The organism is Streptomyces hygroscopicus, from assembly GCF_026168105.1.
In the GTDB taxonomy this organism is placed as follows: Bacteria; Actinomycetota; Actinomycetes; order Streptomycetales; family Streptomycetaceae; genus Streptomyces; species Streptomyces hygroscopicus_D.
Genome location: NZ_LBMW01000049.1, coordinates 1 through 55392 on the forward strand (window position 1 = coordinate 1; position 55392 = coordinate 55392).

A 55392-nucleotide genomic window follows, 5' to 3' on the forward strand; every position below is an offset into this window, starting at 1 on the left:
GCCCCGGCTCCGCCCGCCACCGGGCCCAGGCCCGCCGCCGCAGGATCGCCTTGGGCGCGGCGACGGCGGCGCTGCTGGCGGCGGTCGCCGCCGGCGCATGGCTGGCCACGTCGGGTGACGACGGCGCCGGGCCCTCCGGTACGAAGAATTCGGCCCCGGCGGCTCCCTAGGCTCTGCGGCCCAGGTCAGGGGCCATCAGCCCGTCCGGCGTCCGGAGGCGGGGCCGTCCGGTGCTCCGGGGGCGGGGCCGTCCGGGCCGACGGCGGGGGTCCGGGGACCGGCAGCCCCCAGGAGGGCACCGCACCCCCGGGAGCTTCGGTAACCGGCGGTCACCCGGCCCTGGCTGTCCGACGGAGCCGTTACGCTGGATGCGTGGCAGTCCTCGATGTATCCGAAGAGCTCAAGTCCCTCTCCTCGACCATGGAGTCGATCGAGGCCGTTCTGGACCTCGACAAGATGAGGGCAGACATCGCCGTGCTCGAGGAGCAGGCGGCCGCGCCGTCCCTCTGGGACAACCCCGACGAGGCGCAGAAGATCACCAGCAAGCTCTCCCACCTGCAGGCCGAGGTGAGGAAGGCGGAGGCCCTGCGCGGCCGGATCGACGACCTCGGGGTGCTCTTCGAGCTCGCCGAGGCCGAGGACGACCCGGAGACCCGCGCCGAGGCCGAGGCCGAGCTCGCCGCGGTCAGGAAGGCGCTGGACGAGATGGAGGTCCGGACCCTCCTCAGCGGTGAGTACGACGCGCGCGAGGCGCTCGTCAACATCCGCGCCGAGGCCGGCGGTGTCGACGCGGCGGACTTCGCCGAGCGGCTGCAGCGCATGTACCTGCGCTGGGCCGAGCAGCACGGCTACAAGACGGAGATCTACGAGACGTCGTACGCGGAAGAGGCCGGGATCAAGTCCACGACCTTCGCCGTCCAGGTGCCGTACGCCTACGGCACCCTCTCCGTCGAGCAGGGCACCCACCGGCTCGTCCGCATCTCCCCCTTCGACAACCAGGGGCGTCGGCAGACCTCCTTCGCGGGTGTCGAGGTCCTCCCCGTCGTCGAGCAGTCCGACCACGTCGAGATCGACGAGTCGGAGCTGCGGGTCGATGTGTTCCGTTCCTCCGGGCCCGGTGGCCAGGGCGTGAACACGACCGACTCGGCCGTGCGCATCACCCACCTCCCCACCGGCATCGTCGTCACCTGCCAGAACGAGCGGTCCCAGATCCAGAACCGGGCCACCGCGATGAACGTTCTGCAGGCCAAGCTCCTCGAGCGGCGCCGGCAGGAGGAGCAGGCCAAGATGGACGCCCTCAAGGGCGACGGCGGCAACTCCTGGGGCAACCAGATGCGTTCGTACGTGCTGCACCCCTACCAGATGGTCAAGGACCTGCGGACCGAGCACGAAGTCGGCAACCCCGAGGCCGTGTTCAACGGAGAGATCGACGGGTTCATCGAGGCCGGAATTCGCTGGCGCAAGCAGCAGGAGAAGTAACACCGTACGGCGCTTTGTCGACAAGGCAACTGCCCCTCCAGCGGGGGCAGTTGCCTTTTCCGTGTCCCGATGTCTGGGTTTTGCATCACACTCACAGTCCTGCTTCTCCCGCAAAAGACGCCTTACTGGACATCACGTACGCAATGACCTTGACGTTGCTGTCAAAAGTGGGAAGGGTGAACGGCGGCATGCGTAATCGCTGGGGCGCATGTGAACCGGGGGGCTCAGTTACCGCCGTCCCCGACGCCGTGGCCCCGTGCGCTGCTCCATTGACGATGAGCTACTGGGGGTAGCAGGCAGATGACCAAGAAGACGCGGATCCGTGTGGCGCGGATAGCCGCCGGTGCGGTGATCGCCGCCGGCGCATCGCTGACCGCCGCGGGTGCCGCATCGGCGCTCGACATCAGCATCGGCGCGAACACGGAGAGCGGCGCGGGCGTCAACGTCGGCGTCAACGTCGGCCCCGAAGACACGGGCACTCCGACGCCCACCGAGACCGGCATTCCCACCACTCCGGTGACTCCGCCCACCTCGGAGCCTCCGACCGGCCCCGGGATCCCGACCGGCCCCGTGACCCCGACGGCCCCTGCGACGCCGACCGGTCCGTCCCAGCCCACGGGCCAGCCGACCGGGCCGACGGAGCCGACCTCGTCCGCCCCGACCGGCGGCAGCGGGAGCGGCAGCACCGGCGGTGACAACACCAACCCCGACGGCGGCAACAGCCCGGTTCAGCAGGGCAAGGGTTCCTCGGTCCTGACCGACACGGGTTCCGACGCCTCGAACTCCGGCGCGTCCGCCAAGGGCAACGGCAAGCAGCTGGCCGAGACGGGTGCCGGTGAGACCGCGTTCCTGCTGATCGGCGCCGCCACCATGATCGCCGGCGGTATCGGCTTCCGTGTCATGCCGCGACTGATCAACGGTCGTGGCGGGGCCGCCGCCTGATCCAGGGGCGTGCGGCCTCCTCGGGAGGCGTGAGAAAAGCGTGAGAAGGGCCCGGGGCGTCATCCGCCCCGGGCCCTTCCCATACGTCGACATCGGCGCCGAGAGTGGCCCCAGGGCCTTCTGTGGTGTCCTGTGCGGTGTCCCGCCCCTGCGGTACCTCGCCCCCGTAGGGTTCCGGCCCCGACGCGTCCCGCCCCCGTAGGGTCCCGGCCCCTCGACGGATCCCGCCCCGTACGCCCCGGTCCTCGTCGCATCACACCCTGTAGGGCCGCCGCTCTGCGGCCGTCGGCTACGCCGTCTGGTGTGCCAGCAGCGCCACCGCCGCGACCAGCACGGCAAGGAGCACGATCAGCGCCGTAGGATGCAGCCCCGACCAGGGGTTTTCCTGCTGGAGTCGCTCCCGGCTGGCGCGGCAGACGGGGCAGCGGCCCTCACTGACGGGCGCCGCGCAGTTCGCGCACACCAATCGGTCGTACGTCATGCGCCTCGCCCTCCTTGTGCCGCTTCCACGTACACAACGTTCCCTGGAACGCAACCGTTCCCCACTCCACTGTGCCAGGTTCCGGCGATTTAGGCGCGGGCCGCCCGACAACGGCCCGGAACGCCGGGAAAGAGGCGGCCGGAGGCCTCCCGGAGCGGCGGTTCGTCGCGGTCTTCGCGCAGCTCCCGTGCTCACACGGGCCTCCGCTCCGCTCCTGAAGTACGGACAAAACGCGCAACACTCGCGGAACTCCGACCGCCGACTGCGCTCCCACACCCGCTTCGCGTATGGTCACGCTCACCTACCCCAACGGCCCGTGGTGTCTCCGTGATCCGATTCGACAACGTCTCCAAGGTCTACCCCAAGCAGAACCGCCCTGCCCTCAGGGATGTCTCCCTCGAGGTGGAGAAGGGCGAGTTCGTCTTCCTCGTGGGGTCCTCCGGCTCCGGAAAGTCCACCTTCCTGCGGCTGATCCTCCGCGAGGAGCGGTGCAGCCATGGCCAGGTGCACGTTCTGGGCAAGGACCTCGCGCGTCTCTCCAACTGGAAGGTGCCGCAGATGCGCCGCCAGCTGGGGACTGTGTTCCAGGACTTCCGGCTCCTGCCGAACAAGACGGTCGCCGAGAACGTGGCTTTCGCGCAGGAGGTCATCGGCAAGTCGCGCGGCGAGATCCGCAAGTCCGTGCCCCAGGTGCTCGACCTCGTCGGGCTCGGCGGCAAGGAGGACCGGATGCCCGGCGAGCTGTCCGGTGGTGAGCAGCAACGAGTCGCCATCGCTCGGGCCTTCGTCAACCGGCCCAAGCTGCTGATCGCCGACGAGCCCACCGGCAACCTCGACCCGCAGACCTCCGTCGGCATCATGAAGTTGCTCGACCGGATCAACCGGACGGGCACGACCGTCGTGATGGCGACCCACGACCAGAACATCGTGGACCAGATGCGCAAGCGCGTCATCGAGCTGGAGCAGGGTCGCCTCGTCCGCGACCAGGCGCGCGGCGTCTACGGCTACCAGCACTGAGTTCCACGGAAAGGCTTGAGCAGACGCCATGCGCGCCCAGTTCGTTCTGTCGGAGATCGGTGTCGGTCTCCGCCGCAATCTGACGATGACCTTCGCGGTGATCGTCTCGGTCGCCCTCTCCCTCGCCCTGTTCGGCGGGTCGCTCCTGATGAGCGACCAGGTGAATGAGATGAAGGGCTACTGGTACGACAAGGTCAACGTCTCGATCTTCCTCTGCAACAAGAGCGACGCCGAGTCCGACCCCAACTGCTCCAAGGGCGCGGTCACCGACCAGCAGAAGAAGCAGATCGTCGGCGACCTCGACAAGATGACGTCCGTCGTCCAGAAGGTCACCTACGAGTCGCAGGACGACGCCTACAAGCACTACAAGGAGCAGTTCGGCGACTCCCCGCTGGCCAGTTCGCTCACCCCGGACCAGATGCAGGAGTCGTACCGGATCAAGCTGAAGAACCCGGAGCAGTACCAGGTCATCGCGAGCGCCTTCAACGGCCGTGACGGCGTGCAGTCCGTGCAGGACCAGAAGGGCATCCTCGACAACCTCTTCGGGCTGCTCAACGGCATGAACTGGGCCGCCCGCGCGGTCATGGCGATGATGCTGGTGGTCGCGCTGATGCTGATCGTCAACACCGTGCGCGTCTCCGCGTTCAGCCGTCGTCGTGAGACCGGCATCATGCGCCTCGTCGGCGCCTCCGGCTTCTACATCCAGGCGCCGTTCATCATGGAGGCGGCGGTGGCCGGCCTCATCGGCGGCACGGTCGCCTGCGGATTCCTGCTGATCGCGCGGTACTTCATCATCGACCACGGCCTGGACCTGTCCCACAAGCTGAACTTGATCAACTTCATCGGCTGGGACGCCGTCCTCACCAAGCTGCCGCTGATACTTGCCACGAGCCTGCTGATGCCCGCGCTGGCCGCGTTCTTCGCGTTGCGCAAGTACCTGAAGGTGTGACGCATGCCAATGGGGCCGTACGGGCAACCGCCCGTACGGCCCTTCGCGTTGTCCTAGACTCACCCGCATGTCAGGCCATGACCTGTTCTGTCAGCCCCGTCGCATCCGCCACGGGGCGGCCCTGACGTTGGTCTTCGCGAGCGTCCTCATCGCAGGCGCCGCGACCGGCTCGTTCGACGAAGCCGACCGGAAGACCCCCTTCGCGGGGCCGGCGGTTCCGGCCGCCCACCGCGACGACGTCACCGAGGCCGCCACCGAGGCCATGGCCGACGGCAAGTCGCCCATGGAGGCCGCCGAGCGCGCCGTCAGCCGCAGCGGCGACCGCTGGAGCGCCGTCTACTCCCAGGGCGAGTACCAGGAGTTGGAGGAGGCGCTCGACGGCCAGTACACCGGCGTCGGGCTCTCGGCCCGCCGGGAGGGCGACGGCCGGATCGAGGTGACCCGGGTGCAGCCCGGCTCGCCCGCGGCCGCCGCCGGGATCCGCGAGGGCGACCGGCTGCGCAGTATCGACGGCGAGGACGTCGACGGCAGGCCCGTCACCGAGGTCGTCTCCTTACTGCGCGGCGACGCGGGCGACGCGGCCGCCGGCACCCGGGTCCGGCTCGGCCTGCAGCGCGGCACGCACAGGTGGAGCGAGGTGGTGCGCCGGGCCCGCCTCTCCACGGACTCCGTGACGGTGCAGCGGCTCACGGGCGGGATCACCATGATCAGGATCGCCGCCTTCACCAAGGGGACGGGCGACCGGGTGCGCAGTGCCGTCGAGGGCGCCACGAGGGGCGCCCGGATCGTCCTCGATCTGCGCGGCAACTCCGGCGGTCTGGTCACCGAGGCCGTCACCGCCGCGTCCGCCTTCCTCGACGGCGGGCTCGTGGCGACGTACGACGTCAACGGCGACCCGCGCGCCCTGCACGCCGACCCCGGCGGCGACACGACCAGACCCCTGGTCGCGCTCGTCGACGGCGGCACGATGAGCGCGGCCGAGCTGCTCACCGGTGCCCTCCAGGACCGCGGCCGGGCGATCGTCGTGGGCACCCGCACCTTCGGCAAGGGCTCCATCCAGATGCCGAGCCGACTCCCCGACGGTTCCGTAGCGGAACTGACCGTCGGGCACTACCGCACCCCCTCGGGCCACATCGTCGACGGCCGCGGCATCACTCCCGACCTGGAGGCCGACGACCGGGTGCTCGAGCGGGCCGAGACGGTGCTCAGCGGGCTGGGCGACGCGTCGTAGCACAGACCGCACGCTCCGTGATCGAATGTGATCGAACCTGCGGCGCCGCAGTAATCGGCTTCCCCCGGAAGCCCTCCACAGTGCGAAAATGGTCGGCACTATGGCTAAGGAAAAAGGGCGCAAGCTGATCGCGCAGAACAAGAAGGCGCGGCATGACTATCACATCCTCGACACGTACGAGGCCGGTCTCGTCCTGACCGGGACCGAGGTGAAGTCACTGCGTCAGGGGCGGGCGTCGCTGGTGGACGGCTTCGTGCAGCTCGACGGGCACGAGGCATGGCTGCACAACGTCCACGTGCCGGAGTACAGCCAGGGCACCTGGACCAACCACAGCGCCCGCCGCAAGCGGAAGCTGCTGCTGCACCGCGCGGAGATCGACAAGCTGGAGTCCAAGTCCCAGGAGACGGGTCACACGATCGTGCCCCTCGCCCTGTACTTCAAGGACGGCCGCGCCAAGGTCGAGATCGCGCTGGCGAGAGGCAAGAAGGAGTACGACAAGCGGCAGACGCTCCGTGAGAAGCAGGACCGCCGCGAGGCCGAACGGGCGATCTCGGCGGTGCGGCGCAAGCAGCGGGCCTGAGCGGGAATCTTCCGGCGCCCGGCGCTGTTGAACCGGGTACCACGGCGGGGTGACCGCCGGGAATACGCTGGCACCGAGGTGCGTCGGTCACGTACGATGGCTCACGCACCGCACGGCCGGTGTGAGCATTGAAAAATCAACATGGGGATGATCGGTTTCGACAGCGGCTGTCGAAGCAGGGGAAGCGTGTCGAGGAAGCGGCCATGATCTCGTAAACCACAGGCCGAAAAAAATAATCGCCAACACCAAGCGCGATTCCTCCCAGCAGGCCTTCGCCCTCGCTGCCTGATTAGGCAGCAAGAGCGAGCCTCCTACTAAAGGGAGTGTCAGCCCGGGGCTGTTCCCGACCCGGATCCTGGCATCAGCTAGGGGACTAAACCTTGATCCTGGTCACGGGGTGAAGAGGGAAACCAAACAGTGACTGAGCCCGTCGGAGACTTGTCCGCGTGATCTCCGGGGCTGAGAAAAGCGAAGCGGACTGCACACGGAGAAGCCCTGGTTCCGCACCGTTGGACGCGGGTTCGATTCCCGCCATCTCCACTTACCTCCTTGAGGTACCCCATGTGGGCAAGGCCCCGTCGCTTCGAGCGGCGGGGCCTTTGTCGTGTCTGTGCCGGGCCATGCGGGGCGTGTTTCGGCCAACCTCACAGGGTCGCCGTAAGCCCTCACACATCCCGTCTTCACAAGTGCGGATACATCGTAGGAGCGAACCCCGCATGAACCTCGCCAGTGAACCGCGCCACTTGCCAGTCCGTGCCCACGGCGAAAGATCTCCCCTTTACACGGCTGAAGGCGAAGGCCACGACGACCTCGACAGGTTCACCCGCATCCTTGCGCCGGACGTCCGTAGCGAGGCGCGGGGCCGCTGAGCCCCGCCCCCTCAGTTCTGGTTCCACTTCTGCTCGCTTGCCTCGGCCTTGTACTGAATCAGCGGCTACGGCGCGGGCGCCGGCAGTTCGAACCAGACGGTCTTGCCGATGCCGCCGGGGCGGGGTTCCGTGCCCCACTTGTCCGCCAGTGCTGCCACCAGGGCCAGGCCCCGTCCGGACTCGTCGTCCGGAGATGCCTGGCGGGCTGCGGGCAGTGTGTCGTTCGCGTCCGTCACCGAGACACGGAGGCGATCGGCCTCCAGGACACAGCGGGCCCGGAGCTCGCGGCCGGGGGAGACCTTGGCGTGGCGGTAGGCGTTCGTCATCAGCTCGCTGAGCAGGAGTACGGCCGTTTCCGTCACCTCCTTCGGGAGGTTCCAGGAGGTGGCCTGTTCGCGGAGCAGGGTGCGGGCCCGGCCCACGCTGCGGGCGTGGCGGGCAAGGCGCCACTCGATGTCCCGGGGGAGCGCGGAGGGGGAGGGGCGGGAAGCGGGGCCTGCGGGAGGCGTCGGCATGCGCGCTTGGTTCCTTGCGTGTGATTCTCCGTCGTTTGCCGAGATCAGGCTGATGGCTTGCGCATAGCCTCGGGAGTGGCGGAACGGGTACACAGCGTGCTTGTACACGGCGTGTCGGCGGGAGGCGGGTGGGCGGCGTGGCCTCGGGGGAGTCCCAGCAGAACTGGCGGTACTGCGGTGGGCAGATCAAGTTGTGGCGGGAGGGGGCGGGGGTCAGCCGCCAGGCGCTGGCCGATGAGGCCGGTTACGACTACGAGTACGTCAAGTCCATGGAGTGCGGAAGGCGACGGCCGACGCTCAGGTTGTTGCAGGTTGCGGATCAACTTTGCGGGGCGCTGGGCAAGTTGGTGGCCGCGCATGAGTACCTGAAACCGGAGCCGTTTCCGGAGCGTACGCAGCAGTACGTGTTGGTTGAGGCCGAGGCAATCACGGTGCAGTGGTACGAGCCGTTGCTGATTCCCGGTCTGTTGCAGACTCCGGCATACGCACGTGCGCTGATCAACAGCAACTGTCCGCCCCTGGACGAGGAGACGGTGGAGGAGCGGGTTGCGGCTCGACTGAAACGGCAGGAGAAGCTCACGAGCAGGCCCCCGACTTACTTCAGCTTCGTGATCCACGAGGCTGCGCTGCGTTCCCTGGTCGGCAGCCAGGACATCATGCGCAGGCAGTGCGATCACTTGCTGGAGGTGGGGAGGCAGCGGCATCTCTCCGTCCAGGTGCTTCCCTTCGCAAGTGCTCCCACGGCGGCGCTCAGTGGCCCGATTGTGCTCGTGGAGACCGCCGATCACGAGCGCTACGCCTTTGTGGACGGGCAATCGACGGCGGCTCTGTACTCCGACGGCGACAAGCTCAGTACGCTGACTCAGCGCTATGGCATGATCCGGATGCAGGCGCTTAGTGTTGAGGAGTCTGCCCGGTTCACCAGGAAGGTGGCGGAGGAGCTGTGAGCGACGAACTGTCATGGTTCAAGTCGAGCTATAGCGACTCCGAAGGGAGTGCCTGCCTCGAAGTCGCCCGCGCACAAAGCAAGTCCAGCCGCAGCGACTCCCACGGCACCGTTCACGTCCGCGACTCGAAGCTCGGCGCTCGAAGCCCCCGCCTTGCCGTCCCCGCGGACGTCTGGGGTGCCTTCCTCGCCTACGCCGTCCGCGAGGCCTGAGCCCCAGGCTTCGGGCCTCGAGTCCGAGCCCCTTCTTGAAGGAACGGGCGGAAAGGTCTGACCCGCCCTCCCGCCCTTCCCGCGTCTCAACTGCCGCACATACCAGGCGGGGTGACTTTCCGTGGTCGGCTTGGGACGCAACGTTGCGACCCTCTAGCGTTCGCAGCAACAAACAACCCCGGTCGGGTGTTAGCAGCGCCGGGCGCTCGGATCGCCGGAAATTCGTACGGCGAAGCGGTGCGCGGTCGCGATCAGCAGGGACAGGGCCGCCGCGGCGGGCGGGACGACGAAACCGGTGGTCGGGGAGAGGTGTTCCACCGCCCAGCCGCCGACGCCCGAGCCGCAGGCGATGCCGCCCAGGAGGGCCGTAACCGAAAGGATCATGCCCTCGTTCAGGCGGCCCTCGGGAGTGCGCCGCTGGACCAGCGCCATCGCGGTGACCATCGTGGGTGCGGTGGCCATGCCCGCGAGGAGCAGAGCGAGGGCCAGGGCGGTGAGGGACCCGGTGGTACGGGTCGCGAGCAGGGGCAGGGTCATCAGGGCCGTCATGGCCGCCAGGCCGTAGGGGTAGCGGCGTTCGGCGGGACCGGCCGGCTTCAGTGCGCCGTACGCCAGACCGGCCGCGCACGAGCCCGCGGCCTGGAGGGCGAGGACGAGGCCCGCGGCCGACTTGTGGCCCTGCGCGTCCGCGAACGCGATCGTCACGACCTCCATCGAGCCGAAGACCGCGCCCGTGGCGAGCAGGCCGATCAGGAGCGGAGGCATGCCGGGTGCGCGGAGAGGGGGCGCTGTGCGGGTGCGGCTGCTCGGCGGCGGTTCCGTCGCACGCTGCGCCGTGAACAGCAGCATGCCCGTCATCAGCAGGATTCCGCCGGTCAGCGTGCCCGCCTCCGGGAAGAGCGCGCTGCAGAGGAAGGCCGCGAAGGCCGGGCCCAGCATGAAGCACAGTTCGTCCGCGGCCTGTTCGAACGAGTTCGCGGTGTGGAGGGCGTCAGGGTCCGTCCGGAAGAGGTGGGCCCAGCGGGCGCGGGACATGCCGCCGGTGTTGGGGGTCGTGGCGGTGGCGGCGTAGGCGGCGAAGAGGGTCCAGTCCGGGGCGCCGTAGTGCACGCAGAGGAGCAGGGCCAGGCCCCCGAGCAGCGCGAACGCCGTCGCGGGCACGGCGACGCGTGCCTGGCCGTGGCGGTCCACCAGGCGTGCGATCCACGGTGCGACCGCGGCCGTGGCCGCGAGGCCGGTGGCGGTGACGGCGCCGGCGAGCGCGTAGGAGCCTCGCGATCCGGCGATCATGATGACCGCGCTCACGCCGAACATGCCCCCCGGGAGGCGGGCGATGAGGTTCCCGATGGTGAAGGCGCGGGTTCCGGGGAGGGAGAAGAGGCGGCGGTAGGGGTTCCGGGAGGGGGAGAGGGAGGGGGAGGCGGGACGGCTGTGCGGCTCGGGTGCGGTGTCGGCCGGTCTGCGGCGCGGAGAGAAGTCCGCGGCGACCAGGGTGTCCTGGGTGACGGCGAGGAGGGGCGGGACGGCTCTGTCGGAGGAGGACTGCGGCATGGATCAACCTTCGTCCGCGCCCTGACCTGCGGTCCAACACCTTCTCCGTGGCAATTGACGCACCTGGGTTGTAAGTTCGCCGGATGTCCGCCGACCGTGCCGCCGTCGAGCCCCGCCTACTGCGCTCCTTCCTTGCCGTCGCCGAGGAACTGCACTTCACCCGCGCCGCTGCCCGCCTCTACGTCGCCCAGCAGGCCTTGAGCCGTGACATCCGGCGGCTGGAACGGGAACTGGGCGCGGAGCTGTTCGTCCGTACGACCCGGCAGGTGATCCTGACCCCGGACGGCGCGCGCCTGCTGCCGTACGCGCGTCGGGTCCTGGAGGCGCAGAGCGCGCTGCTGGCCGCGTTCGGACGGGACGGTGAGCCGGAGCGACCCTTGCTCGTGGACGTCAACAGTCCCGGGCTGTTCGGTATCCGGGTGCTCGACCGGGCCCGTGAGCTCGTCCCGGACGCCGAGCTGATGGCCCGGTACGAGAGCGGGCTGACCGGGGCCGCCGCCGAGATCCTCGCCGGGCGGCTGGACGCGTCGTTCGGGCGGTCTGCAGGGCTCGACCCGGCGGTCCGGGCACGGCTGGACCAGCAGCCGGTGCGGTACGAGCGGATGGCGATCATCCTGCCCGAGGGCCACCGTCTGGCGGCGCTGCCGGCGGTGCCGCTGTCCGCACTGGCCGGGGAGACGGTGTACGCCGGCGCGGGAAACCCCCGGACCCCGGAGTGGACCGACCTTGCGCGCCGCCTCTTCGAGGGGCGGGGAATCGAGGTCGCACCGCCCGCGCCGCTGGCCGTCGGCGCGGACGAGTTCCAGCGGATCATGGCGAAGAAGGGCAACCCGATCCTGGCCGTGGTGGAGTTTCCGCCCATGCCGCACACGGTCCTGCGGCCGTTGGTCGACCCGGTTCCGCTGTCGCCCGTGTCGCTGGTGTGGCGTAGGGGCCTGACGCATCCCGGAATCGACGCGCTCCGACGGGCGGCCGTCGAACTGGGCAAGGAGGGCGGGTGGTTGAGCCCGCCGGAGGGCGGATGGCTCCCGGCCGGGGACGCTCTCGTCATGGGCGGGTCGTGAGGGCGATGCACGGCCGACGCCGGACCCGGGCCCGTCCGGGTGAGCGGGGACGGCATCGGGCGGGCCCCGGGGCCGGCGTGGTTCGAGGTGCGCAGGTTGGCGTGGGCCGGGCCTGGCTACGGGCGGTCCCGGCGGGCGCGGGGCCGGCGGTCCACCCCCGGCTCGGCGGGCACCCGCCGAGCCGGGGATGGCGCTACACCTCGAGCCAGACTGCCTGGTCCGGTGCCAGCAGGCCGTCCTCGAGGGGGGCGCTGGCCAGCAGGACCGAGGTGTGCTCGGGCAGCCGGTACGCCTCGGCCGAGAGGTTGACCACGCACAGGAAGCCGGGATCGCGGCTGAAGGCGAGGACTCCGGCGGGCGCGCCGAGCCAGGCCAGGCTGCCGTCGCCGAGCGCGGGGTGTTCGCGGCGCAGGCTCAGCGCGCTGCGGTACAGCTCCAGCATGGACGTCTCGTCACCGGTCTGTGCCTCCACACTGCGCTGCCCCCACTCCGCGGGCTGCGGGAGCCAGGGTGCGGCAAAGGCGCCCTCGGGGCTGAAGCCGAACGGCGAGGTCCGACCCGACCAGGGGATCGGTACCCGGCAGCCGTCACGCCCGCGGTCCGTGTGCCCGGAGCGTTCCCAGATCGGGTCCTGCAGCACCGCCTCTGGCAGCTCCTCGACCTCCGGCAGCCCGAGTTCCTCCCCCTGGTAGATGTAGGCGCCGCCCGGCAGCGCGAGCATGAGCAGCGCGGCGGCGCGGGAGCGCCGGGTGCCCAGTTCCAGGTCCAGGGGGCCTTCGGGCCGGTAGGGCTCGTTGGCCACCCACCGCTTGACGGTCGCCCGGCCGTAGCGGCTGGGGTGGCGCATGACGTCGTGGTTGGAGAGCACCCAGGTGGCCGGAGCGCCCACCGCGCCGAGCATGGCGAGCGAGTCGTCGATGACCGCACGCACGTCCTTGGCGTCCCAACTGGCCATCAGGAAATCGAAGTTGAAGGCCGTGTGCAGGCCGTCGCTGCGGACGTAGGCGGCGAGGCGCTCGGGGGTGTCCGCCCACGCCTCGGCGACGAAGGACCGGTCACCGGGGAACTCGTCGGCAACCCGCCGCCACGCGCGGTAGATCTCGTGGACCTCGTCACGGTCCCAGTGCGGGTGGTCGACGTGCTGCCGGGGCCGCGCTTCCGCCGAGTCCCGGCGGCTGAGCGGTCCCAGCACGGCCGGCTCCTGGCGGGGCGGCAGGTCGGGAAGCTCGGGATCCTTGACGAGCCCGTGCGCGACATCGATACGGAACCCGTCGACGCCCCGGCTGAACCAGAACCGCAGGATCGACTCGAACTCGGCGCGTACCTCGGGATGTTCCCAGTTGAGGTCCGGCTGCTCGGGGGCGAACAGGTGCAGGTACCACTCCCCGTCCGGCAGCCGCGTCCAGGCCGGCCCACCGAAGCAGGAGACCCAGTCGTTCGGCGGCTCGGCGCCGCCGGGCCCGCGGCCCGGCCGGAAGACATAGCGCTCCCGCTCCGGGCTGCCGGGCCCGGCAGCCAGCGCCGCCCGGAACCAGGCGTGCTGGTCGGAGGTGTGGTTGGGCACAATGTCGGGGATGACGCGTATCCCGTACCGGTGCGCCTCCTCGATGAGTAGCTCGGCCTCGGCCACCGTGCCGAACAGCGGATCGATCTCCCGGTAGTCGGCCACGTCGTAACCGTGGTCCGCCATCGGCGACTTGTACCACGGGTTGATCCAGATGGCGTCGACACCGAGCGACGAGAGGTACGGCAGCCGGGAGCGGATGCCGGCGATGTCGCCGACGCCGTCACCGTTCGCGTCGGCGAAGCTGCGGATGTAGACCTGGTAGATGACGGCGCTGCGCCACCACGGTGCGGGGCGGGACATGGGCTGACTGAGTCCTTTGGAAGTGTCGGACAGTGCGGTGGGGCGAGTGATGTCTACTTGGCTGCGCCCGCGGTGAGTCCGGCGACGATGCGGCGCTGGAAGACGAGAACCATGATCACCAGGGGAACGGTGACAAGAACGCCTGCCGCCATCTGGCTGCCGAACGGGGTCTCGAACTGGGTGGCACCGGAGAACTTGGAGATGGCGACGGGTGCCGTCTGCATCCCGGGCTTGTTCGTCATCGACAGCGCGATGAGGAACTCGTTCCATGCGGCGATGAAGGTGATGATCGCCGTGGTGAAGACGCCCGGCGCGGCCAGCGGAATGATGATCTTGCGGAACGCCTGGCCCCGGGTGCAGCCGTCGATCATCGCGGCCTGCTCCAGCTCGTCGGGCATCTGCCGGAAGAACGTGGTCAGGTTCCATACGGCCAACGGCAGCGCGAAGGACATGCTGGGCACGATCATCGCCTGGTAGGTGTTGATCCAGCCGATGTCGGTGAACAGCTTCAGCAGCGGGACCACGATCGACACCACCGGGAACATCGAGGTGGCGATGATCAGCGTCAGGATCAGCCGCTTGAACCGGAACTCCAGCCGGGCCATCGCGTAGGCGGTGAACGTGGCCAGCAGCAGCGCCAGCGTGGTGGTGGTGCCGGCGACGACCAGGCTGTTGAGCAGGGCCCGGGTGAACCCCTGGGACGGGTTGAACACCGCGCGGTAGTTCTCGAACGACACCGGGGAGGGAAGCAGCGAGGTGTCGAAGATGTCGGATGTGCGGCGCAGGCTGGAGACGAGCATCCAGTAGAAGGGGGCCAGGCAGTAGGCCACCACCGCGACGACACCCGCGTACAGCAGCCAGGTGCGCCACTTCGCCGAGGCGGTCATGCCGGCACCTCCGTCACGCGCATGGCCGTCGCACGTCGCCGGCGCCCGCTCCGGCTCGCCGCCCTGGCTGCCCGGTCGCCGACGACATCGGCACCCAGCAGCCGGACGAAGCCAAGCGCGATGAGGAAGACGTACAGGAAGAGGATCACCGCGTATGCCGCGGCCGGTCCGAAGCGGACGTTGGACGCCTCGTTCTGCGCGAGCATGGACAGGGTCTCCACCGAGGTCTTCTGCGCGCCGACGAGGATGTAGGGCAGGTCGAACATGCGCAGTGCGTCCAGGCAGCGGAACAGCACCGCCACCAGCAGCGCGGGCTTCACCAGCGGCAGGGTGATGTGCCAGAACTGGCCCAGCGGGCCCGCGCCGTCGATCCGGGCCGCCTCGTAGACCTCCTTCGGGATCACCTGCAGTCCGGCCAGGACCAGCAGCCCGATGAACGGGGCCGTCTTCCAGACCTCGGCGATGATCACCGCGACCTTGGCGTGGAAGCCTTCGGTGGTCCACAGGATCTGGTGCCCGATGATGGCGTTGGCGACGCCGTTGCTGTTGAAGATCCACCGCCAGAGCAGGCCGGAGATGGCCGTGGGCACCGCCCAGGGTATGAGGATGCCGGCCCGCACCAGGGCCCGGCCCCGGAACGCCTTGTGCATGATCAGGGCCATCGCCACACCGATCAGCGTCTCCAGCCCCACCGTGACGACGGTGAAGAACGTGGTGTTCCAGAAGGCGTTCCAGAACCGGTCCCCGGCGGCGCCGAGGATGTCGGCGTAGTTCCGCAGTCCCACGAACGGCTCGGTGGTGCGGATGAATCCGGTCGCCGGGTCCAGCCCCTTCGGGCCGTACAACGACTCCCTCAGCGCCATGATCGTCGGATACAGCACGACGATCGACAGCACGAGGAGCGTCGGGGACACGAGCAGGGCCGCCATGCGCCCCGGACCCGAGGGTGCCGTGATCCGCCCGCGTCGGCCCATCGGCGCGCGGGGCCGCCCGGATCGGCCGCCGGCCTCGCTGCCGGTTCCGTGCTCGGCCGTCCCGGGCGGGACCTTGGTGTGGACCATGTCCCCGCTCCTTACTGCGCCGTGGAGTTCTGCAGGGCCTTCTGCAGATCCTTGAGCGCCTGCGCGCTGTCCTTGCTGCCGGACAGAGCGGCGTAGGCCTCCTGCTGGACCGCCGACGTCACGTCGCCGTACTGCACCACACGCGGACGCGGCACGGCATGCAGGATCGACTGCTTGAGCACGGGCAGGTACGGGTACTGCTGGTCCAGCGACTTGTCGTCGTACAGGTTCGCGTAGGGCGGGGCGAGGGAGGCGTCCTTGAGGAACGTGCCCGCGCTGTCCTCGTTGGTGAAGAACTTCATGAAGTCGAGGGCGGTGGCCTTGTTCTTGGCGAAGGACGACAGGGCCAGGTTGTGGCCGCCCAGGCTGGAGGAGCCGGGCCCGTTCAGACCGGGCAGTGGCGCGACCGCGAACTTCCCCGCCACCTTGCTCTTCTCGGCCAGCGAGTACATGTAAGGCCAGTTGCGCAGGAAGACCAGCTTGCCGGCCTGGAACGCCTGACGGCCGTCCTCCTCCTGGTAGGTGATGGCTTCCTTGGGAATCGTGCCGTCCTTGAAGGAACCGGCGAGGAAGTCCAGGCCCTGCTTCGCCGCGGGGGTGTCCACGTCGGCCTTTCCGTTGGCGTCGGTGACGACACCGCCCGCGGAGTTCACGGCCTCGGAGAAGTTCACGGTCAGGCCCTCGTACTTCTGGAACTGCCCGGCGTAGCAGGACATGCCCTGGCCCTCGGGCAGCTTCTTGACCTTGGCGCAGTCGGCCTTCATCTGTGACCAGGTCGCCGGGGGCTCGGCGATGCCGGCCTTCTTCAGCAGATCGGAGCGGTAGTACAGCATCCCGCCGTCCGAGCTGGCCGGGGCCGCGTACAGACCCCCGCGGTACTTCGCCGTCTCCACGACCGGCTTGAGCATCTTCTGCAGCGGGAACTGGTCGGCGGGCAGACGGTCGATCCACTGGTGGGCGGCGAACTCCGACGTCCACACGACGTCGAGGGAGAGCAGCGTGTAGGCGTCGGACTTCGTCTCCGCGTTCTGGATCATCTGCTGCCGCTGCGAGTCGGCGTCCGTCGGCAGCTGTACGAAGGTGACCTTCTCGTTGGGGTGCAGCTGGTTCCAGCGGTCAATGACCTTCTGGACGACGCCGGAACTGTCCTTGCCCGCGGCGTACGTGATGGGGCCACGGCCCTTGAACGACGTGCTCCCGGCCTGTTCTCCCGAGCCGCTGCCGTCGGACGAGCCACAGGCGGTGAGGAGGAGCCCGGCGGCGAGAAGCGTTGCCGAGCACTGAACTGCTCTGGTGGTTCTGGTCTTCACTGTCTTTTCTCCTGGTCGTGCGGAACCGAAGGCGCGGCTGACAGTGCTGTCACGGCGTTCTGTGCATGGAACACGCAGGTCAAGACATCCTGGGATGGCATCACGGGAACGGCTTGCACCCCGTCGAGACAACGCTTGCACGCTAGGAGTGCCCCTTGGTGAAGTCAATGCGTAACTTCCCGGTAGCAAGGGCAATTTTAGATGCTCTGTGCAGATTAAGTATGTGCAAAACGGTCGAAATCCCCGCGTATGGGAGTCGTGAAAGCGCTGTCTCAGCGGGTCTCGCAAAAGACCGCTTCTGTGCTAACTTCCGCCTATGCCACCAGCCCAGCGACACCCCACGATGGCCGACGTCGCCGAGCGGGCAGGCGTCTCCGCGTCCACCGTCTCGCGCACCCTTCGGGGCCTGACGACCGTGTCACCCGATGTCCGCGCCCGGGTCGAACAGGCCGCCCGCGAACTGAAGTTCGCGGTCTCACGGCAGGCCGCGAGTCTGGTCACCGGCAGGACCGGGGTCGTTGCGGTGCTCGTGCCCACGCTCAACTCGTGGTTCATGGGCTCGGCGTTGTCCTCCCTGGGCCCGTATCTGCGCGCGTCCGGCATGGAATTGAACGTCTACGTGATACCCGACCTGGCCGAGCGCACCTCGTTCTTCGAGCGTCTGCCGGCCCGGCGGAACGCCGACGCGCTGCTGGTGTTCGGCTTCGACCTCACCGACGAGGAGACGACCCGCCTGGACGACCTCGGGATGCCGGTCATCTACGTCAGTCAGCACGCCGATGGCCGGCCGAGTGTGTACGTCGACGACGTGGCCGGAGCCTGCAAGGCCACCCGCCATCTGCTCAACCTGGGGCACCGCCGGATCGCCTTCGCACCCACGGTGGCGGCCAGCGGGTTCAGCTTCAGCTCGCGCGAGCGGCTGCTCGGCTACCGGCAGACGCTCACCGAGGCGGGCATACCTCTGGACGACGAACTGGTGGTCACCATGTCGGCCGAGGACAAGCGCGGCGTCGCCGAGGGGGTCGGGCGGCTGCTGAGCCTGCGGGAGCCGCCCACGGCGGTCTTCGCCGAGTACGACGAGCTGGCCGTATGCATCATCTCGACCCTGCGCAAGGCGCGGATCGAGGTGCCCGAGCGCATGTCCGTCATAGGGTTCGACGACCATCAGATGTCCGAGTGGATCGACCTGTCCACGGTGGCGCAGTCCCCCTCGGACATGGGCCGTATCGCCGGTGAACTGGCCCTGAAACTCATCGACGACGCCGCGGCGGACCACGCGCGGCACATCATCCTGCCCACGTACCTGATCCCCCGGGCCACCACCGCCCCGGCACCCCGCCCGCAGGGCGAGCAGGAGGAGGCCGACGGGTCCTCGTCGCTCTGAGGGCCGCCCACCCCCGAGCGGTCTCCACGGCTGCAACGGTTCCGTTTCCCTCACCGCGCCCCTCCGTGCCGCGTGAGAGCAACGTTCCCTTGCGGTCACTCGCAGCCACAGGGCGGAAACCCGTTCTCCTTACCTTCGGGACTCATCACCGCGTACGACACCCGGGCACCGGAGAACCGTGGAGGCGTCATGACAGCCCCGAGCACAGCCCATGCATCGAGCAGGCCAGGCCGCTGGATCGAACACTGGGACCCGGAGGACGAGGCCTTCTGGAGCGAGACCGGGGAGAAGACCGCCCGGCGGAACCTCTTCTTCTCCGTCCTGTCCGAGCACATCGGGTTCTCGGTCTGGACCCTGTGGTCGGTGCTCGTGCTGTTCATGGGCCCCAAGTACGGGCTGAGCCCCGCCGACAAGTTCCTGCTGACCTCCATGGTCACGCTCGTCGGCGCCGTCGTACGCGTGCCCTACACCTTCGCCGTCGCCGTCTTCGGCGGGCGGAACTGGACGATCATCTCCGCGAGCCTGCTGCTGGTCCCGACGATCGCGGCGTTCACCGTCATGCACCCCGGCACCTCCTTCTCCACCTTCCTGTGGATCGGAGTGCTCGCGGGAATCGGCGGCGGCAACTTCGCCTCCTCCATGACCAACATCAACGCCTTCTTCCCGCTGCGGAAGAAGGGGTGGGCCCTCGGACTCAACGCGGGCGGCGGCAACATCGGCGTGCCCGTCATCCAGCTGGTGGCGCTCGCCGTCATCGGGGCCGGCGGCGGACCGCGTGTGCTGCTCGGGATCTACATCCCGCTCATCGTCGTCGCGGCCGTGCTCGCCGCCCTGTTCATGGACAACATCGCGTCCGTGAAGAACGACACCGGCGCCGCCAAGGACGCGGCGAAGGACGCCCACACCTGGATCATGTCCGTCCTCTACGTCGGCACCTTCGGGTCCTTCATCGGGTACAGCTTCGCCTTCGGGCAGGTGCTCCAGAACGAGTTCGGGCGGACCCCGCTCCAGGCGGCGTACCTCACCTTCATCGGCCCGCTGCTCGGCTCCCTCGTCCGTCCCGTCGGCGGCCGGCTCGCCGACCGGTACGGCGGAGCGAGGATCACCCTGTGGAACTTCGTCGCCATGGCCGCCGCCACCGGGGTCCTGGTCGTGGCCGGCATGCGGAAGTCGCTGCCGCTGTTCGTGGCCGTGTTCGTGGTGCTGTTCGTGCTCAGCGGGCTCGGCAACGGGTCGACGTTCAAGATGATCCCGGGGATCTTCCAGGCCAAGGCCGTCGCCCAGGGGCTGCGCGGCGAGGATGCGGTGGCCTACGGCCGGCGGCTGTCCGGGGCCTCCATGGGGCTCATCGGAGCCGTGGGCGCGCTGGGCGGCGTCGGCATCAACCTGGCCTTCCGGCAGTCCTTCCTCTCCTACGGCTCCGGCACGGGCGCCTTCGTGGCCTTCCTCGCCTTCTACGCCGTCGCCTTCGCGGTCACCTGGGCCGTATACCTTCGCCGCCCGGCCGCCGAAGCGCAGGCCACAGCTGCGAACTCGGAGGCGAAGCCGCAGCTCGGCTATGCCGAAGTCTGACGTAACACCGCTGACACGAAGCCGAACCGGGCCCGTCACGCACCGTTGACAGGCTCGATCGGCATGCAGGTCAGACCGGTTCGACCGGTGCGACGACTCGAGTGCGGGACGAGAGCCATGTACGACAACCAGCAGCGACCAGAACACGGCCCGCTCGCGGGGTTCACCGTGGGTGTGACGGCCGCGCGGCGCGCCGAGGAGCTGGGCGCCCTGCTCCAGCGACGTGGCGCGACCGTCCTGCATGCCCCGGCCCTGCGCATCGTGCCGCTCGCCGACGACGGTGAACTCCTCACCGCTACCAAGGAGTTGATCGACCAACCGCCGGAGGTCGTGGTCGCCACCACCGCGATCGGCTTCCGCGGCTGGATCGAGGCCGCCGACGGCTGGGGACTGGGCGAGGACCTGCTCGACCGGCTGCGCGGGGTGCGGCTGCTCGCGCGCGGCCCCAAGGTGAAGGGCGCGATACGGGCCGCCGGGCTGACCGAGGGGTGGTCGCCCCCCTCCGAGTCCATGGCCGAGGTCCTCGACCGGCTGCTGGAGGACGGTGTCGACGGCAGTCGCATCGCCGTCCAGCTGCACGGCGAGCCGTTGCCCGGCTTCGTGGAGGCGCTGCGGGCCGGGGGCGCCGAGGTGGTCGGGGTGCCCGTGTACCGGTGGATGCCGCCGCAGGACATCGCGCCCCTCGACCGCCTCCTCGACGCGGCCGTCACCCGTGGCCTGGACGCGCTCACCTTCACCAGCGCGCCCGCCGCCGCGTCCCTGCTCTCGCGCGCCGAGGCACGCGGGCTGCTGCCCGAACTGCTGGCCGCGCTCCACCACGACGTGCTGCCCGCCTGCGTCGGACCCGTCACCGCGCTTCCGCTCCAGGCCCTGGGCGCCGACACGGTCCAGCCCGAACGCTTCCGGCTCGGCCCGCTCGTCCAGTTGCTGTGCCAGGAACTGCCCGGCCGCGCTCGGGTGCTGCCGATCGCCGGCCACCGGGTGGAGATCCGCGGGCAGGCGGTGATGGTCGACGGAACGCTGCGGCCCGTGCCGCCCGCCGGGATGTCCCTGCTGCGCGCCCTGTGCCGACGGCCCGGCTGGGTGGTCGCCCGGGCGGAACTGCTGCGGGCACTGCCGGGCGCCGGGCGGGACGAGCACGCGGTGGAGACGGCGATGGCCCGGCTGCGTACGGCGCTGGGGGCGCCCAAGCTGATCCAGACGGTGGTCAAACGCGGCTACCGGCTGGCGCTCGACCCGGCGGCCGACTCCAAGTACGCCGACGTGTGAGACGTCCGGGGCCTTCCCGGAGCGGGTGAGGGCAGGCACTGTAGGGGGTACGAACGGGGATACGAACCCCGGACACCCTCTCGCGGACACGTCCCCTCGGCGGCCCCCACCGGCCGCCGCTCGTCACGGCGACTCCAAGGCGGTGACAGGCACATGGCATCGGGCACGGCCACGGCCTCGTACGAGCTGCGGTTCGACTCCGGGCGGATCTGCCTGGACCTGCTGGCGACGGCGCATCCCGCGGAACGGCTGGACTCGGTGGAGCGATTGCGGGCGTGGATCAGCGGGGTCGGGCTGGTGCCGGCGGGTACTGCGCTGATCGGGGCCGACGCGGGGTGGCTGGCGGCCTTCCGTGAACTGCGCGGACATATCGGGCAATTGGTGCGCGGAGAGCTCGAGGGGCGGCCCTCGGACGGGGCGCTCGCGCAGGTCAACGCGGTCGCGCGGCAGACGCCGCCCGTGCCGTGCGCCGTCCGGACGGAGGACGGTGCGCTGATACGGCGGCTGCGCGCGCTGCCGGGCCGCGAGGAGCTGCTGGCCGCGGTGGCCCGGGAGACGATCGAGCTGCTGACGGACCCCGGGGACCGGGCGATCCTGCGGCAGTGCGAGGGTGACAACTGCCCCCTCGTCTACCTGGACACGTCCCGGGGGCGGCGCCGCCGCTGGTGCTCCAGCGAGGTGTGCGGCAACCGCGAACGAGTGGCCCGCCATCGCCGCCGAGCAGCGCTGTCCCGCGCATAGGCGGTCCCGGTGTCGAAAGAAGACCCTCGGAGCGAAATGGGGGTATTCGTAGAACTCGCGGAAAACGGGCAAGTCATGGCGAAAAGTGGCTGAATAACGATGGTCGGGGCCGACGTCTCGACAGTTTCTCCATTCGGGTCCAGCCAAATTTTCACAAGGTGATCAAGGTGGGGCCCGGGAGTGAAGCTTCCGGTGGCTGTGACCTGCGTCTCCTCGCCGCCGATGCCGTATGTCCCCTTGGGGGAGAAATGGGTGCCCAGGAGGCGTGTCTTCCACACCTCTTCCAAGAAAATTTCGGTGTCACTTTGAACACGGCGGCCCTCCTCTGCGTACTCGGATATGAGCGACCGACTGGGGGAACCCCCGGACACCGGAGGTAGGCGTGCGCAAGGATTCCGCCGTGGCTGATGAACGAAGGCCCAGGGCCCGACATCGCATGACCTCGTCCTCGGCGTCCTCCTCGACGGAGCCCGACGAGGAGCTGATGCGTGCCCTGTATCGAGAACACGCGGGACCACTGCTCGCCTACGTACTCCGCCTGGTCGCCGGAGACCGGCAGCGCGCCGAGGACGTTGTGCAGGAAACACTCATCCGTGCCTGGAAGAACGCCGGCCAGCTCAATCGAGCGACCGGTTCGGTACGCCCCTGGCTGGTGACGGTCGCCCGGCGCATCGTCATCGACGGCCACCGCAGCCGGCAGGCCCGGCCGCAGGAGGTCGACCCGTCGCCGCTGGAGGTCATCCCCGCGGAGGACGAGATCGACAAGGCGTTGTGGCTGATGACACTGTCGGACGCGCTGGACGACCTGACCCCGGCTCACAGGGAGGTCTTGGTCGAAACGTACTTCAAAGGGCGTACGGTCAATGAGGCGGCCGAAACGCTCGGCATCCCCAGCGGAACGGTGCGCTCCAGGGTGTTCTACGCCCTGCGGTCCATGAAGCTCGCACTGGAGGAGCGGGGGGTGACGGCATGAGCAATATGTACGGGGGATACGGCACGGGTGGCCCGGGACCGGGCGCCGTAAGAGGTCCCCAAGGACAGGGCGACATCCATGAAACCGTCGGTGCCTACGCCCTCGGGATCCTGGACGACGCCGAGGCGACCGCTTTCGAGGCCCACCTCGCCACCTGCGACTGGTGCGCGCAGCAGCTCGACGACCTCGCCGGGATGGAGCCGATGCTGGCCGCGCTCGCGGACATGCCCGGCAGCCAGGGCACCCCGGCCATCGGCGAGTCCTTGTCCGCGAAGCCCAGCCCACGGCTGGCCGAACGGCTGGTCGACGAGGTCTCCGAGCGGCGTGCCCTGAAGCGCCGGCGCGGCTTCTACCTCGTCGCGGCGGCGGCCGCACTGATCATCGGCGGCCCGCTCACCGTGATGGCGGTGAACGGCGGCGGCAGCGGCGGCGGCGCCACCGACCCGATGGCTGCCGGTCCGGCCAAGCAGGCGTTCCAGGTCATGACCGACAAGTTCTCGGCGACCGACCCGGGCACCAAGGTCAACGCCGTGGTGGCGATGGAGCCCCGGGACTGGGGCACCCACGCCGTCCTTCAGCTGAAGAACGTCAAGGGCCCGCTCAAGTGCTCCCTGATCGCCGTCGGCAAGAACGGCGAGCGCGAGACGGTCACGTCCTGGTCCGTCCCGAAGTGGGGCTACGGCATGCCGAACGCCAAGACGGAAGAGGCGAAGAACCCGCTCTACGTGCACGGCGGCGCCGCCTTCACGCCGAACGAGATCGACCACTTCGAGGTCATGACGTTCGACGGGAAGCGGTTGGTGGAGGTGAACGCATAGGCGTTCCCGCACCTGCCTGAGCACCTCCCGCGGCATACGTACGAGCGTGCCGCGGGCCGACGCGTGCGGGGGCCCGGAGCAGGCCGTAGCCTCTTCGGGCCCCCTTCGCGTACGGTGGACGGCTGCCCAGCACGTAAGAAGGGGGCCCGGTGGCCGCTCAGGTTCAACAGGAAACCGCGTTCGGCCCGGTCGGCAAGTCCGCACACGACTCGCTCCGAGACCGGGAGATCGGCGTCGAACAGGAACACCTCGACCGGGTGTACCGGCGCCTCGAGGAGAAGATCCACGAGGCGGAGTTCCTGATGAACGACGCCGCCAAGCGGGGCCAGGTCGGCACGCCCGGTGCCCTGGCCGAGCGGGACGCCCAGGTCTTCAGGGCCGGCATCCATCTGAACCGGCTCAACAACGAGTTCGAGGACTTCCTCTTCGGCCGGATCGACCTGCTGCTCGGCAAGGACGGCAAGAAGGGACCGGACGGCGCGTACACGGCCGTCGAGCCCGCCGACGGCGCGGTGCGCCCCGACAACACCGCCGACATCGCCGAGACCCTGCACATCGGGCGGATCGGTGTCCTCGACGAGGAGTACGCACCCCTCGTCATCGACTGGCGGGCACCCGCCGCGGCCCCCTTCTACCGCTCCACACCGGTCGACCCCGGCCGGGTCGTGCGCCGCCGGGTCATCCGTTCCAAGGGCCGCAGGGTGCTCGGTGTCGAGGACGACCTGATGCGCCCCGAGCTGAAGGCGACCCTCGACGGCCGCGAACTGCCGGTGATCGGCGACGGCGCCCTGATGGCCGCCCTCGGCCAGGCCCGTACCCACACCATGCGGGACATCGTGGCGTCGATCCAGGCCGAGCAGGACATGGTGATCCGCGCCCCCGCGGCCTCCGTGACATACGTCGAGGGCGGCCCCGGCACCGGCAAGACGGCCGTCGCCCTGCACCGGGCCGCCTACCTCCTCTACCAGGACCGGCGCAGATACGCGGGCGGCATCCTGATCGTCTCGCCCACGCCGCTGCTGGTCGCGTACACCGAGGGGGTGCTGCCATCCCTCGGCGAGGAGGGCCAGGTCGCGATCCGCGCCATCGGCTCGCTCGTCGACGGCGCCGGGGCCACCCTGTACGACTCCCCGTCCGTGGCCCGTGCCAAGGGCTCGTACCGCATGCTCAAGGTGCTGCGGAAAGCCGCCCGCGGGGCCCTGGAGCTGAACGATTCTCCGAGCCGGCTGAGGGTCGTCGCCTTCGGCCGCCGGATCGAACTGGAGGCTGATGAGCTGGAGCGGATCCGGCGCAACGCCCTGAGCGGCACCGCCCCGGTGAACCTGCTGCGCCCCCGCGCCCGCAAGCTGCTCCTGGACGCCCTGTGGGCGCGCTCCGGCGCGGCGGGCCGGCACACCGACCCGGAGCTGGCGGCCGAGTTGCGCTCCTCCTTCGACGAGGACGTCAGCTCCGAGGACTCTTTCCTGGCGTTCCTGGACGCCTGGTGGCCGGAGCTGACCCCGCGGTCCGTTCTGGACGCGATGGCCGACGAGCGGCGGCTGGGCCGCTGGGCACGTCGCATCCTCACCCCCGGCGAGGTGCGCAGGGTGGCCCGCTCCCTGAAGCGGGACGGGCTGTCCGTGCACGACGTGGCCATGCTGGACGAGCTGGGGGCCGTCCTCGGTCTGCCGGCCCGCCCGAAGAAGAAGCGCGAACTGGACCCGCTCGACCATCTGACCGGGCTCGAGGAACTGATGCCGCTGCGCGAGGAGTCGCAGCGTGAGCGCGCCGAGCGGCTGGCGCAGGAGCGGACCGAGTACACGCATGTGATCGTCGACGAGGCCCAGGACCTCACGCCGATGCAGTGGCGGATGGTCGGGCGCCGTGGCCGCCACGCGACGTGGACGGTCGTCGGCGACCCGGCCCAGTCGTCCTGGTCCGACCCGGACGAGGCGGCCCAGGCCCGTGACGAGGCCCTGGGCACGCGTCCGCGCCGTCGCTTCACGCTCACGGTCAACTACCGCAACCCGGCGGAGATCGCCGAACTGGCCTCGAAGGTGCTCGCCCTCGCGATGCCCGGCTCCCAGGCCCCGTCGGCCGTCCGCTCCACCGGCGTCGAGCCGCGCTTCGCGGTCGTGGAGGATGCCCTCGGGCGGACCGTCCGCAAGGAGGCCGCGCGGCTGCTCGACCTCGTCGACGGCACGGTCGGCGTCGTCGTCGCCATGAACCGGCGCGAGGAGGCGGCCCGCTGGCTGGACGGGCTCGGCGACCGGGTCGTGGCGCTCGGCAGCCTGGAGGCCAAGGGCCTGGAGTACGACGCGACGGTCGTGGTCTCGCCCGCGGAGATCGCCGACGAGAGCCCCGCGGGTCTGCGTGTCCTGTACGTGGCGCTCACCCGGGCGACACAGCAGCTGACAGTGGTCTCCGGCGAGCGGGACGAGCCGGACGCGGCCGGGCTCCCGGACCTGCTCCGGGACTGACCCGCAGTGGCCTGAAATCAACCACCGCCAGGGGAATGGCCTCACCGGATCCGTTTGTTAGCCTTGAGGTGGCACCGGCTCGATCCAAGCCCCCGGGCCCAACCTTTGTCGCTTCGAGCGACCACTTGCCGCGAGGCGAGCATGGCGGGTCGGTGTCACTGAACGTACGAGAGGTCCGCGTCACCACGTGACGCGGACCTCTCGCGTTGCCGCACCTTCGGACGCGGCCCTCTCGCGTTGACGCACTTTCGTCCCGACCCCGCTGCGCGACCACCTCTCGTATGGTGGAAGTGGCTTTCCGGAAATACCCGGTTGCGGCGAACAAAACGTTCGCAATCCGGGGCGGCTACCACGTACTCCCCGGTAGGTGCGACGATCGGACGGCAAATCCGCGACACGGTGAAAGCAGAGGAAGTCGGCCATGGCAACGGCGCCCAGCGTCTCCTACTCGATGACTATCAGGCTGGAGGTGCCCGCGAGCGGAACCGCCGTCTCGCAGCTCACCACCGCCGTGGAGTCCTCCGGAGGCTCGGTGACCGGCCTCGACGTCACCGCGTCCGGCCACGAGAAGCTTCGTATCGACGTCACCATCGCGGCCACCTCGACCTCCCATGCGCAGGAGATCGTCGAGAAGCTGCGCGGCATCGAGGGCGTGACGCTCGGCAAGGTCTCGGACCGTACGTTCCTCATGCACCTCGGCGGCAAGATCGAGATGGCGTCGAAACACCCCATCCGCAACCGCGACGACCTCTCCATGGTCTACACGCCGGGTGTGGCACGCGTGTGCATGGCGATCGCGGAGAACCCGGAGGACGCCCGGCGCCTCACCATCAAGCGCAATTCCGTTGCGGTCGTGACGGACGGGTCCGCCGTGCTGGGCCTCGGCAACATCGGCCCGAAGGCCGCGCTGCCCGTCATGGAGGGCAAGGCGGCCCTCTTCAAGCGCTTCGCCGGCATCGACGCCTGGCCGATCTGCCTCGACACCCAGGACACCGACGCGATCGTCGAGATCGTCAAGGCGATCGCCCCGGGGTTCGCCGGCATCAACCTCGAGGACATCTCCGCGCCCCGCTGCTTCGAGATCGAGGCCCGCCTGCGTGAGGCCCTCGACATCCCGGTCTTCCACGACGACCAGCACGGCACCGCGATCGTCGTCCTCGCCGCCCTCACCAATGCGCTGCGCGTGGTGGGCAAGGCGATGGAGGGCGTGCGCGTCGTGATGTCGGGCGCCGGCGCGGCCGGTACGGCGATCCTCAAGCTGCTGCTCGCGGCGGGCGTGAAGAACGCCGTGGTCGCGGACATCCACGGCGTCGTGCACGCCGGCCGCGAGGACCTGGTGCAGGCCCCCATCGACTCGCCGCTGCGCTGGATCGCCGACAACACCAACCCCGAGGGTCTGACGGGCACGCTCAAGGAGGCCGTCCGCGGCGCCGACGTCTTCATCGGCGTCTCGGCCCCGAACGTGCTCGACGGGGCCGACGTGGCCACCATGTCCGAGGGCGCGATCGTGTTCGCGCTCGCGAATCCGGACCCCGAGGTCGACCCCGCAATCGCCCGCCAGACGGCGGCCGTTGTGGCCACGGGCCGCTCCGACTTCCCCAACCAGATCAACAACGTGCTGGTGTTCCCGGGCGTCTTCCGCGGTCTGCTGGACGCCCAGTCCCGCACGGTCAACACGGAGATGATGCTGGCCGCCGCGACCGCGCTGGCGGACGTGGTGACCGAGGACGAGCTGAACCCGAACTACATCGTGCCGAGCGTGTTCAACGACAAGGTCGCCGGTGCCGTCGCCGGTGCGGTGAACTCCGCGGCGAGGGCGGCCGGGGCGTCGGCGACGGCCGAGTAGCCACCCCGTCCCGAGGCCTCCGCAGGGGCTGCGCGCGCCGGATTCGGGCGTCGTGTGCCCCATGTGCGGAAGCTGTGACCATTGCCACGACGGCCATGGGCCCGGCGCGTCGTGGAACCCGGAGCCCTGGCCGCCCTCTAGGGTGGCGGCCAGGCTCAGCCCCCAGACCTGCGATCCGTTGCCCGGAGCGGACCGAGCGTCACCGCGGTGAGGCAGTGGCGCTCTTCGTGTGACTCCCACGGGTGTTCTCACGACTCCTACGGGTGCCGGATTGGCTTTCCCGCCGCAGGTGGGGGCAGGATGCGTCTTCGGGCGCGAGGGTCTGACGACGGACCCGGGGCCGGGGACCCACCGAGGACCCTGGCAGCATCGGCTTCGACGTGCCCAGCATGCGGCTCCGCCGCGTGGCACGCCGCAACGGCAAGAAGAACACGGGAGTAACAACATGAACCGCAGTGAGCTGGTGGCCGCGCTGGCCGACCGCGCCGAGGTGACCCGCAAGGACGCCGACGCCGTGCTGGCCGCGTTCGCCGAGACCGTCGGCGAGGTCGTCGCCAAGGGCGACGAGAAGGTCACCATCCCTGGCTTCCTGACCTTCGAGCGCACCCACCGTGCCGCTCGCACCGCGCGCAACCCGCAGACCGGTGACCCCATCCAGATCCCGGCCGGCTACAGCGTCAAGGTCTCCGCGGGCTCCAAGCTCAAGGAAGCCGCCAAGGGCAAGTGAGCTTGCCGTGGTACGCCACGGGACGGCGTACGAGGCCATACCCACCGCGGGACGGCGTAACGAGGCCCGGTGACGCTCCTCGGGACGGCGTACGGGCCCAGTAAGGCCAAAGGGGCGGTCACCCTGTTCGGGTGACCGCCCCTCACGCATGCACGGCCCGCACTCGCCTCGTGCGGCCCGCACTCGCCTCGTACGGAAGCCGCCGGCCGAGGACGTGCCCGGCCGGGCGGTTGCCGCACGGCCGACAACGTGGTTCCAGGCCGGGCGGTTGCCGCCGGACTCCGCCTAGCCGAGCGCCTTGCCCGGCAGTTCGACCTTCGCGCCCAGTTCCACGAGCTTCTCCATGAAGTTCTCGTAGCCGCGGTTGATCAGCTCGATGCCGTGGACCCGGGACGTGCCCTGGGCCGCGAGGGCCGCGATCAGGTACGAGAAGCCGCCGCGCAGGTCGGGGATGACCAGGTCGGCGCCCTGGAGCCGGGTGGGGCCCGAAACGACCGCGGAGTGGAGGAAGTTGCGCTGCCCGAAGCGGCAGTCGGAGCTGCCCAGGCACTCGCGGTAGAGCTGGATGTGCGCGCCCATCTGGTTGAGCGCGGAGGTGAAGCCGAGGCGGGACTCGTAGACCGTCTCGTGGATGATCGACAGGCCCGTGGCCTGCGTCAGAGCGACCACCAGCGGCTGCTGCCAGTCCGTCTGGAAGCCGGGGTGCACGTCCGTCTCCAGCGCGATGGATTTCAGCTGCCCGCCGGGGTGCCAGAAGCGGATGCCCTCGTCGTCGATCTCGAAGGCACCGCCCACCTTGCGGTAGGTGTTCAGGAACGTCATCATCGAGCGCTGCTGGGCGCCGCGGACGTAGATGTTGCCCTCGGTCGCCAGCGCCGCCGACGCCCAGGACGCGGCCTCCAGACGGTCCGGGAGCGCCCGGTGGGTGTAGCCGCCGAGCTTGTCCACACCGGTGACACGGATCGTGCGGTCGGTGTCCATCGCGATGATCGCGCCCATCTTCTGCAGTACGCAGATGAGGTCCTCGATCTCGGGCTCCACGGCCGCGTTGGACAGCTCGGTGACGCCCTCGGCCATGACGGCCGTCAGCAGTACCTGCTCGGTCGCGCCGACGGAGGGGTAGGGCAGCCGGATCTTCGTGCCGCGCAGCCCCTTGGGCGCCTCCAGGTACTGGCCGTCCGCGCGCTTCTCGATGACCGCGCCGAACTGCCGCAGCACGTCGAAGTGGAAGTCGATCGGCCGGCCGCCGATGTCGCAGCCGCCGAGGCCCGGGATGAACGCGTGTCCCAGGCGGTGCAGCAGCGGACCGCAGAACAGGATGGGGATGCGCGACGAGCCCGCGTGGGCATCGATGTCGGCTACGTTCGCGCTCTCGACGTGCGTAGGATCGAGCACCAGCTCGCCCGGCTCCTCGCCCGGACGGACCGTCACGCCGTGCAGCTGCAGCAGCCCGCGTACGACACGGACGTCGCGGATGTCGGGAACATTGCGCAGTCTGCTCGGCGCACTGCCCAGCAGGGCGGCGACCATGGCCTTCGGTACGAGGTTCTTCGCACCGCGGACACGGATTTCGCCCTCCAGCGGGGTTCCGCCGTGGACAAGCAGGACATCGTCGTTGACGGTCATGAATCTCGCGTTCCGTGGAGTTGGGCAGGGGCCGAAGACGTAAGCGTAATGGCCGCCTACCCCCCTTCAGTAAGCCCACGTACCTCCCGGGAAGGTCATAGGTTTGCCACAACACGAACCGTGCGTAACCGGACGCACGGGGTTACCGGCCGTCCGCGCGCCCGTGTGCGCCCCGGCCGCTGGGCCGCATTCACCCGCGTACCGGGATTGCCTCCCCATCCGAGGGCAAGATGCGGGATCATGTCTGGCATGACCGAGGTGTCCTCGCTCACAGGGCGGCTGCTCGTGGCCACGCCCGCCCTGGCGGACCCGAACTTCGACCGTGCGGTGGTGCTCCTCCTCGACCACGACGAGGAGGGCTCGCTCGGTGTGGTGCTCAACCGGCCCACCCCCGTGGACGTGGGTGACATCCTGGAGGGCTGGGCGGACCTCGCGGGCGAGCCCGGCGTCGTCTTCCAGGGCGGACCGGTGTCGCTGGACTCGGCGCTCGGTGTCGCGGTGATTCCCGGCGGCGCCACTCAGGAGGGCGCCCCGCTCGGGTGGCGGCGGGTGCACGGCGCGATCGGCCTGGTCGATCTGGAGGCTCCGCCCGAACTGCTCGCCAAGGCGCTCGGCTCGCTGCGGATCTTCGCGGGATACGCGGGCTGGGGTCCGGGCCAGCTGGAGGACGAACTGGTCGACGGAGCGTGGTACGTCGTCGAGTCGGAGCCGGGCGATGTCTCGTCCCCGGCGCCGGAGCGACTCTGGCGGGAGGTGCTGCGCCGCCAGCGCAGTGAGCTGGCGATGGTGGCCACCTATCCGGACGACCCTACGCTCAACTGATGCGTGTGAGCTTCAGTACCCTTGGCGGTATGAGCACTCTTGAGCCCGAGCGCGGTACTGGTACGGGGACCCTCGTAGAGCCGACGCCGCAGGTGTCGCACGGCGACGGTGACCACGAGCGCTTCGCCCACTACGTCCAGAAGGACAAGATCATGGCGAGCGCCCTGGACGGAACGCCCGTCGTGGCGCTGTGCGGCAAGGTGTGGGTCCCGGGCCGTGACCCGAAGAAGTACCCCGTCTGCCCCATGTGCAAGGAGATCTACGAATCCATGGCCGGTGGCGGCGACGAGGGCAAGGGCGGCGACAAGTAGCGGGCCGGGCTCGACGTCTGACAACTGCGGGACCCCCGGGACGCGTTTCGGCGCACCCCGGGGGTCTTTGCGTCCCCTTGTCATGGTGTTCATGGAGCCCCTAGCCTCCGTTGTGCAGAGCAGAACGGCCATTGCATGCCTTGCAACGAGCTCGCCTCTTGGAGAATGCTCCATGAATCCCTCTGCCCGAGCCGCCGCACCGCGGGCCGCCCTCGCCGGGACCCGCGCACAGCGCCACGGTGGACGGCCGTGTCCGCGGGGCCCCGTGTTTCACGGTCTGCGGCGCCCCCTGCTTCGGGGGCGTGCGCGCCCTCCGCTGCCGTACCGGTGTCTTCAGGGGGCCGGGTCCGCAAGTTCCCCAGGCTCGGGCCGAGTTGACTGGAATTGCGCGCAGGATCCAACCCGTGCGGCCCGATTCGCTCGGCAACGGCAACTGTTCCCGGCCGCGCCCTCGCACCCTGCCCCCTTCCCGGGATTCCTTACGGTGGGTCTTCGGGCAACAGGAATTCGGCCGTTATCTCCTCAACGGCGTGCTCCTCGCGGGGTCTGTGCGGTGGTCGCCTCCGCGCTGTTCCCGTCTCTCGGGGCAACTACCGTGGCACCATTCCGCTTTCCTTTCCGGGCCACCTTGTCGATCACGATTCCGATCGCCCCGACGATCACTTTTCCCGCTCGTGCCACCCGGTCTGATGGCGATTCCGGTACCGGTCTTCTTCGTGCTCGTACTCGTACAGCCCCGCCCGGTCTCAGGACCGGGCGGGGCGGTGAAGGACTGACGTGATGGAACTGATTCCGGTGCCGCGCGCCGTCGAAGGCCCCGTGCGCGGCGGTGTCCGGCTCGACGGGGAGACCGTCCTGTGGGCCGCGCCCGGTACGGAAACCACGGAACGCTGGCTGCGTGCCACGCTCGGCGCTGCTCTCGGCCTGTCCTTGCCGCCGGGCCCGGAGGACGGCCGCAACGCCGTACGGCTGCACCTGGACGACACGCTCGAGCCGGAGGGGTACACGCTCGCCGTCACCGCCGAGGCGGGCGTCGACATCCGGGGCGGCGGCGCGGCCGGTCTGTTCTGGGGTGCCCAGACGTTCCGTCAGCTGCTCGGTCCCGAGGCCTTCCGCCGCGCCCCGGTCACCGGGAAACGGGAGTGGGAGGTGGCCGGTGTGACGATCCATGACGCCCCCCGCTTCCGCTGGCGCGGTCTTCTGCTCGACGTCGCCCGGCACTTCATGCCCAAGGACGGCGTCCTGCGCTATCTGGATCTGATGGCCGCGCACAAACTCAACGTCTTCCACTTCCACCTCACCGACGACCAGGGCTGGCGCGTGGAGATCAGGCGTCACCCGAAGCTCACCGAGGCCGGATCCTGGCGGGCGCGCACCAAATTCGGCCACCGGGCCTCGCCACTGTGGGAGGAGAAGCCGCACGGCGGTTTCTACACACAGGACGACATCCGCGAGATCGTCGCGTATGCGGCCGAGCGGCATATCACCGTCGTCCCCGAGATCGACGTTCCCGGGCACAGCCAGGCGGCCATCGCCGCGTATCCGGAACTCGGCAACTCCGACGTCGTCGACACCGCTTCCCTGACGGTCTGGGACAACTGGGGAGTCTGCGAAAACGTCCTCGCGCCCACGGACACCTCCCTGCGCTTCTACGAGGGGGTGTTCGAGGAAATCCTGGAACTGTTCCCCTCGGAGTTCATCCACATCGGCGGCGACGAGTGCGCAAAGGACCAGTGGCGGAGGTCCCCGGCCGCCCAGGCGCGCATCGCGGAACTGGGGCTGGCCGACGAGGAGGAACTGCAGTCCTGGTTCGTCCGGCACTTCGACACCTGGCTCACCGCCCGGGGCCGTCGGCTCATCGGCTGGGACGAGATCCTGGAGGGCGGCCTCGCCGACGGCGCCGCGGTGTCCTCGTGGCGCGGGTACGCGGGCGGCATCACCGCCGCGCGCGCCGGGCACGACGTCGTGATGTGCCCGGAGCAGCAGGTGTACCTGGACCACCGTCAGGACGGCGGCGAGGACGAGCCGGTGCCCATCGGATATGTGCGCACCCTGGAGGACGTCTACCGGTTCGAGCCGGTTCCGCCCCAGCTCACCGAGGAGCAGGCCCGGCATGTCCTGGGCACCCAGGCCAATGTGTGGACCGAGGCGACGGAGGATCAGGCGCGGGTCGACTACCAGACCTTCCCCCGGCTCGCGGCCTTCGCCGAGGTCGCCTGGAGCGCCCTGCCCGCCCCCGGGGCCCGCGACTTCGAGGACTTCGGACGGAGGATGGCCGCCCACTACCCCCGGCTCGACGCCCTGGGGGTGGCCTACCGGCCGCCCACGGGTCCGCGGCCGTGGCAGCGGCGACCCGGTGTGCTCGGACGCCCGATCGAGGGTGCGCCCCCGAACGTGTGAGGCGGCACGCGACGGGCAGGCGGGGGACCGGACTCCCTGGAAGCGTGACCCCGCACGGAAAAGTCGCACACAGATCCCCGAAGGGCAGCAATTCGCCCCCACCGGGGATCCCGTGGCAAAACGGACCATCACTCTGGTGAGGGGGCGAATGCCTCCTAGCGGACCCCCGCGTCGGGGGCCGGGAAAGATGTGCCAGAGTTGCCACGTCCGCCCTGTGAGCACGTACCGTACGGCAGCACAGGTGGGACCAGGTGGGGCAGCGGGAAGGGGCAGCCGGTTTGACCACGCACGCACCGCAGGCGGCGCAGGCCGTGACGCTGCCCGCCTCGCTGGACGAGGCCGTGGCGGCCCTCGCCGCCATGCCGGCCGCCGTCCCCGTGGCGGGTGGCACCGACCTCATGGCCGCGGTCAACTCCGGACAGCTGCGGCCCGCCGCGCTGGTCGGTCTCGGCCGCATCAGCGAGATCCGCGGCTGGCAGTACCAGGACGGCCATGCGCTGCTCGGCGCCGGCCTCACCCACGCGCGCATGGGACGCCCCGACTTCGCGGCCCTCATCCCCGCCCTCGCGGCGGCGGCGCGCGCGGCCGGACCGCCCCACATCCGCAACGCGGGCACCCTGGGCGGCAACATCGCCTCGGCCGCGCCCACCGGTGACGCGCTTCCGGTGCTGGCCGCGCTGGAGGCCACGCTGATCATCGCGGGCCCGGGCGGATCCCGGCGGGAGATCCCGGTCTCGCATCTGCTCGCGGGCGTCGAGATGCTGCGCGCCGGTGAACTCATCGGCTATGTGCGGGTGCCGCTGCTGCACGCCCCCCAGGTCTTCCTGAAGGCCACCGGGCGCACCGGCCCGGGGCGCGCCGTCGCGTCCGTGGCGCTGGTCCTCGACCCGGCGCGGCGCGGGGTGAGGTGCGCCGTCGGTGCCATAGCGCCGATGCCGCTGCGCCCCCTGGACGCCGAGCAGTGGGTGGCCCAGCTCATCGACTGGGACAACAGCCGCGCGATCGTCCCGGAGGCGCTGACCGCCTTCGGCGAGTACGTGGCCGCGGCCTGCATCCCCGATCCGGCCCCGGCCGAGGACGGCACCGTGGAGCAGCTGCCGCCGACCGTACTGCACCTGCGGCGCACCGTCGGCGCGCTGGCCCGACGAGCACTGGGGAGGGCACTGTCGTGACGGACGACCAGCACCCGGAGGACACCCCCGAGGGGGGCGCCCGCAGCTCCTGGGAGCGGCTGCCGCAAGGGGACTACGACGACGGCGCCACCGCCTTCGTGCAGCTCCCCGAGGGGGGTATCGACGCCCTCCTCGCCTCGTACAGCCCGCTGGCGGCACCCGGTCACGGCTACGTGCCCCCGAGGTTCACCCCGGCCGCCGAGCCGGGCCCCGATCCGGCCGCGGGCGGCGGCTGGGCGGCGCCCGCCGAGGGTGCCGAATGGCCCGACCCGAACGCCGCACACCAGGAAGGCGCGGACGACCGGTTCACGTACCACCCCGGCGCGACCGGGCAGTGGACCTTCGAGGAGACCGGGGCCGCGCGGGAGACGCCCGCGGCCGGTCACGATGTCACCGGGCAGTGGTCGATTCCGGTGGCGGGCGGCGATCTTCCGGACGAATCGGGCGAGTTCAGCACGTCGTCGCTCGTCGAGCAGTGGGGCGGCAACCCGCCCGCGACCCTGCCGGGCGGGGCGCCCGCGCCCTGGGCGACGGAAGGGGCCGGACACCGGTGGCCGGACGGGACGCCGGAGACCGATGAGGAGCCGGTGGCGCAAGCGCCCGCCGAGGCCCCTGGAGAGCCGTCCGACGGGCCGTACGAGGACATGCGGGCCGATGGGCGGCCCGAGGCGCCCCAGGCCGTCCAGCAGCCGTCTGGGCCCCCCGACGCGCCCGGCCCCGGGGAGACTTCGGCCCCCGCACCGGCCGTGGACCGCGCACCGGCCGCCGTCCAGGGGCCCGGATCGCGGCCCGCACCGGCACCGGAGGCCGCCGACGCCCCTGACCCGGCTCTCGAGCAGGATTCCGAGCCCGCGCCCGTGCACGACGAGCACCCCTTGGCGTCGTACGTCCTGCGGGTGAACGGCGCCGACCGGCCCGTCACCGACGCCTGGATCGGCGAGTCGCTGCTGTACGTGCTGCGCGAGCGGCTCGGTCTCGCCGGCGCCAAGGACGGCTGCTCGCAGGGCGAGTGCGGCGCCTGCAACGTCCAGGTCGACGGACGGCTCGTGGCCTCCTGCCTGGTGCCCGCCGTCACCGCAGCGGGCAGCGAGGTGCGTACGGTCGAGGGCCTCGCCGTCGACGGACAGCCCTCGGAGGTGCAGCGGGCGCTCGCCAGGTGCGGCGCCGTGCAGTGCGGTTTCTGCGTCCCCGGTATGGCGATGACGCTTCACGACCTCCTGGAGGGCAACCCCGCGCCCACCGAACTGGAGGCCCGCCAGGCCCTGTGCGGGAACCTGTGCCGCTGCTCCGGCTACCGGGGCGTCCTGGAGGCCGTCAGGGAGGTCGTCGCCGAGCGCGGGACCCACAAGGAGGCCGAGTCCGCACGGGACGGCGACGAGCCGCGCATCCCGCACCAGGCGGGCCCGGGCGCGGGCGGCGTCCACCCCTCCGCGTTCGAGAACTTCGACGGCACAGCCCCGAACGAGCACCCGTACGGCCAGGACGGAGGCCAGGCGTGAGCAACGAAGGCGCCACCGCGACCACCGCGGCGGCGGCACCCGCCCCCGAGCCGCTGCCGCACGGCCTGGGCGTTTCCCTGCCCTCCGCGGACGCCCGGGCCAAGACCGAGGGCACCTTCCCGTACGCGGCCGACCTGTGGGCCGAGGGCCTGCTGTGGGCCGCCGTGCTGCGCTCGCCGCACCCGCACGCGCGCATCCTGTCCATCGACACCAGCCACGCGCGCGAGATGCCCGGCGTCCGGGCCGTCGTCACCCACGAGGACGTGCCCGGCGGCGCGCCCCACGGCCGTGGCGCGGCCGACCGCCCCGTGTTCGCCTCCGAGGTCGTGCGCCACCACGGGGAGCCCCTCGCCGCCGTCGCCGCCGACCACCCCGACACCGCGCGCATGGCCGCCGCCGCGGTCATCGTCGAGTACGAGGTGCTCGACCCGGTGACCGACCCCGAACAGGCCTTCGAGGCCGAGCCGCTGCACCCCGACGGCAACCTGATCCGCCACATCCCGCTGCGCCACGGCGACCCGGACGCGCTCGGCGAGGTCGTCGTCGAGGGCCTCTACCGCATCGGCCGCCAGGACCCCGCACCGATCGGCGCGGAGGCCGGGCTCGCCGTGCCCCGGCCCGACGGCGGGGTCGAGCTGTACGTCGCCTCCACCGACCCGCACGCCGACCGCGACCGGGCGGCGGCGGTCTACGGCCTGGAACCCGACCGGGTGAAGGTCGTTGTCACCGGGGTGCCGGGCGCCACCGCGGACCGCGAGGACCCGGGCTTCCAACTCCCGCTCGGCCTGCTCGCCCTGAAGACCGGATGCCCGGTCAAGCTGGCCGCGACGCGTGAGGAATCCTTCCTGGGACACGTCCACCGCCACCCCACCCTCCTGCGCTACCGCCACCACGCGGACGCCGAGGGCAACCTGGTGAAGGTCGAGGCCCAGATCCTGCTCGACGCGGGCGCGTACGCGGACACCTCCTCCGACGCGCTCGCCGCAGCGGTCTCCTTCGCCTGCGGCCCGTACGTCGTCCCGAACGCCTTCATCGAGGGCTGGGCCGTACGCACCAACAACCCGCCCTCGGGCCATGTGCGCGGCGAAGGCGCGATGCAGGTGTGCGCGGCGTACGAGGCCCAGATGGACAAGCTCGCCAAGAAGCTGGGCCTCGACCCGGCGGAACTGCGGCTGCGCAACGTCATGGCGACCGGCGACGTCCTGCCGACCGGCCAGACGGTCACCTGCCCGGCGCCGGTGGCCGAACTGCTCGAGGCCGTACGGGACCACCCGCTGCCCCAGCTCCCCAAGGACACTCCCGAGGAGGAGTGGCTGCTGCCGGGCGGCCCCGAGGGAGCAGGCGAGCCCGGTGCCGTGCGCCGCGGTGTCGGCTACGGCCTCGGCATGGTGCACATGCTCGGCGCGGAGGGCGCCGACGAGGTCTCCACGGCGACGGTGAAGGTCCACGACGGAGTGGCGACCGTCCTGTGCGCGGCCGTCGAGACCGGCCAGGGCTTCACCACGCTGGCCCGGCAGATCGTCCAGGAGACGCTCGGCATCGACGAGGTGCACGTGGTACCGGTCGACACGGACCAGCCGCCTGCGGGCGCGGGCTGCCGTGGCCGCCACACATGGGTGTCGGGCGGCGCGGTGGAACGAGCCGCGAAAATGGTCCGCACACAACTTCTGCAGCCGCTGGCGCACAAGTTCGGCATGTCGACCGAGCTGCTCCAGATCACCGACGGCAAGATCACCTCGTACGACGGGGTGCTGTCGACCACGGTCGCCGAGGCCATGGACGGCAAGGAGCTGTGGGCCACCGCGCAGTGCCGCCCGCACCCGACGGAGCCGCTGAACGAGACGGGCCAGGGCGACGCCTTCGTGGGGCTCGCGTTCTGCGCGATCCGCGCCGTGGTCGACGTGGACATCGAGATCGGCTCGGTGCGGGTCGTGGAGCTGGCACTGGCCCAGGACGTGGGCCGGGTGCTGAACCCGGTGCAGCTCGCCGCACGCCTGGAGGCCGGCGTCACCCAGGGCGTGGGCATCGCACTCACGGAGAACCTGCGCACGGCGCGCGGCCTGATCCGCCACCCCGACCTGACCGGCTACTCCCTGCCGACGGCCCTGGACGCGCCCGAGATCAAGATCGTCAAGCTGGTCGAGGAGCGGGACGTGGTCGCGCCCTTCGGCGCGAAGTCGGTCAGCGCCGTGCCCGTGGTGACATCCCCGGCGGCGATCGCGTCCGCGGTGCGCGCGGCGACGGGCCGCCCCGTCAACCGTCTGCCGATCCGCCCGCAGGCAGCGGTCGTGACGACACTCACCTGAGGGGTCTCCTTCCGTGCTCCCCGGCGTTGTCAGTGGCGCTCCGTAACGTTCTTGGTGTTGGGGAGAGCCGTTTCACGGCAGGGGTGGAGAACGGCTTGGTCTTTCCGGACGAGCACGGCATCTCGGCCATGTCAGACGGGAACTGAGACGGACGATCGAAAGGGCGGCACCCCTTCGGGGGTGCCGCCCTTTCGTCATGCCTGGTCAGGCACGTAGAGGCCGTGGCGGGATTCGAACCCACGTAACTCGCTTTGCAGGCGAGCCCCTGAACCACTCGGGCACACGGCCAAGATCAGGTGCGGCACGGCTCACTCGTTCCGACCTGATGTCCATGACGGTAGGGCGAGGCGATCAGGGCGTTCAAGAGGATCGCCGGCGCTGCAACAGGACCGCCATACGCCGTTCATGAAAGTCCGGTCCTACGACCAAGGGCCGAACCGATCACCGTCTCCCGACAGGAGTCAACCCGCTTCGAGCCCCTTACCCTGACCTGCATGACAGCCCTGGAACCCCGCGACTCCGCCGCCACCGGCGCCGCTCCCCTCCCCTCGAACGACGACACCGGCGTGCTGGGCCGGCCGTACCGGGCCCTGACCATCGGTATCGTCTCCGTCGTCCTGCTCATCGCCTTCGAGGCCACGGCCGTCGGCACCGCGATGCCCGTCGCGGCGCGCGAGCTGGACGGGCTGTCCCTCTACGCGTTCGCCTTCTCCGGGTACTTCACCACGAGTCTGTTCGGCATGGTGTTCGCCGGGCAGTGGTCGGACCGCAGCGGCCCGCTCGCCTCACTGACCTGCGGCATCGCCGCCTTCGCGGCGGGCTTGCTGCTGTCGGGGACGGCCGGGACGATGTGGCTGTTCATCCTGGGCCGGGCCGTGCAGGGACTCGGTGGCGGACTGGTCATCGTCGCCCTGTACGTGGTCGTCGGCCGCGCCTATCCGGAGCGGCTGCGACCGGCGATCATGGCGGCGTTCGCGGCGTCCTGGGTGGTCCCGTCGGTGGTCGGCCCGCTGGCGTCGGGTGCGGTGACCGAACAGCTCGGCTGGCGCTGGGTGTTCATCGGCATTCCCGTCCTCGTGGTGTTCCCGCTGGCGCTCGCCCTGCCGCAGATACGGCGCCGGGCGGCCGGCCCCGCCGAGCCGGATGCGGCGGCCCCCTTCGACGCCCGCCGCATCCGGCTGGCGCTCGGCATTTCGCTGGGCGCGGGACTACTGCAGTACGCGGCACAGGACCTGAACCCCCTCTCGCTCCTGCCCGCGACCGCGGCCGCCGCGCTGCTGATCCCCGCGGTGCGAGGGCTGCTGCCCCGCGGCACCTGCCGGGCGGCCCGCGGGCTGCCGTCCGTGGTGCTGCTGCGCGGAGTGGCGGCGGGCTCCTTCATCGCGGCGGAGAGCTTCGTCCCGCTCATGCTGGTGACCCAGCGGGGGCTGTCGCCGACACTGGCCGGGTTCTCGCTCGCGGCGGGCGGCGGCGCCTGGGCGCTGGGGTCGTACGTACAGTCGAGGCCACGACTGGAGCCGTACCGGGAGCGGCTGATGACGCTGGGCATGCTCGTCGTCGCCGCCGCGATCGCCACGGCGCCCAGCGTGCTGATCCACCCGGTGCCCGTCTGGACCGTCGCCGTCGCCTGGGGTTTCGGCTGTTTCGGTATGGGTCTGGTCGTCTCCTCCACCAGCGTCCTGCTGCTGCACCTGTCCGCCCCTGAGGAGGCGGGCGCCAACTCGGCCGCCCTGCAGATCTCCGACGGCCTGTCCAACGTCCTTCTGCTCTCCGCGGGCGGTGCCGCATTCGCCGCACTCGGCGGCGGCACCGTCGCTCGCACGGCCGCCGAGGCGACCGTCAGCGGCTCCCATCCGGCCGCCTTCGCCGCGGTGTTCCTGCCGATGGCGGCGGTGGCGCTGGCGGGCGCCTGGGTGACCACCCGGCTACGGGAGCGATGACCCCGGGGGAACGGAACCCGGTGATCTGTGACCCGTGTCGCACCGGGGCCGGATGCGGCGCCGTTGCCCCGAGTGGCGGGCGAGCACACCGGTAGGGTGGCCCGGTTGTCATACGTAGCCGAGCCGTCCGACCCGTTACGCCGAGCCGCCCGACCCCCCTTCCACGGAGACCGTGACTACCACCGCCGCCAGTTCCAGTTCTTCGCACCATCTCTCCCCGGCCTTCCCCGGCCGCGCCCCCTGGGGCACCGCCGGCAAACTGCGCGCCTGGCAGCAGGGCGCGATGGAGAAGTACGTACAGGAGCAGCCGCGGGACTTCCTGGCCGTCGCCACGCCCGGTGCCGGCAAGACGACCTTCGCGCTGACGCTCGCGTCCTGGTTGCTGCACCACCATGTCGTGCAGCAGGTGACCGTGGTCGCGCCGACCGAGCATCTGAAGAAGCAGTGGGCGGAGGCGGCCTCGAGGATCGGCATCAAACTCGACCCCGAGTACAGCGCGGGACCGCTCGGCAGGGAGTACCACGGCGTCGCGGTCACCTACGCGGGCGTCGGGGTCCGGCCCATGCTGCACCGGAACCGGGTCGAGCAGCGCAAGACCCTCGTCATCCTCGACGAGATCCACCATGCCGGGGACTCCAAGTCCTGGGGCGAGGCCTGTCTGGAGGCGTTCGAGCCGGCCACCCGTCGGCTCGCCCTGACCGGTACGCCGTTCCGGTCCGACACCAACCCCATTCCCTTCGTCATGTACGAGGAGGGGAACGACGGCATCCGGCGGTCCGCCGCCGACTACACCTACGGATACGGGTCCGCGCTCGCCGACGGGGTGGTGCGGCCGGTCATCTTCCTTTCCTACAGCGGCAATATGCGCTGGCGCACCAAGGCGGGCGACGAGATCGCCGCCCGGCTCGGCGAGCCCATGACGAAGGACGCCGTCAGTCAGGCCTGGCGCACCGCACTCGACCCGCGGGGCGAGTGGATGCCCAGCGTGCTGCGCGCCGCGGACCAGCGGCTGACCGAGGTCCGCAAGGCCGTCCCGGACGCCGGTGCCCTCGTCATCGCCTCCGACCAGGAGGCGGCCCGCGCCTACGCCAAGCTCATCCGCGACATCACCGGGCACAAGGCGACCCTCGTCCTGTCCGACGACGCGGGCGCCTCCGACCGCATCGACGAGTTCAGCCACAACAGTGACCGCTGGATGGTCGCGGTGCGCATGGTGTCCGAGGGCGTGGACGTGCCCCGGCTCGCCGTCGGGGTGTACGCGACCACCATCTCGACCCCGCTGTTCTTCGCCCAGGCCGTCGGCCGTTTCGTACGGTCCCGGCGCCGCGGCGAGACCGCCTCCGTCTTCCTGCCCACCGTCCCCGACCTGCTGACCTTCGCCAACGAGATGGAGGTCGAGCGCGACCACGTCCTCGACAAGCCGAAGAAGGACGGCGAGGAGGAGGACCCGTACGCCGAGTCCGAGAAGGAGATGGACGAGGCCAACCGGGAGCAGGACGAGGACACCGGCGAGCAGGACATGCTGCCGTTCGAGGCGCTGGAGTCCGACGCCGTCTTCGACCGGGTCATGTACAACGGCGCCGAGTTCGGCATGCAGGCCCACCCGGGCAGCGAGGAGGAGCAGGACTACCTCGGCATCCCGGGTCTCCTCGAGCCCGAGCAGGTGCAGCTGCTGCTGCAGAAGAGGCAGGCCCGGCAGATCGCGCACAGCCGCAAGAAGCCGGACACGGAGGCCGACCTGCTCGAACTGCCCGCCGACCGGCGCCCCGTGGTCACCCACAAGGAACTGCTGGAGCTGCGCAAACAGCTCAACACCATGGTCGGCGCGTACGTCCACCAGAGCGGCAAGCCGCACGGCGTGATCCACACCGAGCTGCGCCGTGTGTGCGGCGGGCCGCCGAGCGCCGAGTGCACCGCGGGACAGCTGCGCCAGCGGATCGCGAAGGTCCAGGAGTGGGCCACGCGGATGAGGTGACGTCCGGTACGGCTGCACGACTGCCCGAAGATACCGGCGCGTACCGAGGCAAAGGGAGCGCCTTCGCCCCCGTCGCTGACCGGATTCTGGACGGAGCCTTCCGCTGAGCGAACCGGATCGCTAATGTTCCGCCACGCACACGCCCCGTGGCAGCGCCGCCGCGGAGCGCAGCCGTGAAGCGACAGTCCGGGAGGTGCCCGGGCCGCCAGCCGATCGGCGGCCTCTGTAGCGCGTCGCCGAACGGGACTCGGTGCCGCATCCGCCGCGGCAGGCCGTCGGCCTCACCATGAAGGAGTGGGCGTCGTGACCGCGGAGACCTCCCAGACGCTCGACCGGGGCCTCAGGGTCCTCAAGCTGCTCGCCGACACGGACCATGGGCTGACCGTCACCGAGCTGTCCGCCAAACTGGGCGTCAACCGGACCGTTGTGTACCGGTTGTTGGCCACCCTGGAGCAGCACTCCCTCGTACGCCGCGACCTGGGCGGCCGCGCCCGGGTCGGGCTCGGGGTGCTGCGCCTGGGCCGTCAGGTGCATCCGCTGGTGCGGGAGGCCGCGCTGCCCGCCCTGCGGGCGCTCGCCGAGGACATCGGGGCGACCGCGCACCTCACCCTGGTCGACGGGTCGGAGGCGCTGGCCGTCGCCGTGGTCGAGCCGACGTGGACCGACTACCACGTGGCCTACCGCGCGGGCTTCCGGCACCCGCTCGACCGGGGAGCCGCCGGACGCGCGATCCTCGCCGCCCGCCGGCAGCCCGTCGCCGAGCCCGGCTACACGCTGACCCACGGAGAACTGGAGGCAGGTGCGAGCGGGGCCGCCGCGCCGCTGCTCGGGGTGACCGGGGTCGAGGGCAGCGTGGGGGTCGTGATGCTGTCGGACTCGGTACCGGAGCGGGTGGGCCCGAGGGTGGTGGACGCGGCGCGGGAGGTGGCGGAGGCGCTGCGCTGACCGTCACGCCGCGGGGACCCCGGGGTTCGGACGGCGGTTGACCAAGTCGTCCCGGGTGCCCTGCCCGGCCTCGGCCGGGAGACGGTCGCTTCGCTCGTCCGTGCGCTACGCGAGTGCCGGAGTCGGCTTGAAGGACCGGCTCACCGCGCCGAGGCCCGCCTAGAGCTCCGTCAGCGTCCTCAACTGCAGCCACAGCACCAGCCGTTCGTCGGGATCGTCCAAGGCGATTCCGATGTGCTGCTGAGCCTGCTTGAGGCGGTAGCGGCAGGTGTTCGGGTGCACCGCGAGCAACTGTGCGGCGCCCGCCATGTCACAGCCGGCCTCGAACCAGGCGAGCAGAGTACGCGCGTACTCGGTGCCGTGCCCGGTGTCGTGCGCAAGGACCTCCTGCCAGGCGCCCACGCTCAACTCGTGCCGCTCGCGGAGCACTTCGGACAGCCGGAGCAGGGTGAGCCGGGGACGCACCCCGGCCGCCGACGCCACCGGAAGCTCCGGCCCGAGCACCCGCAGGACGAGATCCGCATCGTCGCGGGAGACCCGCACCCCGGCGAGCGAGGGCACGACCTCGCCGAGCCCGGCCCGCACCGGCACCCGCAGAGCCCGACCGGCCCGCCGCACGATGTCCTCCGCCAGCCGCAGATGACGGTGCTCCTGGGCACGCCGCTGGGCCGCCGGGGCCTGCTGCTCACGGCGCCCGCCGCTCTCTCGGGGCGCCTCCACGGGCACGGGCAGCAGCGCGTACACGACCCCGTCGACAAGCACACACGCGTGCCGTCCGTAGCGGGCCTCGCACTGGAGCCGTACGAGGTCCAGCAGCCGCAGCGCGGTCTGCTCGCCGTCCGGAGCGGAGACCGTGGAGTCCAGGACGAACGCCGCCACCCGCACGGCCCCGAGACCGAGCCGGTGCGCCGCGGCAGCCGGGTCGGCGGTGCCCTCGAGCAGACGGCGCAGCAGATCACCGTCCTGGTGCCGGGCCAGTTCCTGCGCGGCGCGCGCCCGCAGCAGGAGCAGCGCCGCCGTGGAGGCGCCCTGCGCCAGCGTCTCCTCGGCGTCAGGTGCGAGCCTGCCGTCGTCCACGACCCAGAGCGAGCCCAGGGTCTCGCCACCGGCGCGTACGGCGACGGCGAGCCGCGGCAGCGCCTCGGCGAGCGCCGGCAGCCGCACCGGGCCGTGGGCCGCGAAGACCGTCCGGTACTGCTCGGTGTTCTCCGGGCTCCCCGGCACCCGCAGCCCGAGGATGCCCTGGCGGCGGTCCTCGTCGGTCGCCTGCCCCGGCACCGTCGAGTACGCGAGGATCCGCTGCCTCGGGTCCTCGATCGCGGTGGCCCCGCCGACGGCCGCGGCCACCGTGTCGGCCAGCGCGAAGAGCTCTCCGCGCGCGCTCCCGCCGCCCGCGGCGGCGGGGCGTGCCGCGATCGCCGACGCCAGCAGCAGATGCACCTGGTGCCAGGCCGCGTCCTCGTCCACGGACAGCAACGCGATCCCCGCCGACTCCGCCTCGCCGACGGGCCCGTCCGCGCCCCGTACGACGACGCCTGTCATCCCCGCCTCCGCGGCGGCCCGGGTGAGCGGCCCGGCGGCCGGGGCCCGCTCGCCCACCGCGAGCAGCAGCGCGCCCGGCGCAAGGGGGAGCGGGGCGTGGGCGTCGTACAGCAGCGCCTCGGTGACCGGCGCGGTCAGCCCGGCGGGGGCGGTGTGCAGCCGGACGGAGGGCTCGCCGACAACGTCCAGCAGGTCGCCGAGGGTGCAGACGTCCATGGGGATCCCTCGCTCGGTGGTTTGGAGGATCTCAGGTGGCTTGGAGGATCTCATCAGGAACGTAGTCAGGCTTTGGCCTCCGCCACAACGTGGGGGCGCCACGGGCTCGGGAGACTCGATCCATGAGAGCAGAGACGGACCACTCGGGTGCCCGCGACCGGGCGGCGCGGCTCGCCGAAGCGGCTGCCCGCACCGCCGGCGTTCACCTCAGCACCGTGCACGACGTGGCCGGCCTCGCCGCCGTGACCGACTTCTTCAGCGACGTGTGGCGGACGCCCCGGAGCACCCCGCCGTACCCGGCGGAGGTGCTGCACAGCCTGGTGCACGCCGGCGGCGCAGTGCACGCCGCGTACTTGGCCGACGGGGACCGGCTGGCCGGGGCCTGTGTCGCCGTGTTCGGGCCGCCCGCCGAGGCGGACGCGTACTCCCTGGTGGCGGCGGCCGACCGGGGTGTCGGGTACGCCCTGAAGGAGCGGCAGCGCGTCTGGGCGCTGGAGCGCCGCGCCCGCACCATGCGCTGGACCTTCGACCCGCTGGTCGGCCGCAACGCCCGCTTCAACCTGGTCAAACTGGGTGGGACCGGCACCGAGTACCTGGTCGACTTCTACGGGCCGATGGCCGACGGCGTGAACGACGGCGACGAGAGCGACCGGCTGACGGTCACCTGGGACCTCGCGTCGCCCCGGCAGCCGCAGGAGACCGGCGCTCGCGCGCCCGCACCCCCGACCGTCCCCCCAGCCCTCGGCTCTCGAGCAGGGGGGACCGCCATGGCCCCGGACGGCGCCCCGCTCGCCCTCCGTTCCGACGACGGCCGGCACGTGTGGTGCCGGGTGCCCGAGGACATCGTCGCCCTGCGTGCCGCCGACCCCGACCTCGCCCTGCGCTGGCGGCACGCCGTCCGCGAGGTCTTCACGGCGGCCTTCGCGGAGGGGTTCACGGCCACGGGCATGTCCCGGGAAGGCTGGTACACGCTCACTCGCGAGGAGGACTCCCCGGCATGAAGCTCGAACGCGTCGACATCGTCCATGTGGCGATCCCGCTCGTCACCCCGTTCCGCACCTCCTTCGGGACCATGACGACGAAGGACACCTTCCTCCTCCATGTCGTCACCGACGACGCCGAGGGCTGGTCGGAGTTCGCGGCCGACCCCGAACCGCTGTACTGCTCGGAGTTCGTCGCCGGCGCCGAGATCGTCCTGCGCGACTTCCTGCTGCCGCGCGTCGCCGCCCTGCCCCGCCCGGCGACGGCGGCGCTCGCTCCGGCGATGGCGAAGATCAAGGGCCACGAGCTGGCGAAGGCGGCACTGGAGACGGCGGTCCTGGACGCGGAACTGCGCGCCCACGGGATGCCGTTCGCGACCTATCTGGGGGCGGTACGGGACAGGGTGCCGGCCGGGGTCTCCGTCGGTATCAAGCCGTCCGTCGCGGAACTCCTCGACGACGTGGAGCGCTACCTGGCCGAGGGGTACGTCCGCATCAAGCTGAAGATCGAGCCGGGTTGGGACGTGGAGCCCGTACGAGCCGTCCGTGAGCGCTTCGGGGACGCGCTGCCGCTCCAGGTCGACGCGAACACCGCGTACACGCTTGCCGAGGCGGAGCACCTGCGGAGACTGGACGAGTTCGGGCTGCTGCTCATCGAGGAGCCGCTCGGGGAGAACGACCTGCACGCGCATGCCCGGCTCCAGCGGCGCATCACGACCCCCGTCTGTCTCGACGAGTCCCTGCACAACGCCCGGGACACCGCCTCCGCGATCGCCCTGGACGCCTGCCGGGTCGTCAATGTGAAGCCCGCGCGGGTCGGCGGCTACCTGGAGGCCCGCCGGGTCCACGACGTGGCGCATGCACACGGGGTGCCGGTGTGGTGCGGCGGCATGCTGGAGACGGGCATCGGCCGCGCCCCCAACCTGGCCCTGGCCGCCCTGCCCGGCTTCACCCTCCCCGGAGACACCTCCGCGTCCTCCCGCTACTTCGCCGAGGACATCACCGAGCCGTTCGTGCTCAGGGACGGCCATCTGCCGGTGCCGTCCGCGCCCGGGATCGGCGTCGAACCGCTCCCGGACGCGCTGCGGCGCTTCACCACCGGCCGCAGGGAGCTGTGGCGGCGTTGACCGGGGGATCGGCCGGAAGTCGTCGCCGCGTTAGATTGATCTCGTGCTCTCTCGCCTCTCGCGCCCCAAGGCCGCCGCGCTTTGCGCCCTGCCCGTCGTGGCCCTGCTCGCCACGGCGGTGTTCGCGCCGCTGCCCTTCTCCGTGGCGCAGCCCGGCATGACGGCCAATGTGCTCGGCGAGAACCAGGGCGCCCCCGTGATCACGATCGGCGGAGCGCCCACCCGCCGGACGACCGGTCAGCTGCGGATGACCACCATCGTGGCGACCGGTCCCGATGCGCGTGTCTCGCTCGGCGATGTGATCGACGGCTGGTTCCGCACGGACCGCGCGGTGATGCCGCGTGACGCGGTCTACCCCAGCGGCAACAGTGTCAAGGAGATCGAGCAGCACAACACCGAGCAGATGAAGCAGTCCCAGGACGCGGCGACCCGGGCGGCGCTGGGGTATCTGCATCTGAGCGACAAGAACGTCAAGGTCACGCTGAAGCTTTCGGACGTGGGCGGTCCCAGCGCGGGCCTGCTGTTCACGCTCGGGATCATCGACAGGCTGCGCGGCGACGGCAGCGGCGGCGATCTGACGGGCGGCCGGACCATCGCCGGTACGGGCACGATCGACGGGACCGGCACGGTGGGCGCGGTCGGCGGGGTCGCCCTGAAGACCCAGGCGGCCCGCCGGGACGGCGCGAGTGTCTTCCTGGTCCCGAAGGCGGAGTGCTCCGACGCGTCGGCGGAGCTGCCGACGGGGCTGCGCCTGGTGCCGGTGACCACGCTGAACGGCGCGGTCGACGCGCTGGTGGCCCTGGAGAAGGGGAAGGGCTCGGTACCGAGCTGCTGAGCGGTGTCGGACACCGCCTGGGCCCGGCCGCCGAGGCCCCTGGATCAGGGCTTCTCGGGCCGCCCGGGCCGCTCCCGGTCCTGCGCCGCCTGCTCCACCAGCGGGATGATCCGCAGCGGGACGGCGTCCTCCATGACGATCGCCGTGGAGGCGCGCACGATGCCCTCGAACCCGACGACCAGGTCGATCACCCGCTGGAGGTCGGCGTTCGAGCGGGCCACCAGTCGGCACAGCATGTCCCCGCTCCCCGTGGTGGTGTGCAGCTCGAGGACCTCCGGGACGGTCGCCAGGTGGGCCCGGACGTCCGCGCCCTGCCCCTGGCGGATCTGCAGCGTCGCGAACGCCGTGACCGGGTAGCCGAGCGCGGCGGGATCCACCTGCGGCCCGAACCCGCGGATCACCCCGTTCGACTGGAGGCGGTCCAGACGCGCCTGTACGGTGCCGCGCGCCACCCCGAGCCGCCGGGACATCTCCAGCACCCCGATCCGCGGCTCCCGTGCCAGCAGCACGATGAGCCGGGCGTCCAGATGATCGATCGCCATACCGCGCTCCCCGATGGTCATCCTGTACAGAACGCCCGCAGTCACGGGCACCCTGCTGAGCAGATTGTCCAGTCATCACACAAACTATTGCGCACCTTGCGAAGACGGGTGAGGCTGCGCCTATGACGCAGACCACACACCACACCCCCGACACCGCGCGTGAGGCCGACCCCTTCCCGGTCAAGGGAATGGACGCGGTCGTCTTCGCCGTCGGCAACGCCAAGCAGGCCGCGCACTACTACTCGACCGCCTTCGGCATGCGGCTCGTCGCGTACTCCGGACCGGAGACCGGCAGCCGCGAGACCGCCTCGTACGTCCTCGAGAACGGCTCGGCCCGCTTCGTCCTCACCTCCGTCATCAAGCCGGCCACCGCCTGGGGCCACTTTCTCGCCCAGCACGTGGCCGAGCACGGTGACGGCGTGATCGACCTCGCCATCGAGGTCCCGGACGCGCGCGCCGCGTATGCCTATGCGCTCGAGCACGGCGCCCGCTCGGTCGCCGAGCCGTACGAGCTGAAGGACGAGAACGGCAGCGTCGTCCTGGCGGCGATCGCCACATACGGGGAGACCCGCCACACCCTGGTCGAGCGCACTGGCTACGACGGCCCCTACCTGCCCGGCTTCGTCGCCGCCGAGCCGATGGTCGAGCCGCCCGCGCACCGCACCTTCCAGGCGATCGACCACTGCGTCGGCAACGTCGAACTCGGCCGTATGAACGAATGGGTCGGGTTCTACAACCGGGTCATGGGCTTCACGAACATGAAGGAGTTCGTGGGCGACGACATCGCGACCGAGTACAGCGCGCTGATGTCCAAGGTCGTCGCCGACGGAACGCTCAAGGTCAAGTTCCCGATCAACGAGCCCGCCCTCGCCAAGAAGAAGTCCCAGATCGACGAGTACCTGGAGTTCTACGGCGGCCCCGGCGTCCAGCACATCGCGCTCAACACGAACGACATCGTGCGGACGGTACGGACGATGCGGGCGGCCGGCGTGCAGTTCCTCGACACCCCGGACTCGTACTACGACACCCTCGGCGAATGGGTCGGCGACACCCGCGTCCCCGTCGAGACCCTGCGCGAGCTGAAGATCCTCGCCGACCGCGACGAGGACGGTTATCTGCTGCAGATCTTCACCAAGCCGGTCCAGGACCGTCCGACGGTCTTCTTCGAGATCATCGAACGCCATGGCTCCATGGGCTTCGGCAAGGGCAACTTCAAGGCTCTGTTCGAGGCGATCGAGCGTGAGCAGGCGAAGCGGGGCAACCTGTAGGACACGCTCCTCAGGGACACCCTCCTGGATCCAGAGGGACATCGCCCAGGACCCAGGAGGAGTGGCGAGCCGGCCGGAGAGGAGCAGCGAGCCGGCTGTAGGGGCTAGTAGGAGTAGAAATCCTCCCAGGGCCCCTCCTCCGACGGCTCTCCCAGGTGGCCCAGCGCATCCCGGGCCACCGGCGCCAGCAGGGGTGAGAAGTGGGGGTTGATGCGCAGCGCCTCCCCGAGATGGCGGCGGGCCGGGCCGGTCCGCCGCAGGGCCCTCTCGATCTGGCCCCGGTGGTACGCGTACAACGCGCTGCGCACCCCGCCCGAGGGCTCCCGGTCCGTCGCCCGTGTCGCATAGCCCAGCGCCTCCCGGTTCTGCCCGGCCCGGTGCAGCGCCCAGCCCAGCGCGTCCGCCACCCGGACCCCCGGCTGCCGCCGCCACTCCTGACGCAGCAGTCGCACCCCGGCCGCCGGCTCCCCGTGGTCCGCCTCCAGCAGCCCCAGCACCACCGCGTCGTCCACCCCGACGGCCGCGTCCTTCCGTCCCCGCTCCCGCACCAGGTCGTACTGCGCCGTCGCGTGGTCCTGGTAGCCGAGCGACTGGTACAACTCGCCCAGTTCCAGCGCGTACCCCGGCGACGGCTGCTCCACGAGTGCCGCCCCGTACGCCTCCAGAGCCTCCCGGGTCCGCCCGAGCGCGGCCAGCGCCCGACCCTGCCCGGCCAGAGCGGCGTGCCCGCCGGGGTCGGTCCGCTCCGCCGTCTCGAAGTACCGCAGCGCCTCGCCCGGCTCCCCCCGCTCCCAGGCCAGCTCACCGGCCCGCTCCCAGTCCGCCGCCCGTTCCGCGGCTCCCTCCGCCCGCGCCGCCGCGTCCGACAGCATGGCCGCCGCGTCGTCGCGCCAGCCCCGGGCCCAGTAGACCCGCGCGGCCGCGGTCATCGCCGAGGGCCCGTGCTCCAGCGCGAGCAGCTTGTCCAGCGTCCGGCCCACGGCCTTGTGGTCGCCGAGCCCGTCGTACGCCTCGATCAGCGCCGGATACGCCGTCCACGCCGTGGGCGCCGAGCGCACCGCCGCCTCGGCCCACTGCTTCGCCGCCCGGTGGTCCCCGCGTGCGTTCGCCAGCACGGCGAGCCCGCCCAGCGCCTCGGTGTTCCCCCGCCTGCGCACCGTCAGCGAGGTCCACAGCGCCCTCTCGGCCCGGGGGAAGTCCTGGGCGTCCGACGTCCGCTTCCCCCGGTCCGCATACGCTGCCCCGAGCAGGGCCCAGGCCCGCGCATCACGCGGATGGCTCCGCAGGTACGACTCCCGGTCCGCGATGAACGCCGCGAGATCGGTGAGCGCGGCGGGCACGCCCCCGCTCACCGCGGTCCCGGCCCGGGCCACCGGCCCCGGCGGCACGACCTGCTCGCGCCCGTACCGCATCAGCGTCGGTGCTCCGCCGAGCACGGCACACGCCATCACCGAGGCGATCAGCACGCGCCGGACGGCAGGTGAGCGGCGGGGGCGCGGCACAGCCGGCTGTTCGATCTCCATGTGGCACACGATGCGTCAGTACGACAATCACATCCCGGCGCCCCCGCCCCCGCGCCGAGCGGTTTCACACCGATGGGCCCAGGCCGCCCCCGCCCCGGCGGACGCCTCGCGCGGGCGGGGTTCACACCGCCGTCCCCGGGTGCCACGCTGTGATCATGAGCCGTATCGAAGCCCCGCGCGACGACGTCACCGGCAACCTCCTCGACCGCCTCCGCACCGGCCTGCCGGCCGATGCCGTGCTGGCCGACCCCGACGTCACGGCCTCGTACGCGAACGACATGGCGAGCTTCTGCGCGGCCGGCGCCCCCTCCGTGGTCGTGCTGCCGCGCACCGTCGAGCAGGTCCAGCACGTCATGCGGACCGCGACCGAACTGCGCGTCCCGGTCGTTCCACAGGGCGCCCGCACCGGCCTGTCGGGCGGAGCCAACGCCACCGACGGCTGCATCGTGCTCTCGCTGACGAAGATGGACCGGATCCTGGAGATCAACCCGGTCGACCGCATCGCCGTCGTGGAGCCCGGCGTCATCAACGCCACGCTCTCCCGCGCGGTGGCCGAACACGGCCTCTCCTACCCGCCGGACCCCTCCAGCTGGGAGATGTGCACCATCGGCGGCAACATCGGTACCGCCTCCGGCGGTCTGTGCTGCGTGAAGTACGGGGTGACGGCGGAGTACGTCCTCGGCCTCGACGTCGTCCTCGCCGACGGACGTCTCATGTCCACCGGGCGCCGTACGGCCAAGGGCGTCGCCGGGTACGACCTCACCCGGCTCTTCGTCGGCTCCGAGGGCTCCCTCGGCATCGTCGTCCGCGCGATCCTCGCCCTGAAGCCGCAGCCGCCCCGGCAACTGGTGCTCGCGGCCGAGTTCGCCTCCGCCTCCGCCGCCTGCGACGCGGTGTGCCGGATCATGGCGGGCGGTCATGTGCCGTCCCTCCTCGAACTGATGGACCGTACGACCGTCAAGGCCGTCAACGACCTGGCGCACATGGGCCTGCCGGAGTCCACCGAAGCCCTGCTGCTCGCCGCCTTCGACACCGCGGACCCGGCCGCCGACCTCGCCGCGGTCGGGGCGCTGTGCGAGGCCGCGGGCGCCACCCAGGTCGTCCCGGCCGACGACGAGGCCGAGTCCGAACTGCTCCTGCAGGCCCGCCGGTTGTCGCTCACCGCACTCGAGGCCGTCAAGGGCACCACGATGATCGACGACGTGTGCGTGCCCCGCTCCCGGCTGGGCGAGATGCTCGAGGGGGTCGAGCGGATCGCCGAGAAGTACGGGCTCACCATCGGGGTCTGCGCGCACGCGGGCGACGGCAACACCCACCCGACCGTCTGCTTCGACGCCCAGGATCCCGACGAGTCCCGGCGGGCCCGCGAGTCCTTCGACGAGATCATGGCGCTCGGCCTGGAGCTCGGCGGCACGATCACCGGCGAGCACGGCGTGGGCGTCCTGAAGAGGGAGTGGCTGGCGCGTGAGATCGGCCCGGTGGGCGTGGAGATGCAGCGGGCGGTCAAGAAGGCCTTCGACCCGCTGGGCATCCTCAACCCCGGCAAACTCTTCTGACCCGCTCACCCTCTCGGGTGCGCGGAGCGTGAAGCGAGTTTCGGAGAGAATTTTTCGGAGTGTGTTCCAGGTGTGTACAGGGCGTGCGCGGTGTCGCCCGGAAAGGGTCGGGTACGGGCGGAGCGGCAATGCCTGCTGCGCGCTTCTGATAGATGTGGTTGCCCACACGATCCCCCGAGCAGATACGGGACGACGGACATGAGCGCCCCAACTCCGGCACCCGGCGACGACAGACCTCGCGAAGGGTACTACCCGGACCCGTCCATTCCTGGATATGTCCGGTACTGGAACGGCGTTGCCTGGGTACCGGGCACCAGCCGACCGGCGCCCGCGGGCGGCGAGCCGCTCTCCCCGCCGTCCGGCGCACGCCCCGCAGGGCCCTCGGTCGAGGAGACCGGGCCGCACTTCTTCGACGAGGACCCGGTCGAAGAGCCCCGGCAGAGCCCGGCCGAGGCCCAGCACGGCAGCCGCCCCGAGCCCGCCGCGGCCTGGGGCGCCGACCGCTCCCAGCAGTCCGGCTTCGGCGGCGACCAGGACCGCCGGGTCTCCTGGGGCGCGGCCGGCGACCCGCGGCTGCCGCTCGCCGGCCGTTCCGACGGCGCGATGCCCCATCCCGACGGCGCGGCGACCCGTACGGACGGCACGGCGACGATCCGGCCCGCCGACCCCGGTGCCCGCACCGACTCCGGTCCGGCTTCGGGCACCGGTCCGGCATCCGGCTCCGGTCCGGTTTCCGGCTCCGGCTCATCCCCGGCCCCGGACGGCACGGTGATGTTCCGTCGGCCGACGCGCGGCGAAGGCACCGGAGCGGCTGCCGCGGGCACCTCGGGCACCGGGGGCCCCGCCCCCTCCGAGGGCGCCATGACGTTCCGAGCGCCCTCCCCGCGCACGGGGGAGCAGGCCCGGGACACGGGGGCGGCCGCTTCCGGTCCGGGGCAGCCCACCGCGCACCCGGCGAGCTCCCGGGCCGCGGCCCGCCAGGCGCTGGGCCTGGACCCCGAGGCCCCGGAACCCGCCCCGCAGCAACGCGCCGCTCTGCCCCGGCAGCAGCCGCCCGCCCCGGCGCCGTCGGCGCCCGCGACGGGGCAGCCCCCGCAGCAGCCGGCCGGCTCGCTCTCGCAGCAGCCCGCGGCAAGCCTCCCCCGGCAGTCCGCCGCCCCCGCCGCCACGCCCATGACCTCGGGCCCCGGCGGCGGCCAGCCCTCCTGGGCGCAGCAGGTGCACCAGCTCGCCAGCTCCGGCGCCCAGGACGCCGAGGAAGGGGCCCGGCCCGTCGCACCGTGGAAGCCGCCGGTGGACGACCCGTTCCAGGCGGCCGCCCGCGCCCAGGCGGCGGCCCGGCCCGCGGGTCTCGGCAAGCGGCTGGCCGCCCGGCTCCTCGACACCCTGGTCCTGGCGGCGGTCACGGGCGTGGCCGCCGTACCGCTCGGCACCAAGGCGATCGACCACGTCCACGCCAAGATCGACGCGGCCAAGCTGTCGGGTCAGGCCGTGACCGTGTGGCTGCTCGACGGCACGACCTCGGTGTACCTCGCCGTCGTGCTCGCCGTGCTTCTCGGCTTCGGGGTCCTCTACGAGGTGCTGCCGACCGCCAGATGGGGCCGTACGCTTGCGGGACATCGAGGGCCACGAACCGCCGGCCTTCGGCCCGGCCCTGCGCCGCTGGCTCGTCTACAGCGTGCCCGGCCTGCTGGTCGTCGGTGTCGTCGGCGTCCTGTGGTGCCTGTTCGACCGCCCCTGGCACCAGTGCTGGCACGACAAGGCGGCGCACACGTTCGTGGCGGGCTGACCCGGACGGACCTGTACGGATGCGGAGCCGGAGGGTTCGCGGTCGACTCGGGCCATGAGCACCGAACCGCCGCCCCACGGCTCACAGGACTCCCCGGAGGACGATCCGTTCAGGAAGCAGCAGCCCCCGCCGTCCGAGGGCGGCGGCCCCGGCCCCCACGGGGGCCCACCGCCCGGCGGCGAACCTCCTCACGGCGCCCCGCCACCCGGCGGCCAGCCCCCACCCGGCGGCCAGCCCCCACCCGGTGGCCAGCCCCCACCCGGTGGC

The 55392-nt window shown here is 71.1% G+C and carries 43 protein-coding genes, 1 tRNA gene, 1 other RNA gene and 2 pseudogenes; 34 read left to right on the forward strand and 13 right to left on the reverse strand.

The genetic code is table 11. From position 1 onward, the window contains the following. Positions 1-372: 372 nt before the first annotated feature. Positions 373-1479 carry a peptide chain release factor 2 gene (prfB, locus tag AAW14_RS32155; protein ID WP_265567956.1) on the forward strand — a complete coding sequence of 369 codons (1107 nt, stop codon included), beginning with the start codon at positions 373-375 and terminating at the stop codon, positions 1477-1479. 300 nt (positions 1480-1779) lie between these two features. Then, positions 1780-2421: a hypothetical protein gene (locus AAW14_RS32160; RefSeq protein ID WP_265567957.1), complete on the forward strand. Its 642-nt coding sequence runs from the start codon at positions 1780-1782 to the stop codon at positions 2419-2421. Between the two features lie 289 nt (positions 2422-2710). Here the strand turns inward: AAW14_RS32160 and AAW14_RS32165 are convergent, their stop codons facing one another. Then, entirely contained in the window at positions 2711-2902 is a 192-nt protein-coding gene (locus AAW14_RS32165) for a hypothetical protein (RefSeq protein WP_265567958.1), read from the reverse strand. Positions 2903-3229: 327 nt separating this feature from the next. Here AAW14_RS32165 and ftsE point away from each other — a divergent pair, with 327 nt between their 5' ends. From ftsE to ssrA, 5 genes are all read left to right on the forward strand, one after another. Beyond that, the gene (gene ftsE, locus AAW14_RS32170; protein WP_188184166.1) at positions 3230-3919 is read left to right on the forward strand and encodes a cell division ATP-binding protein FtsE; all 690 of its coding nucleotides are present in this window, start codon (positions 3230-3232) and stop codon (positions 3917-3919) included. Positions 3920-3947: 28 nt separating this feature from the next. After that, complete coding sequence (gene ftsX, locus AAW14_RS32175; protein ID WP_265567959.1) at positions 3948-4868, forward strand: permease-like cell division protein FtsX; 921 nt, start codon at positions 3948-3950, stop codon at positions 4866-4868. A gap of 67 nt (positions 4869-4935) precedes the next feature. Continuing rightward, the gene (locus tag AAW14_RS32180; RefSeq protein ID WP_265567960.1) at positions 4936-6099 is read left to right on the forward strand and encodes a S41 family peptidase; all 1164 of its coding nucleotides are present in this window, start codon (positions 4936-4938) and stop codon (positions 6097-6099) included. Positions 6100-6199: 100 nt separating this feature from the next. Further along, on the forward strand, positions 6200-6679 hold the full coding sequence (gene smpB, locus AAW14_RS32185; RefSeq protein ID WP_265567961.1) for an SsrA-binding protein SmpB: 480 nt from the start codon (positions 6200-6202) through the stop codon (positions 6677-6679). 143 nt (positions 6680-6822) lie between these two features. Then, positions 6823-7222, forward strand: a transfer-messenger RNA (tmRNA) gene (ssrA, locus tag AAW14_RS32190). Positions 7223-7613: 391 nt separating this feature from the next. Here ssrA and AAW14_RS32195 read toward each other — a convergent pair. Then, positions 7614-8063, reverse strand: a complete 450-nt coding sequence (locus AAW14_RS32195; RefSeq protein WP_265567962.1) for an ATP-binding protein — start codon at positions 8061-8063, stop codon at positions 7614-7616. A 128-nt stretch (positions 8064-8191) separates the two neighbouring features. Between AAW14_RS32195 and AAW14_RS32200 the strand changes: the two genes are divergently transcribed. Both AAW14_RS32200 and AAW14_RS32205 read left to right on the forward strand, forming a co-directional pair. Next, the gene (locus tag AAW14_RS32200; protein WP_265567963.1) at positions 8192-9010 is read left to right on the forward strand and encodes a helix-turn-helix domain-containing protein; all 819 of its coding nucleotides are present in this window, start codon (positions 8192-8194) and stop codon (positions 9008-9010) included. Next, a complete protein-coding gene (locus AAW14_RS32205) occupies positions 9007-9222 on the forward strand; it encodes a DUF397 domain-containing protein (protein WP_265567964.1) in 216 nt (71 codons plus the stop codon). Before AAW14_RS32200 ends, AAW14_RS32205 begins: the two co-directional genes overlap by 4 nt. Positions 9223-9411: 189 nt before the next feature. On the opposite strand, the gene AAW14_RS32210 is transcribed toward AAW14_RS32205, so the two are convergent. Then, positions 9412-10773, reverse strand: coding sequence for an MFS transporter (locus AAW14_RS32210; RefSeq protein WP_265567965.1), 1362 nt, complete (start codon positions 10771-10773; stop codon positions 9412-9414). 83 nt (positions 10774-10856) lie between these two features. On the opposite strand from AAW14_RS32210, the gene AAW14_RS32215 reads away from it, so the two are divergent. Further along, a complete protein-coding gene (locus AAW14_RS32215) occupies positions 10857-11837 on the forward strand; it encodes a LysR family transcriptional regulator (protein ID WP_265567966.1) in 981 nt (326 codons plus the stop codon). A 193-nt stretch (positions 11838-12030) separates the two neighbouring features. Here the strand turns inward: AAW14_RS32215 and AAW14_RS32220 are convergent, their stop codons facing one another. Genes AAW14_RS32220 through AAW14_RS32235 form a run of 4 tightly spaced genes read right to left on the reverse strand, consistent with a single transcriptional unit; the run spans position 12031 to position 16962 of the window. Next, a complete protein-coding gene (locus tag AAW14_RS32220) occupies positions 12031-13704 on the reverse strand; it encodes a glycoside hydrolase family 13 protein (protein WP_265567967.1) in 1674 nt (557 codons plus the stop codon). Positions 13705-13757: 53 nt separating this feature from the next. Then, complete coding sequence (locus tag AAW14_RS32225) at positions 13758-14591, reverse strand: carbohydrate ABC transporter permease (protein WP_265567968.1); 834 nt, start codon at positions 14589-14591, stop codon at positions 13758-13760. Next, positions 14588-15652, reverse strand: a complete 1065-nt coding sequence (locus tag AAW14_RS32230) for a carbohydrate ABC transporter permease (protein WP_265567969.1) — start codon at positions 15650-15652, stop codon at positions 14588-14590. Before AAW14_RS32230 ends, AAW14_RS32225 begins: the two co-directional genes overlap by 4 nt. A gap of 11 nt (positions 15653-15663) precedes the next feature. Further along, positions 15664-16962 carry an ABC transporter substrate-binding protein gene (locus tag AAW14_RS32235; protein WP_265567970.1) on the reverse strand — a complete coding sequence of 433 codons (1299 nt, stop codon included), beginning with the start codon at positions 16960-16962 and terminating at the stop codon, positions 15664-15666. Between the two features lie 316 nt (positions 16963-17278). Here AAW14_RS32235 and AAW14_RS32240 point away from each other — a divergent pair, with 316 nt between their 5' ends. The 9 genes from AAW14_RS32240 to AAW14_RS32280 all read left to right on the forward strand — a co-directional run bounded on the left by AAW14_RS32240 (position 17279) and on the right by AAW14_RS32280 (position 28751). Then, positions 17279-18346 carry a LacI family DNA-binding transcriptional regulator gene (locus tag AAW14_RS32240; protein ID WP_322741141.1) on the forward strand — a complete coding sequence of 356 codons (1068 nt, stop codon included), beginning with the start codon at positions 17279-17281 and terminating at the stop codon, positions 18344-18346. A gap of 189 nt (positions 18347-18535) precedes the next feature. Then, complete coding sequence (locus AAW14_RS32245) at positions 18536-19918, forward strand: nitrate/nitrite transporter (RefSeq protein WP_265567971.1); 1383 nt, start codon at positions 18536-18538, stop codon at positions 19916-19918. Between the two features lie 117 nt (positions 19919-20035). After that, a complete protein-coding gene (locus tag AAW14_RS32250) occupies positions 20036-21187 on the forward strand; it encodes a uroporphyrinogen-III synthase (RefSeq protein WP_265567972.1) in 1152 nt (383 codons plus the stop codon). A 153-nt stretch (positions 21188-21340) separates the two neighbouring features. Beyond that, positions 21341-21928: a CGNR zinc finger domain-containing protein gene (locus AAW14_RS32255; RefSeq protein ID WP_265567973.1), complete on the forward strand. Its 588-nt coding sequence runs from the start codon at positions 21341-21343 to the stop codon at positions 21926-21928. A 436-nt stretch (positions 21929-22364) separates the two neighbouring features. Then, complete coding sequence (locus tag AAW14_RS32260) at positions 22365-22901, forward strand: sigma-70 family RNA polymerase sigma factor (protein ID WP_234517176.1); 537 nt, start codon at positions 22365-22367, stop codon at positions 22899-22901. Beyond that, entirely contained in the window at positions 22898-23719 is an 822-nt protein-coding gene (locus tag AAW14_RS32265; RefSeq protein ID WP_265567974.1) for an anti-sigma factor family protein, read from the forward strand. Before AAW14_RS32260 ends, AAW14_RS32265 begins: the two co-directional genes overlap by 4 nt. A gap of 149 nt (positions 23720-23868) precedes the next feature. Continuing rightward, complete coding sequence (locus AAW14_RS32270) at positions 23869-26178, forward strand: HelD family protein (RefSeq protein WP_265567975.1); 2310 nt, start codon at positions 23869-23871, stop codon at positions 26176-26178. A 421-nt stretch (positions 26179-26599) separates the two neighbouring features. Beyond that, complete coding sequence (locus AAW14_RS32275) at positions 26600-28024, forward strand: NAD-dependent malic enzyme (RefSeq protein ID WP_265567976.1); 1425 nt, start codon at positions 26600-26602, stop codon at positions 28022-28024. A gap of 445 nt (positions 28025-28469) precedes the next feature. Further along, positions 28470-28751 (forward strand): HU family DNA-binding protein, encoded by a 282-nt coding sequence (locus AAW14_RS32280; protein WP_007498188.1) that lies wholly within the window; start codon positions 28470-28472, stop codon positions 28749-28751. Between the two features lie 285 nt (positions 28752-29036). Here the strand turns inward: AAW14_RS32280 and murA are convergent, their stop codons facing one another. Next, complete coding sequence (gene murA / locus AAW14_RS32285) at positions 29037-30377, reverse strand: UDP-N-acetylglucosamine 1-carboxyvinyltransferase (RefSeq protein ID WP_265567977.1); 1341 nt, start codon at positions 30375-30377, stop codon at positions 29037-29039. 249 nt (positions 30378-30626) lie between these two features. Here murA and AAW14_RS32290 point away from each other — a divergent pair, with 249 nt between their 5' ends. The 6 genes from AAW14_RS32290 (at position 30627) to AAW14_RS32320 (ending at position 38887) form a co-directional block, all read left to right on the forward strand. Next, positions 30627-31199, forward strand: a complete 573-nt coding sequence (locus AAW14_RS32290) for a YqgE/AlgH family protein (protein WP_265567978.1) — start codon at positions 30627-30629, stop codon at positions 31197-31199. 29 nt (positions 31200-31228) lie between these two features. Beyond that, positions 31229-31510 carry a DUF3039 domain-containing protein gene (locus AAW14_RS32295; RefSeq protein ID WP_265567979.1) on the forward strand — a complete coding sequence of 94 codons (282 nt, stop codon included), beginning with the start codon at positions 31229-31231 and terminating at the stop codon, positions 31508-31510. A gap of 780 nt (positions 31511-32290) precedes the next feature. Further along, the gene (locus tag AAW14_RS32305; protein ID WP_265567980.1) at positions 32291-33910 is read left to right on the forward strand and encodes a beta-N-acetylhexosaminidase; all 1620 of its coding nucleotides are present in this window, start codon (positions 32291-32293) and stop codon (positions 33908-33910) included. Positions 33911-34188: 278 nt separating this feature from the next. Beyond that, positions 34189-35082 carry an FAD binding domain-containing protein gene (locus AAW14_RS32310; protein ID WP_265567981.1) on the forward strand — a complete coding sequence of 298 codons (894 nt, stop codon included), beginning with the start codon at positions 34189-34191 and terminating at the stop codon, positions 35080-35082. Continuing rightward, entirely contained in the window at positions 35079-36581 is a 1503-nt protein-coding gene (locus AAW14_RS32315; RefSeq protein WP_265567982.1) for a 2Fe-2S iron-sulfur cluster-binding protein, read from the forward strand. The genes AAW14_RS32310 and AAW14_RS32315 overlap by 4 nt, the downstream gene beginning before the upstream one ends. Continuing rightward, entirely contained in the window at positions 36578-38887 is a 2310-nt protein-coding gene (locus AAW14_RS32320) for a xanthine dehydrogenase family protein molybdopterin-binding subunit (protein WP_265567983.1), read from the forward strand. The genes AAW14_RS32315 and AAW14_RS32320 overlap by 4 nt, the downstream gene beginning before the upstream one ends. A 216-nt stretch (positions 38888-39103) precedes the next feature. Here the strand turns inward: AAW14_RS32320 and AAW14_RS32325 are convergent. Next, positions 39104-39175, reverse strand: a tRNA-Cys gene (locus AAW14_RS32325). A gap of 206 nt (positions 39176-39381) precedes the next feature. Here AAW14_RS32325 and AAW14_RS32330 point away from each other — a divergent pair. The 3 genes from AAW14_RS32330 to AAW14_RS32340 all read left to right on the forward strand — a co-directional run bounded on the left by AAW14_RS32330 (position 39382) and on the right by AAW14_RS32340 (position 43747). After that, positions 39382-40827 carry an MFS transporter gene (locus AAW14_RS32330; protein WP_265567984.1) on the forward strand — a complete coding sequence of 482 codons (1446 nt, stop codon included), beginning with the start codon at positions 39382-39384 and terminating at the stop codon, positions 40825-40827. 172 nt (positions 40828-40999) lie between these two features. Beyond that, positions 41000-42802 (forward strand): DEAD/DEAH box helicase, encoded by a 1803-nt coding sequence (locus AAW14_RS32335; protein ID WP_265567985.1) that lies wholly within the window; start codon positions 41000-41002, stop codon positions 42800-42802. Positions 42803-43105: 303 nt separating this feature from the next. After that, a complete protein-coding gene (locus AAW14_RS32340) occupies positions 43106-43747 on the forward strand; it encodes an IclR family transcriptional regulator (protein ID WP_265567986.1) in 642 nt (213 codons plus the stop codon). Positions 43748-43906: 159 nt separating this feature from the next. On the opposite strand, the gene AAW14_RS32345 is transcribed toward AAW14_RS32340, so the two are convergent. Continuing rightward, positions 43907-45505: a PucR family transcriptional regulator gene (locus tag AAW14_RS32345; protein ID WP_265567987.1), complete on the reverse strand. Its 1599-nt coding sequence runs from the start codon at positions 45503-45505 to the stop codon at positions 43907-43909. Between the two features lie 122 nt (positions 45506-45627). Here AAW14_RS32345 and AAW14_RS32350 point away from each other — a divergent pair, with 122 nt between their 5' ends. Genes AAW14_RS32350 through AAW14_RS32360 form a run of 3 tightly spaced genes read left to right on the forward strand, consistent with a single transcriptional unit; the run spans position 45628 to position 48447 of the window. Beyond that, positions 45628-46506 carry a chorismate synthase gene (locus AAW14_RS32350; RefSeq protein WP_265567988.1) on the forward strand — a complete coding sequence of 293 codons (879 nt, stop codon included), beginning with the start codon at positions 45628-45630 and terminating at the stop codon, positions 46504-46506. Next, on the forward strand, positions 46503-47612 hold the full coding sequence (gene menC / locus AAW14_RS32355; protein ID WP_265567989.1) for an o-succinylbenzoate synthase: 1110 nt from the start codon (positions 46503-46505) through the stop codon (positions 47610-47612). The genes AAW14_RS32350 and menC overlap by 4 nt, the downstream gene beginning before the upstream one ends. Positions 47613-47655: 43 nt before the next feature. After that, a complete protein-coding gene (locus AAW14_RS32360) occupies positions 47656-48447 on the forward strand; it encodes a S16 family serine protease (RefSeq protein ID WP_265567990.1) in 792 nt (263 codons plus the stop codon). A gap of 44 nt (positions 48448-48491) precedes the next feature. On the opposite strand, the gene AAW14_RS32365 is transcribed toward AAW14_RS32360, so the two are convergent. After that, complete coding sequence (locus AAW14_RS32365; protein ID WP_265567991.1) at positions 48492-48989, reverse strand: Lrp/AsnC family transcriptional regulator; 498 nt, start codon at positions 48987-48989, stop codon at positions 48492-48494. Between the two features lie 122 nt (positions 48990-49111). Here AAW14_RS32365 and hppD point away from each other — a divergent pair, with 122 nt between their 5' ends. Further along, positions 49112-50257, forward strand: coding sequence for a 4-hydroxyphenylpyruvate dioxygenase (hppD, locus tag AAW14_RS32370; protein ID WP_265567992.1), 1146 nt, complete (start codon positions 49112-49114; stop codon positions 50255-50257). Between the two features lie 104 nt (positions 50258-50361). Here the strand turns inward: hppD and AAW14_RS32375 are convergent, their stop codons facing one another. Further along, a complete protein-coding gene (locus tag AAW14_RS32375; RefSeq protein WP_265567993.1) occupies positions 50362-51780 on the reverse strand; it encodes a tetratricopeptide repeat protein in 1419 nt (472 codons plus the stop codon). A 149-nt stretch (positions 51781-51929) separates the two neighbouring features. On the opposite strand from AAW14_RS32375, the gene AAW14_RS32380 reads away from it, so the two are divergent. Beyond that, positions 51930-53336 (forward strand): FAD-binding oxidoreductase, encoded by a 1407-nt coding sequence (locus AAW14_RS32380; protein WP_265567994.1) that lies wholly within the window; start codon positions 51930-51932, stop codon positions 53334-53336. A gap of 198 nt (positions 53337-53534) precedes the next feature. Then, positions 53535-55125, forward strand: a pseudogene (locus AAW14_RS32385) (RDD family protein). A gap of 81 nt (positions 55126-55206) precedes the next feature. Here AAW14_RS32385 and AAW14_RS32390 read toward each other — a convergent pair. Then, a pseudogene (locus AAW14_RS32390) lies at positions 55207-55392 on the reverse strand (hypothetical protein); the annotation flags it as partial.

What these genes read in the sequence shown, in the direction of transcription:
- AAW14_RS32160 (WP_265567957.1), top strand. Translation starts at nt 1,780, where the DNA reads ATGACCAAGAAGACGCGGATCCGTGTGGCGCGGATAGCCGCCGGTGCG.
- AAW14_RS32165 (WP_265567958.1), bottom strand. Translation starts at nt 2,902, where the DNA reads ATGACGTACGACCGATTGGTGTGCGCGAACTGCGCGGCGCCCGTCAGT.
- ftsX (WP_265567959.1), top strand. Translation starts at nt 3,948, where the DNA reads ATGCGCGCCCAGTTCGTTCTGTCGGAGATCGGTGTCGGTCTCCGCCGC.
- AAW14_RS32180 (WP_265567960.1), top strand. Translation starts at nt 4,936, where the DNA reads ATGTCAGGCCATGACCTGTTCTGTCAGCCCCGTCGCATCCGCCACGGG.
- smpB (WP_265567961.1), top strand. Translation starts at nt 6,200, where the DNA reads ATGGCTAAGGAAAAAGGGCGCAAGCTGATCGCGCAGAACAAGAAGGCG.
- AAW14_RS32195 (WP_265567962.1), bottom strand. Translation starts at nt 8,063, where the DNA reads ATGCCGACGCCTCCCGCAGGCCCCGCTTCCCGCCCCTCCCCCTCCGCG.
- AAW14_RS32210 (WP_265567965.1), bottom strand. Translation starts at nt 10,773, where the DNA reads ATGCCGCAGTCCTCCTCCGACAGAGCCGTCCCGCCCCTCCTCGCCGTC.
- AAW14_RS32215 (WP_265567966.1), top strand. Translation starts at nt 10,857, where the DNA reads ATGTCCGCCGACCGTGCCGCCGTCGAGCCCCGCCTACTGCGCTCCTTC.
- AAW14_RS32220 (WP_265567967.1), bottom strand. Translation starts at nt 13,704, where the DNA reads ATGTCCCGCCCCGCACCGTGGTGGCGCAGCGCCGTCATCTACCAGGTC.
- AAW14_RS32225 (WP_265567968.1), bottom strand. Translation starts at nt 14,591, where the DNA reads ATGACCGCCTCGGCGAAGTGGCGCACCTGGCTGCTGTACGCGGGTGTC.
- AAW14_RS32230 (WP_265567969.1), bottom strand. Translation starts at nt 15,652, where the DNA reads ATGGTCCACACCAAGGTCCCGCCCGGGACGGCCGAGCACGGAACCGGC.
- AAW14_RS32240 (WP_322741141.1), top strand. Translation starts at nt 17,279, where the DNA reads ATGCCACCAGCCCAGCGACACCCCACGATGGCCGACGTCGCCGAGCGG.
- AAW14_RS32245 (WP_265567971.1), top strand. Translation starts at nt 18,536, where the DNA reads ATGACAGCCCCGAGCACAGCCCATGCATCGAGCAGGCCAGGCCGCTGG.
- AAW14_RS32250 (WP_265567972.1), top strand. Translation starts at nt 20,036, where the DNA reads ATGTACGACAACCAGCAGCGACCAGAACACGGCCCGCTCGCGGGGTTC.
- AAW14_RS32255 (WP_265567973.1), top strand. Translation starts at nt 21,341, where the DNA reads ATGGCATCGGGCACGGCCACGGCCTCGTACGAGCTGCGGTTCGACTCC.
- AAW14_RS32260 (WP_234517176.1), top strand. Translation starts at nt 22,365, where the DNA reads ATGACCTCGTCCTCGGCGTCCTCCTCGACGGAGCCCGACGAGGAGCTG.
- AAW14_RS32265 (WP_265567974.1), top strand. Translation starts at nt 22,898, where the DNA reads ATGAGCAATATGTACGGGGGATACGGCACGGGTGGCCCGGGACCGGGC.
- AAW14_RS32275 (WP_265567976.1), top strand. Translation starts at nt 26,600, where the DNA reads ATGGCAACGGCGCCCAGCGTCTCCTACTCGATGACTATCAGGCTGGAG.
- AAW14_RS32280 (WP_007498188.1), top strand. Translation starts at nt 28,470, where the DNA reads ATGAACCGCAGTGAGCTGGTGGCCGCGCTGGCCGACCGCGCCGAGGTG.
- murA (WP_265567977.1), bottom strand. Translation starts at nt 30,377, where the DNA reads ATGACCGTCAACGACGATGTCCTGCTTGTCCACGGCGGAACCCCGCTG.
- AAW14_RS32290 (WP_265567978.1), top strand. Translation starts at nt 30,627, where the DNA reads ATGACCGAGGTGTCCTCGCTCACAGGGCGGCTGCTCGTGGCCACGCCC.
- AAW14_RS32295 (WP_265567979.1), top strand. Translation starts at nt 31,229, where the DNA reads ATGAGCACTCTTGAGCCCGAGCGCGGTACTGGTACGGGGACCCTCGTA.
- AAW14_RS32305 (WP_265567980.1), top strand. Translation starts at nt 32,291, where the DNA reads ATGGAACTGATTCCGGTGCCGCGCGCCGTCGAAGGCCCCGTGCGCGGC.
- AAW14_RS32330 (WP_265567984.1), top strand. Translation starts at nt 39,382, where the DNA reads ATGACAGCCCTGGAACCCCGCGACTCCGCCGCCACCGGCGCCGCTCCC.
- AAW14_RS32345 (WP_265567987.1), bottom strand. Translation starts at nt 45,505, where the DNA reads ATGGACGTCTGCACCCTCGGCGACCTGCTGGACGTTGTCGGCGAGCCC.
- AAW14_RS32350 (WP_265567988.1), top strand. Translation starts at nt 45,628, where the DNA reads ATGAGAGCAGAGACGGACCACTCGGGTGCCCGCGACCGGGCGGCGCGG.
- menC (WP_265567989.1), top strand. Translation starts at nt 46,503, where the DNA reads ATGAAGCTCGAACGCGTCGACATCGTCCATGTGGCGATCCCGCTCGTC.
- AAW14_RS32365 (WP_265567991.1), bottom strand. Translation starts at nt 48,989, where the DNA reads ATGGCGATCGATCATCTGGACGCCCGGCTCATCGTGCTGCTGGCACGG.
- hppD (WP_265567992.1), top strand. Translation starts at nt 49,112, where the DNA reads ATGACGCAGACCACACACCACACCCCCGACACCGCGCGTGAGGCCGAC.
- AAW14_RS32375 (WP_265567993.1), bottom strand. Translation starts at nt 51,780, where the DNA reads ATGGAGATCGAACAGCCGGCTGTGCCGCGCCCCCGCCGCTCACCTGCC.